The 53,574-nt window shown below is 66.3% G+C and carries 54 protein-coding genes, 9 tRNA genes and 1 riboswitch (1 of these 64 cut by a window edge); of the genes, 50 read left to right on the top strand and 13 right to left on the bottom strand.

Annotated features, from left to right (window positions below):
* The 8 genes from ppnN to AC2A1N_RS11230 all read left to right on the top strand — a co-directional run.
* On the top strand, nucleotides 1-349 hold the 3' portion of the coding sequence (gene ppnN, locus AC2A1N_RS11265; protein WP_019659018.1) for a nucleotide 5'-monophosphate nucleosidase PpnN. 1,040 nt of this gene lie to the left of the window's left edge; the window shows 349 of its 1,389 coding nt (coding positions 1,041-1,389); the start codon falls outside the window, past its left edge; it ends in the stop codon at nucleotides 347-349.
* A 161-nt stretch (nucleotides 350-510) separates the two neighbouring features.
* The gene (locus tag AC2A1N_RS11260; RefSeq protein WP_100477851.1) at nucleotides 511-1,026 is read left to right on the top strand and encodes a GspH/FimT family pseudopilin; all 516 of its coding nucleotides are present in this window, start codon (nucleotides 511-513) and stop codon (nucleotides 1,024-1,026) included.
* Nucleotides 1,023-1,496: a type IV pilus modification protein PilV gene (gene pilV, locus AC2A1N_RS11255; protein ID WP_061478493.1), complete on the top strand. Its 474-nt coding sequence runs from the start codon at nucleotides 1,023-1,025 to the stop codon at nucleotides 1,494-1,496. The genes AC2A1N_RS11260 and pilV overlap by 4 nt, the downstream gene beginning before the upstream one ends.
* Nucleotides 1,497-1,498: 2 nt before the next feature.
* Nucleotides 1,499-2,659, top strand: a complete 1,161-nt coding sequence (locus AC2A1N_RS11250) for a PilW family protein (RefSeq protein ID WP_061478492.1) — start codon at nucleotides 1,499-1,501, stop codon at nucleotides 2,657-2,659.
* Nucleotides 2,660-2,661: 2 nt separating this feature from the next.
* Nucleotides 2,662-3,177 (top strand): pilus assembly PilX family protein, encoded by a 516-nt coding sequence (locus AC2A1N_RS11245; RefSeq protein WP_061478491.1) that lies wholly within the window; start codon nucleotides 2,662-2,664, stop codon nucleotides 3,175-3,177.
* 11 nt (nucleotides 3,178-3,188) lie between these two features.
* Entirely contained in the window at nucleotides 3,189-6,935 is a 3,747-nt protein-coding gene (locus tag AC2A1N_RS11240; RefSeq protein ID WP_484372266.1) for a pilus assembly protein, read from the top strand.
* Between the two features lie 38 nt (nucleotides 6,936-6,973).
* Entirely contained in the window at nucleotides 6,974-7,396 is a 423-nt protein-coding gene (locus tag AC2A1N_RS11235; protein ID WP_061478489.1) for a type IV pilin protein, read from the top strand.
* Between the two features lie 80 nt (nucleotides 7,397-7,476).
* Nucleotides 7,477-7,553, top strand: a tRNA-Asn gene (locus AC2A1N_RS11230).
* 75 nt (nucleotides 7,554-7,628) lie between these two features.
* On the opposite strand, the gene AC2A1N_RS11225 is transcribed toward AC2A1N_RS11230, so the two are convergent.
* Nucleotides 7,629-8,165, bottom strand: coding sequence for a GspH/FimT family pseudopilin (locus AC2A1N_RS11225; RefSeq protein WP_229298534.1), 537 nt, complete (start codon nucleotides 8,163-8,165; stop codon nucleotides 7,629-7,631).
* 128 nt (nucleotides 8,166-8,293) lie between these two features.
* Between AC2A1N_RS11225 and uvrB the strand changes: the two genes are divergently transcribed.
* The 3 genes from uvrB to AC2A1N_RS11210 all read left to right on the top strand — a co-directional run bounded on the left by uvrB (nucleotide 8,294) and on the right by AC2A1N_RS11210 (nucleotide 10,672).
* Nucleotides 8,294-10,318, top strand: a complete 2,025-nt coding sequence (uvrB, locus tag AC2A1N_RS11220; protein ID WP_061478487.1) for an excinuclease ABC subunit UvrB — start codon at nucleotides 8,294-8,296, stop codon at nucleotides 10,316-10,318.
* Nucleotides 10,319-10,424: 106 nt separating this feature from the next.
* Nucleotides 10,425-10,499 (top strand) — tRNA-Val (locus AC2A1N_RS11215).
* A 98-nt stretch (nucleotides 10,500-10,597) separates the two neighbouring features.
* Nucleotides 10,598-10,672 (top strand) — tRNA-Val (locus AC2A1N_RS11210).
* A gap of 126 nt (nucleotides 10,673-10,798) precedes the next feature.
* On the opposite strand, the gene AC2A1N_RS11205 is transcribed toward AC2A1N_RS11210, so the two are convergent.
* Nucleotides 10,799-11,101 (bottom strand): hypothetical protein, encoded by a 303-nt coding sequence (locus tag AC2A1N_RS11205; protein WP_242891949.1) that lies wholly within the window; start codon nucleotides 11,099-11,101, stop codon nucleotides 10,799-10,801.
* 182 nt (nucleotides 11,102-11,283) lie between these two features.
* On the opposite strand from AC2A1N_RS11205, the gene AC2A1N_RS11200 reads away from it, so the two are divergent.
* Nucleotides 11,284-11,424: a hypothetical protein gene (locus AC2A1N_RS11200; RefSeq protein WP_242891947.1), complete on the top strand. Its 141-nt coding sequence runs from the start codon at nucleotides 11,284-11,286 to the stop codon at nucleotides 11,422-11,424.
* Between the two features lie 79 nt (nucleotides 11,425-11,503).
* Here AC2A1N_RS11200 and AC2A1N_RS11195 read toward each other — a convergent pair whose 3' ends face one another.
* Entirely contained in the window at nucleotides 11,504-11,788 is a 285-nt protein-coding gene (locus AC2A1N_RS11195; protein WP_061478485.1) for a hypothetical protein, read from the bottom strand.
* Between the two features lie 176 nt (nucleotides 11,789-11,964).
* Between AC2A1N_RS11195 and AC2A1N_RS11190 the strand changes: the two genes are divergently transcribed.
* The 13 genes from AC2A1N_RS11190 (at nucleotide 11,965) to AC2A1N_RS11130 (ending at nucleotide 25,837) form a co-directional block, all read left to right on the top strand.
* Nucleotides 11,965-12,636, top strand: coding sequence for a response regulator transcription factor (locus AC2A1N_RS11190; RefSeq protein WP_049415866.1), 672 nt, complete (start codon nucleotides 11,965-11,967; stop codon nucleotides 12,634-12,636).
* Between the two features lies 1 nt (nucleotide 12,637).
* A complete protein-coding gene (locus tag AC2A1N_RS11185; protein WP_484372262.1) occupies nucleotides 12,638-13,981 on the top strand; it encodes a sensor histidine kinase in 1,344 nt (447 codons plus the stop codon).
* A 59-nt stretch (nucleotides 13,982-14,040) separates the two neighbouring features.
* A complete protein-coding gene (locus tag AC2A1N_RS11180) occupies nucleotides 14,041-16,440 on the top strand; it encodes a DNA internalization-related competence protein ComEC/Rec2 (RefSeq protein ID WP_242891936.1) in 2,400 nt (799 codons plus the stop codon).
* Nucleotides 16,441-16,443: 3 nt separating this feature from the next.
* Entirely contained in the window at nucleotides 16,444-17,106 is a 663-nt protein-coding gene (locus AC2A1N_RS11175; protein ID WP_061478482.1) for a MotA/TolQ/ExbB proton channel family protein, read from the top strand.
* A 3-nt stretch (nucleotides 17,107-17,109) separates the two neighbouring features.
* On the top strand, nucleotides 17,110-17,532 hold the full coding sequence (locus AC2A1N_RS11170; RefSeq protein ID WP_019658998.1) for an ExbD/TolR family protein: 423 nt from the start codon (nucleotides 17,110-17,112) through the stop codon (nucleotides 17,530-17,532).
* Entirely contained in the window at nucleotides 17,529-19,277 is a 1,749-nt protein-coding gene (msbA, locus tag AC2A1N_RS11165) for a lipid A export permease/ATP-binding protein MsbA (RefSeq protein WP_242891927.1), read from the top strand. The genes AC2A1N_RS11170 and msbA overlap by 4 nt, the downstream gene beginning before the upstream one ends.
* Complete coding sequence (lpxK, locus tag AC2A1N_RS11160) at nucleotides 19,277-20,296, top strand: tetraacyldisaccharide 4'-kinase (protein ID WP_242891925.1); 1,020 nt, start codon at nucleotides 19,277-19,279, stop codon at nucleotides 20,294-20,296. The genes msbA and lpxK overlap by 1 nt, the downstream gene beginning before the upstream one ends.
* A gap of 75 nt (nucleotides 20,297-20,371) precedes the next feature.
* A complete protein-coding gene (kdsB, locus tag AC2A1N_RS11155; RefSeq protein WP_242891923.1) occupies nucleotides 20,372-21,145 on the top strand; it encodes a 3-deoxy-manno-octulosonate cytidylyltransferase in 774 nt (257 codons plus the stop codon).
* Entirely contained in the window at nucleotides 21,142-21,630 is a 489-nt protein-coding gene (locus AC2A1N_RS11150) for a low molecular weight protein-tyrosine-phosphatase (protein ID WP_484372259.1), read from the top strand. Before kdsB ends, AC2A1N_RS11150 begins: the two co-directional genes overlap by 4 nt.
* Entirely contained in the window at nucleotides 21,627-23,039 is a 1,413-nt protein-coding gene (locus tag AC2A1N_RS11145) for an NHL repeat containing protein (protein WP_005415983.1), read from the top strand. The genes AC2A1N_RS11150 and AC2A1N_RS11145 overlap by 4 nt, the downstream gene beginning before the upstream one ends.
* On the top strand, nucleotides 23,036-24,880 hold the full coding sequence (gene uvrC, locus AC2A1N_RS11140; RefSeq protein ID WP_053500510.1) for an excinuclease ABC subunit UvrC: 1,845 nt from the start codon (nucleotides 23,036-23,038) through the stop codon (nucleotides 24,878-24,880). Before AC2A1N_RS11145 ends, uvrC begins: the two co-directional genes overlap by 4 nt.
* Before the next feature lie 18 nt (nucleotides 24,881-24,898).
* Nucleotides 24,899-25,525: a CDP-diacylglycerol--glycerol-3-phosphate 3-phosphatidyltransferase gene (pgsA, locus tag AC2A1N_RS11135; RefSeq protein ID WP_005412825.1), complete on the top strand. Its 627-nt coding sequence runs from the start codon at nucleotides 24,899-24,901 to the stop codon at nucleotides 25,523-25,525.
* Between the two features lie 236 nt (nucleotides 25,526-25,761).
* Nucleotides 25,762-25,837: transfer RNA gene (locus AC2A1N_RS11130), tRNA-Gly, on the top strand.
* 67 nt (nucleotides 25,838-25,904) lie between these two features.
* Here the strand turns inward: AC2A1N_RS11130 and AC2A1N_RS11125 are convergent.
* Nucleotides 25,905-26,681, bottom strand: coding sequence for a hypothetical protein (locus AC2A1N_RS11125; protein ID WP_242891920.1), 777 nt, complete (start codon nucleotides 26,679-26,681; stop codon nucleotides 25,905-25,907).
* Between the two features lie 294 nt (nucleotides 26,682-26,975).
* Here AC2A1N_RS11125 and AC2A1N_RS11120 point away from each other — a divergent pair, with 294 nt between their 5' ends.
* The 8 genes from AC2A1N_RS11120 (at nucleotide 26,976) to AC2A1N_RS11085 (ending at nucleotide 34,882) form a co-directional block, all read left to right on the top strand.
* Nucleotides 26,976-28,082 (top strand): NAD(P)/FAD-dependent oxidoreductase, encoded by a 1,107-nt coding sequence (locus tag AC2A1N_RS11120; protein ID WP_484372256.1) that lies wholly within the window; start codon nucleotides 26,976-26,978, stop codon nucleotides 28,080-28,082.
* A 146-nt stretch (nucleotides 28,083-28,228) separates the two neighbouring features.
* Nucleotides 28,229-28,555 (top strand): helix-turn-helix domain-containing protein, encoded by a 327-nt coding sequence (locus AC2A1N_RS11115; protein WP_242891916.1) that lies wholly within the window; start codon nucleotides 28,229-28,231, stop codon nucleotides 28,553-28,555.
* Nucleotides 28,548-29,831: a type II toxin-antitoxin system HipA family toxin gene (locus AC2A1N_RS11110; protein WP_242891914.1), complete on the top strand. Its 1,284-nt coding sequence runs from the start codon at nucleotides 28,548-28,550 to the stop codon at nucleotides 29,829-29,831. Before AC2A1N_RS11115 ends, AC2A1N_RS11110 begins: the two co-directional genes overlap by 8 nt.
* A 114-nt stretch (nucleotides 29,832-29,945) precedes the next feature.
* Nucleotides 29,946-30,021, top strand: a tRNA-Gly gene (locus tag AC2A1N_RS11105).
* Nucleotides 30,022-30,626: 605 nt separating this feature from the next.
* On the top strand, nucleotides 30,627-32,090 hold the full coding sequence (locus AC2A1N_RS11100; RefSeq protein ID WP_242891912.1) for an efflux transporter outer membrane subunit: 1,464 nt from the start codon (nucleotides 30,627-30,629) through the stop codon (nucleotides 32,088-32,090).
* The gene (locus AC2A1N_RS11095; protein ID WP_242891904.1) at nucleotides 32,087-33,226 is read left to right on the top strand and encodes an ABC transporter permease; all 1,140 of its coding nucleotides are present in this window, start codon (nucleotides 32,087-32,089) and stop codon (nucleotides 33,224-33,226) included. Before AC2A1N_RS11100 ends, AC2A1N_RS11095 begins: the two co-directional genes overlap by 4 nt.
* A 10-nt stretch (nucleotides 33,227-33,236) precedes the next feature.
* The gene (locus AC2A1N_RS11090; RefSeq protein ID WP_134968033.1) at nucleotides 33,237-33,965 is read left to right on the top strand and encodes an ABC transporter ATP-binding protein; all 729 of its coding nucleotides are present in this window, start codon (nucleotides 33,237-33,239) and stop codon (nucleotides 33,963-33,965) included.
* The gene (locus AC2A1N_RS11085) at nucleotides 33,962-34,882 is read left to right on the top strand and encodes an HlyD family secretion protein (RefSeq protein WP_061478470.1); all 921 of its coding nucleotides are present in this window, start codon (nucleotides 33,962-33,964) and stop codon (nucleotides 34,880-34,882) included. Before AC2A1N_RS11090 ends, AC2A1N_RS11085 begins: the two co-directional genes overlap by 4 nt.
* Nucleotides 34,883-34,886: 4 nt before the next feature.
* Here the strand turns inward: AC2A1N_RS11085 and AC2A1N_RS11080 are convergent, their stop codons facing one another.
* Nucleotides 34,887-35,336 carry a hypothetical protein gene (locus AC2A1N_RS11080; RefSeq protein ID WP_134968034.1) on the bottom strand — a complete coding sequence of 150 codons (450 nt, stop codon included), beginning with the start codon at nucleotides 35,334-35,336 and terminating at the stop codon, nucleotides 34,887-34,889.
* A 130-nt stretch (nucleotides 35,337-35,466) separates the two neighbouring features.
* Here AC2A1N_RS11080 and AC2A1N_RS11075 point away from each other — a divergent pair.
* The 5 genes from AC2A1N_RS11075 to AC2A1N_RS11055 all read left to right on the top strand — a co-directional run bounded on the left by AC2A1N_RS11075 (nucleotide 35,467) and on the right by AC2A1N_RS11055 (nucleotide 37,423).
* A tRNA-Gly gene (locus tag AC2A1N_RS11075) sits at nucleotides 35,467-35,542 on the top strand.
* A gap of 142 nt (nucleotides 35,543-35,684) precedes the next feature.
* Nucleotides 35,685-35,760, top strand: a tRNA-Gly gene (locus tag AC2A1N_RS11070).
* 66 nt (nucleotides 35,761-35,826) lie between these two features.
* Nucleotides 35,827-35,900, top strand: a tRNA-Cys gene (locus AC2A1N_RS11065).
* Nucleotides 35,901-36,020: 120 nt separating this feature from the next.
* Nucleotides 36,021-36,935 (top strand): ADP-ribosylglycohydrolase family protein, encoded by a 915-nt coding sequence (locus AC2A1N_RS11060; RefSeq protein WP_134968035.1) that lies wholly within the window; start codon nucleotides 36,021-36,023, stop codon nucleotides 36,933-36,935.
* 218 nt (nucleotides 36,936-37,153) lie between these two features.
* On the top strand, nucleotides 37,154-37,423 hold the full coding sequence (locus AC2A1N_RS11055) for a hypothetical protein (RefSeq protein WP_005415995.1): 270 nt from the start codon (nucleotides 37,154-37,156) through the stop codon (nucleotides 37,421-37,423).
* A gap of 22 nt (nucleotides 37,424-37,445) precedes the next feature.
* On the opposite strand, the gene AC2A1N_RS11050 is transcribed toward AC2A1N_RS11055, so the two are convergent.
* On the bottom strand, nucleotides 37,446-38,522 hold the full coding sequence (locus AC2A1N_RS11050) for an alpha/beta hydrolase family protein (RefSeq protein ID WP_111176988.1): 1,077 nt from the start codon (nucleotides 38,520-38,522) through the stop codon (nucleotides 37,446-37,448).
* A 182-nt stretch (nucleotides 38,523-38,704) separates the two neighbouring features.
* Here AC2A1N_RS11050 and AC2A1N_RS11045 point away from each other — a divergent pair, with 182 nt between their 5' ends.
* Nucleotides 38,705-39,538 carry an AraC family transcriptional regulator gene (locus tag AC2A1N_RS11045; protein WP_005415997.1) on the top strand — a complete coding sequence of 278 codons (834 nt, stop codon included), beginning with the start codon at nucleotides 38,705-38,707 and terminating at the stop codon, nucleotides 39,536-39,538.
* A gap of 3 nt (nucleotides 39,539-39,541) precedes the next feature.
* Here AC2A1N_RS11045 and crcB read toward each other — a convergent pair whose 3' ends face one another.
* Nucleotides 39,542-39,934, bottom strand: coding sequence for a fluoride efflux transporter CrcB (gene crcB / locus AC2A1N_RS11040; protein ID WP_061478548.1), 393 nt, complete (start codon nucleotides 39,932-39,934; stop codon nucleotides 39,542-39,544).
* An 81-nt stretch (nucleotides 39,935-40,015) separates the two neighbouring features.
* Nucleotides 40,016-40,079: riboswitch (Fluoride riboswitch) on the bottom strand.
* A gap of 22 nt (nucleotides 40,080-40,101) precedes the next feature.
* Complete coding sequence (locus tag AC2A1N_RS11035) at nucleotides 40,102-40,503, bottom strand: helix-turn-helix domain-containing protein (protein ID WP_061478466.1); 402 nt, start codon at nucleotides 40,501-40,503, stop codon at nucleotides 40,102-40,104.
* 111 nt (nucleotides 40,504-40,614) lie between these two features.
* Between AC2A1N_RS11035 and AC2A1N_RS11030 the strand changes: the two genes are divergently transcribed.
* Nucleotides 40,615-40,818, top strand: a complete 204-nt coding sequence (locus tag AC2A1N_RS11030; protein ID WP_061478465.1) for a helix-turn-helix domain-containing protein — start codon at nucleotides 40,615-40,617, stop codon at nucleotides 40,816-40,818.
* Nucleotides 40,819-41,176: 358 nt separating this feature from the next.
* On the top strand, nucleotides 41,177-41,413 hold the full coding sequence (locus AC2A1N_RS11025) for a hypothetical protein (RefSeq protein ID WP_005416001.1): 237 nt from the start codon (nucleotides 41,177-41,179) through the stop codon (nucleotides 41,411-41,413).
* Between the two features lie 9 nt (nucleotides 41,414-41,422).
* Here AC2A1N_RS11025 and AC2A1N_RS11020 read toward each other — a convergent pair whose 3' ends face one another.
* Nucleotides 41,423-42,472: a 4Fe-4S dicluster domain-containing protein gene (locus AC2A1N_RS11020; RefSeq protein ID WP_061478463.1), complete on the bottom strand. Its 1,050-nt coding sequence runs from the start codon at nucleotides 42,470-42,472 to the stop codon at nucleotides 41,423-41,425.
* Nucleotides 42,469-42,756: a hypothetical protein gene (locus AC2A1N_RS11015; protein WP_014036651.1), complete on the bottom strand. Its 288-nt coding sequence runs from the start codon at nucleotides 42,754-42,756 to the stop codon at nucleotides 42,469-42,471. The genes AC2A1N_RS11020 and AC2A1N_RS11015 overlap by 4 nt, the downstream gene beginning before the upstream one ends.
* A gap of 180 nt (nucleotides 42,757-42,936) precedes the next feature.
* On the opposite strand from AC2A1N_RS11015, the gene AC2A1N_RS11010 reads away from it, so the two are divergent.
* Together AC2A1N_RS11010 and hemN are read left to right on the top strand one after the other, a co-directional pair.
* Nucleotides 42,937-43,377 (top strand): group III truncated hemoglobin, encoded by a 441-nt coding sequence (locus tag AC2A1N_RS11010; RefSeq protein WP_242891898.1) that lies wholly within the window; start codon nucleotides 42,937-42,939, stop codon nucleotides 43,375-43,377.
* Nucleotides 43,378-43,421: 44 nt separating this feature from the next.
* The gene (gene hemN / locus AC2A1N_RS11005) at nucleotides 43,422-44,831 is read left to right on the top strand and encodes an oxygen-independent coproporphyrinogen III oxidase (RefSeq protein WP_134968038.1); all 1,410 of its coding nucleotides are present in this window, start codon (nucleotides 43,422-43,424) and stop codon (nucleotides 44,829-44,831) included.
* A gap of 21 nt (nucleotides 44,832-44,852) precedes the next feature.
* On the opposite strand, the gene AC2A1N_RS11000 is transcribed toward hemN, so the two are convergent.
* Nucleotides 44,853-44,939 (bottom strand) — tRNA-Leu (locus AC2A1N_RS11000).
* Nucleotides 44,940-45,069: 130 nt separating this feature from the next.
* On the opposite strand from AC2A1N_RS11000, the gene AC2A1N_RS10995 reads away from it, so the two are divergent.
* From AC2A1N_RS10995 to AC2A1N_RS10980, 4 genes are all read left to right on the top strand, one after another.
* Complete coding sequence (locus AC2A1N_RS10995) at nucleotides 45,070-45,504, top strand: BLUF domain-containing protein (protein WP_061478460.1); 435 nt, start codon at nucleotides 45,070-45,072, stop codon at nucleotides 45,502-45,504.
* A gap of 143 nt (nucleotides 45,505-45,647) precedes the next feature.
* On the top strand, nucleotides 45,648-46,934 hold the full coding sequence (locus tag AC2A1N_RS10990; protein WP_134968039.1) for a nucleotide sugar dehydrogenase: 1,287 nt from the start codon (nucleotides 45,648-45,650) through the stop codon (nucleotides 46,932-46,934).
* 55 nt (nucleotides 46,935-46,989) lie between these two features.
* On the top strand, nucleotides 46,990-48,612 hold the full coding sequence (locus AC2A1N_RS10985) for an FMN-binding glutamate synthase family protein (RefSeq protein ID WP_061478458.1): 1,623 nt from the start codon (nucleotides 46,990-46,992) through the stop codon (nucleotides 48,610-48,612).
* A 137-nt stretch (nucleotides 48,613-48,749) separates the two neighbouring features.
* Nucleotides 48,750-49,211 (top strand): GNAT family N-acetyltransferase, encoded by a 462-nt coding sequence (locus AC2A1N_RS10980; protein ID WP_061478457.1) that lies wholly within the window; start codon nucleotides 48,750-48,752, stop codon nucleotides 49,209-49,211.
* 39 nt (nucleotides 49,212-49,250) lie between these two features.
* On the opposite strand, the gene AC2A1N_RS10975 is transcribed toward AC2A1N_RS10980, so the two are convergent.
* Nucleotides 49,251-50,498, bottom strand: coding sequence for a TIGR03862 family flavoprotein (locus AC2A1N_RS10975; protein ID WP_242891896.1), 1,248 nt, complete (start codon nucleotides 50,496-50,498; stop codon nucleotides 49,251-49,253).
* Nucleotides 50,485-50,919, bottom strand: a complete 435-nt coding sequence (locus AC2A1N_RS10970; protein WP_049414258.1) for an FKBP-type peptidyl-prolyl cis-trans isomerase — start codon at nucleotides 50,917-50,919, stop codon at nucleotides 50,485-50,487. Before AC2A1N_RS10970 ends, AC2A1N_RS10975 begins: the two co-directional genes overlap by 14 nt.
* Nucleotides 50,920-50,989: 70 nt before the next feature.
* Here AC2A1N_RS10970 and AC2A1N_RS10965 point away from each other — a divergent pair, with 70 nt between their 5' ends.
* The 3 genes from AC2A1N_RS10965 (at nucleotide 50,990) to AC2A1N_RS10955 (ending at nucleotide 53,561) form a co-directional block, all read left to right on the top strand.
* Entirely contained in the window at nucleotides 50,990-51,355 is a 366-nt protein-coding gene (locus tag AC2A1N_RS10965) for a DUF6164 family protein (protein WP_242891894.1), read from the top strand.
* Nucleotides 51,356-51,607: 252 nt separating this feature from the next.
* Nucleotides 51,608-52,375: a sulfurtransferase gene (locus AC2A1N_RS10960; protein ID WP_061478453.1), complete on the top strand. Its 768-nt coding sequence runs from the start codon at nucleotides 51,608-51,610 to the stop codon at nucleotides 52,373-52,375.
* A 190-nt stretch (nucleotides 52,376-52,565) separates the two neighbouring features.
* Entirely contained in the window at nucleotides 52,566-53,561 is a 996-nt protein-coding gene (locus AC2A1N_RS10955; protein ID WP_072166700.1) for an LLM class flavin-dependent oxidoreductase, read from the top strand.
* Nucleotides 53,562-53,574: the final 13 nt, after the last annotated feature.

Below are 53,574 nucleotides of genomic sequence, written 5' to 3'. Positions count from 1 at the left end.
GCACCGCCTGGCGCAGAAGGACTCGTTCTTCTTCAACTGGTCGATCGAGATTCCGTGGGAGTACCAGCAGCCGTTCGTACCCACCCACGAAGCGATGGCGGCGCTGGACCTGCACCACGGGCGTGCCCCGCACGCGCTGGCGGCCGACCTGCGCCGCGCGTTCTCGGGCATCGTCGCCGGCAACGTGAAGGAAGACGGCATGCGCCGCATCGAGCAGTTCGGGCCGTTCCAGATCCACGGTGACCCGGACATGATGCAGGCGCTGGATGCGCTGCTGCGCGCCTTCGTCGAGCAGCGCCGGATGAAGATCTCCGGCGAGTACCAGCCCTGCTACCAGGTGCTGGCCTGAACCTGCGCCGGCGCGATGGGGATCGCGCCGGCACGGGCAGGGGAGGGCGGGTCGTCAAGGCTTTGACGCCCGTCGCCCCGGATTGACCGTTCATCCTGCCGCCGCTTGCCGGTGGCGGGGCGATGGCCCATCGTGGCCACCAACACGCTGGGGAGCGTCCAATGTCTTTGCGCCGGCAAAACGGCTTCACGCTGGTTGAACTGATGGTCACCATCGCCGTGGTGGCGATCCTGGCTGCGATCGCCTTTCCAAGTTTCCAGAGCACGATCCGTTCGAGCCGGGTGAGCTCGACCAACAACGAGGTCCTGGGCCTGCTCAGTCTTGCCCGCAGCGAGGCGATCCGCAGCAACCGCGGCGGCGGCGTCTGTGGAAGCAGCGACGGTGCCAGCTGTGATGGTGGCTGGTCGGGCGGCATGCTGGCCTTTGCCGATGCCAATGGCGACGGTGCGCTGTCGGCAGGTGAAACCGTCCTGCGCTTCGTCAGTGGCAATCCCAAGCTGAAGATCACTGGGCCGGCCACGGAGATCGCCTTTGACGGGCGCGGCCGTCGCCGCGCCAGCGCCGAGCAGGATGTACGGCTGGAGCCGGACGTCTGCAGCAAGGGCGCACTGCACAAGCGCACACTGACGGTGAACGCCTCCGGGCAGATCCGCAGCACCAAGGAAGCCTGTCCATGACCACCCGTACCTTCCGTGCGCGCCAAGCCGGGGGCTTCACCCTGCTTGAAGTACTGATCGCCATCATCGTGTTGGCGTTCGGCCTGCTGGGTTTTGCTCTCTTGCAGACCATGAACGTCCGCTTCGTGCAGAGCGCCAATTATCGAACCCAGGCCACCAACCTTGCGTACGACCTGACCGAACAGATGCGCAGCAACCGCTTCCAGGCGGCCTGGTACACCGGCGCGTCGTTCGCGGCAGGCAGCAAGACCGCCGCCACCGCGTGCACCAGCGATACCGGCGACGTCTCCATTGAAAAGAAGATCGCGCGCTGGCAATGCCAGGTGGTGAAGGCGCTGGGCGACGATGCAGGCGCCAATGTCACCTTCAATGGCGGCGTGGTCAATGTGGCGATCACCTGGGGCGACCAGCGCTGGGATCCGGATGACCCGGACAAGGCCACCACCTTTGCATTGGCTACGGAGCTGTGAGCATGCGCCTGAACCGACGTGCCACCATGGCCGGCCTGTCGCTGGTGGAACTGATGATCGCCCTGGTAATCAGCCTGGTGCTGATGCTGGGGGTGGTGCAGGTCTTCATGGCCTCGCAGGCTGCCTCGCGCCTGTCCGAGGGGGCCTCGCGCGTGCAGGAGAACGCCCGTTTCGCGCTGGATTTCCTTGAGCGAGACATCCGCATGGCCGGGCACATGGGCTGCGTGAACGATCAGGCCCACGTGGTGAAGAACCAAGGCGATCCGGTATCGCATCTGGGTGCATCCTCGGGCGATGGCAGCCCGCTTGATTTCAGCGTTTCCATCCAGGGCTTCGATGCACCGGGAACCGCGCCGGGCGGGAGGCTCGCACTCGGGGCGACATGGTCCGCACCGTCAGCGTTGCCGGCAGCGATCACCCGGCTCAGCCCTGCGCCGGCAGGCGGAAGCGATGTGCTGGTACTGCGCTACCTGGCCCCTGAGGGGGTGCCGGTGACCGGCATTTCGTCCAGCGGCGGCAATGCGCTGCTGGACATGGACAGCACCCGGGTGGCCAGGCTCACCTCGGGGGGCGTGGCGGCACCGACCTTGTTCGGCATCGCCGACTGTGCCCATGCGGACATCTTCGCCGGTACGTTGAGTGCGGCACGTGTGACCGCGCCCTCGCTGGACCTGTCGCGCTATGCCGCGCAGCCGACCGGGCAGACGATGCTCTATCGCGCCGAGTCGATGGTCTATTACGTCGGCATCAATCCGGAGACCGGTCAGCCGGGCCTGCGTCGTGCGCGCGCCAACAGTGCTGGCGCCTATGCGGTCAATGAAGAACTCGTGGAAGGCATCGAAAGCCTGCAGCTGCTGTATGGCCTGGACAGTACCGCCAACATCAGCCTGGGCACGCCGCCGGCCGGCAACATCACCCGCCTGGCCGCCGCGACTGGCGTCAGCAGCAACGCTAACGCTGCCGGTGCCGCGCAGTGGCTGCGGGTGGGGCAGGTGCAGGTGGGGCTGCTGGCACGCAGCCCGACGCCGTCGTCTTCGAGCACGCCGGCCAACCCGCTGTCGGTACTCGGCGTTGGCTTTGCCAGCAGTGACAAGCCTGACGGCCGCTACCGCTCCAGCTATGAAGTCTCGATTGCACTGCGCAATCGCCTGTTCGGGAACTGATCATGACGACCTTCTCACGTTCGTTCAGGCCCGCCTCCGCTCGCACCCAGCGCGGCGCCGTGCTCTATGTCGCGTTGATCATGCTCATCCTGCTGGCGCTGCTCGGCATTGCGGGCATGCAGGTGGCCGGCATGCAGGAGAAGATGGCAGCGAACTACCGCGCCGCCAACCGGGCCTTCCAGAACTCGGAGGGCGTGGTGCGTGCGGCCGAACGCTCGGTGGAGAAAATCGCCAACCGTCAGGATGTGGGGAACGACAGCCTGGTGCAGTCCAGCACTCTGTCGCGGGTCTGCGATGACGGCTTCGATCCGGCCATTTGGGCCGAAAGCCACCGCAACCAGACGCGTCCTGCGGTCAATGTCCGCCAGATTGACAGCTGTGTGATGGGCGAATCGTCGCTCGACATGGGCCGTCCGCTGGAAGACGTCACGCCGATCTACCAGATCACCGGCTTCGCGACCGACGATGCCGATGCGAGCTCGTCGTCGGTGGTCATCGATACCGTATTCAAACTCTGAGGACGCAGGCCATGGCTTCGCGCAAATTCCGTTTCATGGCCGCAGGCGGCGCCGCACTGGCGCTCGGGGGCGGCTATGTCATCTACAGCCTGATGGCGGCCCAGGCCCAGGGCACGCTGGCGCAGGCGCCGCTGAACATCCAGGTGCAGACGCCGCCGGCCTTCCTGATGGCGCTGGATGATTCCGGCTCGATGCTGTGGGAAACATTGAACAACACGCGCGATGGCGTGTACCGCTGGGATGGCAGTGGCTTCTACAACCAGGGTGCCGTCAACGGCTACGATGGGTCTGGGCAGCGCTACCTGTACGTCTTCCCCAGCTATGGACGCGACGACCAGGCGGCCATCCCGCCGCTCGACAGCTTCGGTTTCGCCCGATCGCCGGACGTCAACCCGTCCTACTACGACCCGCGTGAGATCTATCCTGGCTGGAAGACCGGCTTGTCCGATACAGCCCTTGCCAACTATCTGGACATCAGGGCGTCCAGCGCGCCGCTGGACCCGCGTCCGGGCAATGCACCGAACAAGATCGCTGGCGCGCTGGACCTGACTGTGGACTCGCTGCTGACCAGCATGGACACCGGCGGGCGGACCGGCGCGAACTGGCGCTTCCGCTTCCGTTCCGGCATGACGCTGCCGGTCGGAACCCGTATTGAGCGTGGGCGATGCAACCTGAGCGGAGGGGCTGTCCGGCAGGAAGGCTCGTTCGACAACGTGACGCGCCAGACTACCATCAGCAGCTCAAGCTGCGATGCTGCCGTCGCCTTCTATCCGGCTACGTTCTTCCTGGCAGATCCGTCTACGCTGCCGGCGGAATATGGGTACACCGCGGCTCCTGTTGCCGTTGCAAATCCTCCGGGCGGCCGTCCGGGTACGTTGTACAAGTACGAAATCAAGCTTGCGAACTTCGGCAACAATCAAGCGAAGTACAACGCTGCCATGCAGAGCTTCGCCAACTGGTTCAGCCTGTACCGGACGCGACGCGAAGCGCTGATCGGTGCGGCCACGAATGCGCTGTACGACACGACCAATCTGCGCGTGGGCTGGTTCCGTATCAATGGCCGCCGCGCGGTGACCATGTTCAACATGACCAACGAGCCGGAGAAGCAGCAGCTGCTCAGCCAGATCATCGGCGAAATGCGTGCCAGCAGCAGTACGCCCAATCGTTCCGCCGCACAGTACCTTGGCGAACAATTCCAGCGCACGGATCAGAACGCGCCGGTGCTCCTGTCATGCCAGAAGAACGCGGGCATGCTGTTCACCGATGGCTATATCAATGAGTCCGGCAACACGACGCTGATGAAGGATCTCGTAGCGCCGTACTACAACAGTTCTCTCGTGCCGGGCAAGGAGACCAATTCCGTGCCGGTGCCGGCCGAGTGCAAGGGGCCGAATCCAAATCCGTCGCTGGATTGCAAGACCCACCTGCACATGAATTTCTACGGCGTGACGCTGGGCACGCAGGGCAAGGAGTTCGGCGTCCGGTACCTGCCGGATCCGCTGCGCCCGTGGGTGCTCAGCCCGGACCCGTACGTCGTCAAGCCCAACTTCCCGACGACGACGCAGGACCTCAAGCCCGAGGCCGTTGATGAGCTGTGGAACGCGGTCTATGACACCCGTGGCGAAATGGTCAACGCCACGCGCCCGGCCGAAATCACCGCAGCCATGCGCCGTATCATCAGCAACGTCGCCCAGGGCGCCACGCCGTCCGGCTCGCGTTCGCTGACCGGCGCACGCATCGGCGTCGGCTCGTTGTCGGTGGAGCCGTTCTACGAGGCCACCAACAACGGCACCGACTGGTACAGCAAGTTGCGCGCCTTCAAGCTGAGCGTCGAGCCGTCCACCCGCAAGATCGTTTCGGAAGAGGCCTGGGAAGCATCTGCGAAGATGCCGGCGCCTGCATCACGCCGCATCCGGTTCTGGCGCAACGGCGCGCTGGAAGACTTCACCGGCAGCAATGTCAGCCTGGCCAATCTGTGCACCAAGTCGTCGACGCTGTATCCGGGCATCCTGATCTGCAGCGCGTCCGAGCTGGCTGGCCTGGCCACCGATTCCACCACGGCCGTGGCCTACCTGCGTGGTGAAACCTCCGGCGAGAAGCGCAACGGCGGCAAGCTGCGTGATCGCAGCACGGTGCTGGGCGACATCATCACCTCCACCCCGGTGCTGAGTTCGCCTCTGGATGACTATGGGTTTGGCCGCCTTCCGGGCACGATGGGCAGCAGTTACGCCGCCTACATGACCACCAAGCGCAATGGTCGCCGCTACATGGTCTACGCCGGCGCCAACGACGGCATGTTGCATGCCTTCGATGGCGGCATGGGCGCCGACGGCCAGATGGACGCCGACGGTGGCAAGGAGCGGTTCGCCTACATTCCCTCGACCGCGTTGGGCCACATGGGCAACCTGTTGCTGCCTAACGACCCCACCAACCAGAACGCCCAGCGTTTCCAGCACCGTTACTACGTCGATGGCCCGGTGACGATCAGCGACACCTACGGCAGCAACGGGTGGACCACGTCACTGGTGGGCACGGCCGGTGCCGGCGGCCGCAGTGTGTTCGCGCTGGATGTGTCCGATCCGGGCAACTTCGGCGCGGCCGGCTCCCTGCTGTGGGAGATCAGTGACCTCGATGCGTCGCTTGACGATGCTGTGCGCGCCAACATCGGCCATGTGCTGGGCAAGCCGGTGATCGTGCCGGTGAAGAACACCGACGGTTCGGTGGGCTTCAAGGCGATCTTCGGTAACGGCTACGAAAGCAGGAGTGGCAAGGCGGTACTGTTCGTGGTTGACATGGTGGCAGGCCGCACGCCGACCATCCGCATGATCGAGGCGATCGAGTCGGGTACCAACCTGCCGTCGGGCAGCAACGGGCTGGGCAACATCGTGGTGGTTGATCGCTGGGGCGGAACCGGGCAGAACGCGCGGGTGCGTGATGGCCTGGCCGATACGGTCTATGGCGCCGACAAGCGTGGCGTTATCTGGAAGTTCGACCTGCGCGGGACTACCGCGCCAACCGTACCGTTGTTCACCACCAATACCCATGTCGATCCCGCCGACCGCCGGACCTACCGCCAGCCGATCACCGGTGGCATGACGGTGACCACCGGGCCGTCCGGTGGCGTGATGCTGATCTTCGGCACCGGCAGCTTCTCCTACTACGGTGACGAGAACGATACGGCGGTGCAGGCGTTGTACGGTATCAACGACACCGCAGCGGGCCAGCCGACGACGACGCTGACCTCGGCAAACCTGAGCTCGTATACGGCCGAGATCGGTTCCGGCGTGCGGACATTGCGTGGCGGGACCGTGCCTACGGTCAGCCGCGGCTGGACCGTGGTGCTGGCCAACAAGGAGCGTGCGGTCGGTAATCCGAGGATCGTGTCCGGCGTGGTGTTCTTCCCGACCTATATTCCGTCCGACGCTCAGGGGTGCTCGGTGGACGGTGCGAACTGGTTGCTCGGCCTGCAGGCCAGCACCGGCCAGGCCGCGATGTCGCAGGTGCGCTTCGGAGCCCCCGACGGCCGATCGCCGGGGGCGGGTACGGCCGGCGTTGCTCTCAACACGGGCGGCAACGCGCCGGTGAGGGACGTGACGACGTCGGTGGTGCCGCGCTTGGCGCCGCCGGACAGCACTCCCGGCAACCCGCCGCCGCAGCCGCCCGGTGAGGCGTGCCTGATGCAGATCTCGGTGGCCGGTGCTGATCCGATGTACCTGCCATACCCCTGTGGACGCCAGTCCTGGAGGCAGATCCAGTGACCGGCGTCCATCCTTCCCCGCCAGCAGGAGCCCGTGCAATGCGCCAATCTTTCGCGGCGGGTCGCCTGGCCCGCGGTTTCACCCTGATCGAGCTGATGATCGTGGTGGCGGTCGTGGCAATCCTCGCCGCGATCGCCTACCCGAACTACAGCGAACATGTGCGCAAGTCGCGACGGGCCCAGGCTAAGGCCGACCTGGTCGAATACGCACAGTTGGCCGAGCGCTTCCACACGGTCAACAACACCTATGTCGGGTTCAAGTTCCCGGGCAACGCCGATTCGATCAACTCCCCGCGCGAGGGCGGCACGGCGGCCTACACTCTGTCCATGCAGACCGCGCAGTCGACATTCACCTTCACCGCCACCGCGGTCAACGCGCAGGCGAAGGACAAGTGTGGAAACTTGACGCTCAACCAGGCCAACGTGAAGACCGCCAAGACCACGCTGTCCGAGTGCTGGTGACACTGCCGCAAACAGAGAACGCAAGCATGTGAACGGGAGTGTTGCACTCCCTGTTCGACGTGATTACAATGCGCGTCCCCGCCCGAATAGCTCAGCCGGTTAGAGCACTTGACTGTTAATCAGGGGGTCGTTGGTTCGAGTCCAACTTCGGGCGCCAGACGTTACACATCAAAGGCTTGCGGACTTCCGCAGGTCTTTTTTGTTGCCTGCTTGAGAGCGCAGGGGCGTCGTTTCAACAGGCTTGTCCAGTCCGCGTGGTGGACGAACGCATCCGCCCACTGTTGCTGACGATGATCCGCGCGTGCTCGCGCCCCCTCACGCAGACGCGCAGCGTCAGGTTGCTGCCGGGGCTGCGGCCATCCGGCTGGAAATAGAGTTGCGGTCGCCCGCTGTTGCTGGCGGCATTGATCGTGACGTCCGGACGGCCGCCCTGATGCAGGACAATGGCATCGGCCGTGGATGGGGGCTGCCATGCGCCTGCGGCCCGGTAGGCAATCCAGCCCTGGCTCCAGTCATCCCCGCAGCGCTGGCCGTCCGCGCTGGCGCAGAGGCCGATCAGTTCGCGACGCATGATGGCCTGGGTGCGTGCCGTTGCCAGGGCGGCCTGCAGGCTGAACCGGGTGGCTTCCGCGCGCTGGTGCAGCAGCAGCGCCTGCAGCGAGGGCCAGCCGGCGGCCAGCAGCACGGCCAGTACCGCCGTGACGACCAGGATTTCGATCAGGTGCATGCCGCGCGACGCGGCGCAACCGGAAGAGCGGTGAGTGCGCATGCATCCAGCCTCCGCGCCCGGCTGTGCGGCCGCCATCGGGAATCCCCGTAGCGGTCTGCCCGACAACCCCTCAGCCGGCCGTCACTCCTCGCCCCGTATACTCACCCTTCCCGGGAACTGGCAACACCATGAGCGACAGTTTTGAACTTGTCTCGCCGTATTCGCCGGCGGGCGACCAGCCCAACGCCATCGCGAAGCTGACCAGCAACTTCGAGGCCGGCATCGCCAAGCAGACCCTGCTGGGCGTGACCGGCTCGGGCAAGACCTACACCATCGCCAACGTCATCCAGAACGTTCAGAAGCCGACGCTGATCATGGCACCGAACAAGACGCTGGCGGCGCAGCTGTATGGCGAGTTCAAGGCGTTCTTCCCGCACAACGCGGTGGAGTACTTCGTCAGTTATTACGACTACTACCAGCCCGAAGCCTACGTGCCGTCGTCGGACACCTTCATCGAGAAGGACAGTTCGATCAACGAACACATCGAGCAGATGCGGCTGGCCGCGACCAAGACCCTGCTGTCGCGCCCGGACGCGATCGTGGTGGCCACGGTGTCCGCGATCTATGGCCTGGGTGCGCCGGAAGACTACCTTTCACTGCGCCTGATCCTGTCCAAGGGCGAGCGCATCGACCAGCGCGACCTGATCAACCACCTGACCCAGCTGCAGTACACGCGCAATGAGTACGAGCTGCAGCGCGGTACCTTCCGCGTGCGCGGCGAAGTGATCGACGTGTTCCCGGCCGAGTCGGACAGCGAAGCACTGCGCCTTGAACTGTTCGATGGCGAGGTCGAGAAGATCACCCTGTTCGATCCGCTCACCGGCGAGACGCTGCGCAACATGCAGCGCTTCACGGTCTACCCGAAGACGCACTATGCGACCACGCGCGAGCGCGTGCTGGCGGCGATCGAGACGATCAAGGTGGAGCTGAAGGAGCGGCTGGAGCAGCTCTACGCACAGAACAAGCTGGTGGAGGCGCAGCGCCTGGCGCAGCGCACGCAGTTCGACCTGGAGATGATGGCCGAGGTCGGTTACTGCAACGGCATCGAGAACTACTCCCGGCACCTGACCGGCAAGAATGCCGGCGAGCCGCCACCGACCCTGTTCGACTACCTGCCGCCGGATGCGCTGCTGGTGATCGACGAATCGCATGTGACCATTCCGCAGATCGGCGCCATGTTCAAGGGGGACCGCTCGCGCAAGGAAACCCTGGTTGAGTTCGGTTTCCGCCTGCCGTCGGCGCTGGACAACCGCCCGCTGCGCTTCGAGGAATGGGAGGAGCGCTGCCCGCGCAGCATCTACGTGTCGGCCACGCCCGGGCCCTATGAACTGCGTGAAGCCGGTGACGAGATCACCGAACTGGTGGTGCGCCCGACTGGCCTGATCGACCCGGTGGTGGAGATCAGGCCGGTCGGTACCCAGGTCGACGACCTGATGAGCGAGGCCAACGCGCGCATCAAGGCGGGCGACCGCGTGCTGGTCACCACGCTGACCAAGCGCATGGCTGAAAACCTCACCGAGTACCTCACCGAACACGGTATCCGCGTGCGCTACCTGCACTCGGACGTGGATACGGTCGAGCGCGTGGAGATCATCCGCGACCTGCGCCTGGGCAAGTTCGACGTGCTGGTCGGCATCAACCTGCTGCGCGAAGGCCTGGACATGCCCGAGGTATCGCTGGTGGCGATCCTCGATGCCGACAAGGAAGGCTTCCTGCGCTCCACCGGCTCGCTGATCCAGACCATCGGCCGCGCCGCACGCAACGTGCGTGGCAAGGCGATCCTGTACGCCGACAAGATCACCCGCTCGATGCAGGCGGCGATCGATGAGACCGACCGGCGCCGTGCCAAGCAGGTCGAGTACAACGAAGAACATGGCATCGTGCCGCGCTCGGTGGCGCGCCCGATCGTCGATGTCCTTGAAGGCGCGCGTTCGGATGCCGCCGAGAAGGAAGCCAAGAAGGGTAAGGGCAAGGGCCGGGCGGGTGTGGCCGAAGAAGCGGCCGACTATCGTTCGCTGTCTCCGGCGCAGCTGGCGACCCGTCTCAAGGCGCTGGAACAGCAGATGTACCAGCACGCCAAGGACCTGGAATTCGAGGATGCCGCACGGGTGCGTGACCAGATCCGGCAGCTGAAGGAAGCCAGCCTGGGCTGAACGTGGCAGTGCAGCATCATCTTCACAAAAGTATTGCGCTTCACGGCCCGCATCCGTAATATACGCGGCCTGCACCGACGCAATCGCGGAAATGCAGAAGCAAAACGGGCGGTTAGCTCAGCGGTAGAGCACTACCTTGACATGGTAGGGGTCACAGGTTCGAACCCTGTACCGCCCACCACGAAACCCTCGGAAGAGGGTTGTCGTGAACTGCAAAGCCCGGCCCTGGCGCCGGGTTTTTACGTAGCAAGGCCAGCCTTCGGGCGGCAAGAACACGATGGGCGGTTAGCTCAGCGGTAGAGCACTACCTTGACATGGTAGGGGTCACAGGTTCGAACCCTGTACCGCCCACCACCTGCTCCCGGCGTTGCCGGTGAAGCGGTGGAAACGATGAAAGCCGGCCCCGGGGCCGGCTTTTTTCGTTCCGGCGAGCCTGGCGTTCCCGCGAAGCTGCATCCGTGCCGGTTCATTGGCATGAAATCAGTGGGTAATGCTGATCGAACGCTGGATGCGCCACTGGCCGTCGACGCGTTCCCACAGCTGCGCCACACGTACCGGGGCCAGTGCCGGATGAGGGCTGGCGCCAGTGTCGTCTGGCGATTGCTGGCTGCCCAGCCGCAGCACGCGGTCCTGGCGCAGGTGATAGAGCTGAAGGGGCTGCGCTTCATGTATGGCCTGCCGATCCTCGGTGCGCAGGATCTGGCTGCGCAGGGCATCCTCGGTGGGCCCGCAGCCGTCGCCGAACAGGCTGGAGAACAGCAGGATCAGGGCAAGCATCGGCATGGCACGGTGCTCCAGCGGGAAAGTGCGTGCAGGCTGGCAGGGTCGGCCGGGCATCGCAGCCGGCCTGCGACGAAGGCGGGAATTGGGCCGCCAAAGGCAGGCAGATGGCGATGAATCCGGGCCGCGCAGGCGTAGACTCGGCGCTGCTGCGCAAACGCGCCATTACTGCAAGGAGCTGCCGCATGAGTGATCACGTCCCGGTGTCCAGGCCCAATCCGCTCCTGGAACGCCTGTTCGGCGGCAACATGCTGGAAGGCACGATCAAGGCAGTGATCTGGGTCGCAATCCTGAGCGCGCTGCTGGCGTGGACCACGCTGCGCTGAATGACGCTGCCGCGCCAGGCCTGCCGGGTGGCGGGTCCTGCTGACCCGATCACTCCCGCTGCCGCCGGTGCGGGTGCTGTCAGGCGCTGAAGGCCTGGCGCAGGCTGCGCAGGGTGGCCTGGCGATGTTCCCTGGCCGTCGGCTCGCCCATTTCCAGCTCCTGCAGGCGCAGTCCGACCAGAGTCATCGCCAACGCATAGCCGCGTGCCGCGTCGGCAACGCGTGACAGGCTCACTGCACGGCGGGCCAGTGCATTCACATGTTCAAGGTCGGGCATCAGTCCCAGATAGGCGCGTTCTGCGCTGTCCAGGTCCGGTGCACGCAGGATCGCGTGGGCTTCTGCGGTGGGGGAGACGGAGGCCATGGGGGTCCTTGTCAGGGGCAGCGACAGCATCGTTCGGCCACATTGCGGGTGATGGCTGCGCATGCTGAAGGGGCAACATTGTCAGAACATTGCGCCTGCAACCGCTGGCATGCATGGGCGCAAAACCATGGCCCCAGGCACTATGATCGGCAGCGTTTCCGGTAGACGAGTTCCTGATGCGCATCCTCCTGGTCGAAGACGATCCTGATCTGTCCCGCGCCCTGCAATCGGGTCTGGAGCGGCAGGGCGTGGTCGCCGATGTGGTCGGCAGCCTGGCCGAGGCCGCGCTCGCGTTGCGCGAACCGGTGCACCAGCTGCTGCTGCTCGATCGCCAGCTGCCCGATGGCGATGGTGCTGGATTCGTCGCGTCGGCGCGTGCGCTGCGGCCGAACCTGGCGGTGATCATGCTCACCGCCAAGGGCACGCTGTCGGACAAGGTCGAAGGCCTGGACGTCGGTGCCGATGACTATCTGGTCAAGCCGGTGGCGATCGAGGAGCTGATGGCACGCATCCGCGCGGTATCGCGCAGGCCTTCGGCGATGGTGACGCCGAGCCTGCGGCTGGGGCGGCTCGAGTTCGATTTCGAATCGCTGCAGGCACAGGTGGAGGGCCAGCCCTTGGCATTGCCACGTCGGCAGGTGCTGGTGCTGCAGGCGTTGGCGATGCGGCAGGGCCGCACGGTGACCCGCAGTGCCCTGGAGGCTGCAGTGTACGGGTTCGATGATGAGATCCAGTCCAATGCGCTCGATGCGCATATCTCCAAGCTGCGCAAAGCGCTGCAGCAGGCCGGGGCGGGGGTGGAGATCCACGTGATCCGGGGCGTCGGCTACCTGCTGGCGGAGGCCTGAGATGGCCCGTCCGATCCGTTCGATCACCCTTGGCCTGGCTTGGCGCCTGTTCCTGGCACAGGCCTTCACCGTACTGTTCGCGGTGGTCGCGTTGATCCTGACCTGGGGTGACAAGGACTCCTGGGGCATGGACATGTTCGTTGCCGAGGCGGTGGCCAAGGCGGTGCACAGCGAAGGTGGCCGCCTGGTGCTGGACCAGGCGCGCTGGGACAAGCTCGATGCCAACGCCGGTGGAAATCTCTGGTTCGCCGCGGTGGATGACAAGGGCATGTGGCTGGAGCGCGGCACCATCCCAGCGATCCACGCGCCGATGCTCGCGCGGCTGCCGACCGTGGGCGCCACGGAACTGGGCTCGCTGGTGCCCCCTTACCTGGACGTGGCGCGGGTGATGATCCGCAACGAGGACGGGCGCCGCATCACCGTGATGGTCGGTGGCGCACCCAAGGGCGGGCTGCTGGATGGCGCGCTGATGGTGCTGCGCCTGATCGGCCTGTGGTTCTTCCTGCCACTGATCGTGGTCACCCTGCTGGTGATGCCGACCGTGATCCACCGTGCAATGCGCGGCGTGCGCCGTTCTGCGCAGCAGGCCAAGGAACTGGATATCGGCCAGCCCGGTGCGCGGCTGGATGCGCGGCTGGTCTCCACGGAAGTGGCGCCGCTGGTGGAAGCGTTCAACGATGCTATCGACAAGGTGCAGCAGGGCTACGCCGCGCGCGACAAGTTCCTCGCCGACGCGGCGCACGAGCTGCGCGTGCCGATCGCCGTGGTGCAGGCGCGCCTGGCGCAGCTGCCACAGGGTGAGCTGAAATCGCAGTTGCTGACCGACGTGGCGCGGCTGGGCAATGTTGCCGAGCACCTGCTCGATCTGCAGCGCCTTGACCGCAATGTCGGCGCATTGCAGCGGCTGGACCTGGCGCTGCTGGTGCGTGAGGCCGCCGCGGACCTGGCGCCGTTGGTGGTCGGCGCCGGCTATGGATTCGAAGTGGACGCGCCGGAATCGCCGGTGTGGATCCACGGCGACAGTCTGGCGCTGGGGCGGGTGATTGCCAACCTGGTGCACAACGCGATCGTGCATGGTGGTGGCCGTGGCACCATCTGCGTGCGGTTGGATACGCGTGGCTTGCTGGAAGTCAGCGATCAGGGCGCGGGCATTCCAGTGGGCGACCGCGAGGCGATCTTCGAGCCGTTCCATCGCCTGCGCGCGGCGGGCAGCGGCAGTGGCCTGGGCCTGCATCTGATGAAGGAGATCGTGCAGCACCACGGTGGCTCGGTCAGTGTCGGTGAGGCTGCGGGAGGCGGCGCAAGCTTCCGGGTCAATTTCCATCGCGGCAGCGTCCGGCGCTGACGCGTTTGCGGGGCAAGTCCCGATAGGCAACCTGCCGCCGGTAGCGGCAGGCTGGACACATGGCCGTCGAGCGTTCCCCGTCTCCCTTGCTGGGCAGTGGCGCCGCTGCGGCACTGACACTGGGGGCGCTGGCCTGCGTGCAGCTGCCACAGCTGCCGCCGCTGTGGGGCTGCATGGTGATGATCGTGCTTGGCATGGCAGGGTGGGGCCTGCGTTGGCGGGGGCGCCTGCCCGCGGTCGTGCTGCTGGGCGCCGGATGGACGGCGATGCACGGACACTGGGCAATGCAGGAACAGCTGCCGCCAGGCCAGCCAGCACGGGATGTGGTGGTCAGTGGACGGGTCATCGATCTGCCGGACCATGGAGCCGCGCACACCCGCTTCCTGCTGCAGGTCAGCGAGAGCAGCGAACTGCCATCGCTGCGCGGCAAGCGCCTGCAGGTCACCTGGAACGATGCCTGGCGTGCCGCTGACGCCACCGACGCCGGGCGTGGGCGCCATCAGGTCCTGGCCGGCGCGCAGTGGCATCTGGCCCTGCGCGTGCGGGCGCCGCGTTCGCGCATCAATCCCGGTGGTTTCGACGGTGAACGCCATGCGCTGCTGCGCGGCGTGTCCGGCAACGGCACGGTTCGGGCGCCGACCAGCGCGCGTGAGCTTCAGGCCGCGCATGGCCTGCCGGCGTGGCGTGAACGCACCAGCGCCGCCATCGCCGCGCAGGTGGCCCATCCAGCTGCGCGCTTCGTGCAGGCGCTTGCCCTGGGCGATACACGTGGCCTGTCCGACGCCGATTGGGATCAGTTGCGGGCGCTGGGCCTGACCCATCTGGTGGCCATTTCCGGGTTCCATGTCGGGGTGGTGGCGGGACTGGGGGCGTTGCTGTGCCGAGGGCTGTGGTGGCTGTGCCCGCTGCTGGGCCGGCATTGGCCACGCCCCCAGGCGGCGGCCTGCGCCGCGGCCCTGTCCGCAGCGGGCTATGCGGTGCTGGCCGGCGGTGAATTGCCGACCGTGCGCACCGCACTGATGATCGGGCTGGTGGCGCTGGCGCGTAGCGGGCGGCGCCCACTGGGTCTCGTGCAGGGGCTTGCACTGGCGGCGCTGGCGCTGCTGCTGCCGGCGCCCCTGTCAGTGCTGTCCGCGGGCTTCTGGCTCAGCTTCGGCGGCGTCCTGTGGCTGGTCTGGTGCCTGCCGCAGGGACGTCCGCGAGGCGTGGTCGCCAACCTGCGCGGGTTCCTGGCCGCACAAGGGGTGGCCAGCGTCGGCCTGTTGCCGCTGGGCATCGCCTTGTTCGGCGGCACCGCCTGGCTGGGGCCGCTGGTGAACCTGCCGGTCATCCCGTGGTGGACATTGCTGGTGGTGCCCTTGTCGCTGCTGGGCACCGCCCTGCAGGTGCTGCATGACGGCGCCGGATGCTGGGCGTGGCGTGCAGCGGCGTGGTTGTTCGAAATCAGCTGGCAGGCCCTGCAGCCACTGGCGGCGCATCCACAGGCGATGTGGTGGTTGGCCGAGGCACCGGCCTGGGCAGTGCCGGCGGCGCTGCTGGGCGTGTTCTGGTGGCTGCTGCCACGCGGTGCCGGGGGCGGGCTGGCTGGCCTCCTGCTGTGCCTGCCGCTGCTGTGGCCATTGCGCGAGCGGCCGGCCGAGGGGGAGCTGGAGCTGCTGGTGCACGACGTCGGGCAGGGCACGGCGGTGTTGCTGCGTACCGCGCGGCATGCGCTCTGGTACGACGTGGGACCGCCGGTCGGGGGTGAGGGCAGTGAGCGGGTCCTGGTTCCGTCATTGCGGGCGCTGGGGCAGGCACGGCCCGACCGCGTGCTGATCAGTCACGACGATCTCGATCATGCCGGCAACCTGCCGAGCCTGCGCCTTCAGTTGCCGGAGCTGCCCCTGTTGGCGCCGCCGGGCAGCGCGATCGCCGGGGCCGGGCGCTGCCAGCGCGGCCTGCGCTGGCGCTGGGACGGCGTCGACTTCCAGGTGCTGCACCCGGATGCCGGCAGCCAGCGGGCTGAAAACGAGGACAGCTGCGTGCTGCGCGTGGCCAGCGCGCATGGTGGGGTCCTGTTGCCCGGGGACATCGGCCGCCCGGCCGAACAGGCGCTGCTGCGGGCGTCTCCGGCGGCGCTGAAGGCGGATGTGGTGCTGGTGCCGCACCATGGCAGCGGCGGCAGCTCCAGCGCGCCCTGGGTGGCGGCGGTGTCAGCCCGGCTGGCGCTGGTTTCGGCCGGGCACCAGAACCGCTTCGGCCACCCGCGGCGGGACGTGGTCCGGCGCTGGCAGGCGCAGGGAGCCGAGGTGGTGTCCACTGCGGAGTCCGGGGCGATCCGCGTATGGCTTGGCGCACAAGGGCTGCAGCTGCGTGAACAGCGTATCCATGCATCCCGATGGTGGGATGCCGCTGGGCGGGCGCGGTCGGCTGTTATCCTATCGCCGATCAAACAAGCGGCCGTTGGGCCGGAGGGTTGAAACGTGTGGGAACTGGTCAAGGCCGGTGGCTGGCCGATGGTGCCGCTGCTGCTGTTGGGCGTACTGGCTTTGGCGATCATCCTGGAGCGTTTCTGGTCCCTGCGGCGGACTGAAGTGCTGCCGCCCGGCCTCGGCCAGGAAGTGCGCAACTGGGCCGCACGCGGCAAGCTTGACCCGGCGCACCTGCAGACCCTGCGTGCCAACTCGCCGCTGGGGGCATTGCTGGCGGCCGCGCTGGAAGCCCGCAATCGTCCGCGCGACCAGATCCGCGAGCGCATCGAGGACACCGGCCGCCACCTGGTGCACCGCATGGAACGTTTCCTCAACGCGCTGGGCACCATTGCCTCGGCCGGCCCGCTGCTGGGCCTGCTGGGCACCGTGATCGGCATGATCCAGATGTTCCTGGGCATCCTCGACCATGGGGTGGGCGACGTGAACCAGCTGGCCGGCGGTATCGGCAAGGCGCTGGTGTGCACCGCCACGGGCATGATCGTGGCCATTCCGGCACTGATGTTCCATCGCTACTTCAAGGGCCGCATCCACGGCTACGTGGTGGAAATGGAGCAGGAAGCCAGTGCCCTGCTGGACACGCTCGACGGTCGCCCCGGGGTGATGAACCCGGTCGCGCCGGCGCGACCGGCCAACGCCGCTGCGGCGAAGGCCTGATCGATGCGTATCGGCAATGACCGCTCCCAGGATGAACCGCATATCGATCTGGTCCCGCTGATCGACGTCATCCTGGTGCTGATCATCTTCTTCGTGGTCACCACCACTTTCGATGCGCGCTCGACGCTGCAGGTGCAGCTGCCGACCGCCAGCCAGCAGCCCAGCAACGAGCCGCCGCGTTCGCTCAGCGTGCTGATCAACGCCGAAGGCCGCTATTTCATCAATGACCAGGAAGTGCTGCGCAGCGACGTCGAGTCGGTCAAGCAGACCATCGCGTCCGTGGCCGGCAGTGACCGTAGCCAGCCCGTGCTGCTGCGCGCCGACGCACGCACTCCCTACCAGGCCGTGGTGACCGCGCAGGACGCGCTCGGTCAACTCGGTTTCCGTCGTATCGCCATTGCAACTGCGCCAGAGGTGCGTCCATGAGTTCCCATCACGCGCCGGTGTGGCCGATCTACAAACGTCTGCTGGGCTACACCCGCACCTACTGGGTGTTCATGGTGGGCGCGGTCATCGCCATGGTGGTCGAGGCCCTGGCCGGCTACCACTTCACCAAGCTGATGGAGCCGCTGGTCAACGAAGGTTTCGTCGACCCGCAGCCGCGCGCGGCCGTGGTGCTGCCGCTGACCATCCTCGGCCTGTTCCTGATGCGCAGCGTGGCCACCTGGGTCAGTGATTACACGCTGGCCAAGACTGGTCGCAGCGTGGTCCGCGACCTGCGTGAGCAGGTGCTGCAGAAGTACCTGCACCTGCCGTCGTCGCACTTCGATACCGAAGCGACGCCGGTGATGGTCAGCCGCCTGAACTTCGATACCGAGCAGGTCACCCAGGCCAGCGCCGACGCGCTGAAGACCGTGGTGGCCGACACCCTCACCATCATCGCGATGCTGGCGGTGATGCTGCAGATGAGTGTCAAGGTCACCCTGGCGATGCTGCTGGTGGTGCCGCTGATCGGTGGCATCGTGTCCTACGTGGGCAAGCGCTACCGGCGCATCAGCCGAGGCATCCAGGACGGCATGGGCACCATGGCGCAGACTGCCGAGCAGTCGCTGGCCGCGCAGCAGGAAGTGAAGGTGCACGGCACCCAGCAGCATGAGATCTCGCGCTACTCGCGCCTGGCCAACCGCATGCTGGCGCTGAACATGAAGGTCGAGGTCACCCGCGCCGCCGCCTCCAGCGTGGTGCAGTTCCTGGCCGCACTGGCGCTGGCGGTGATCGTCTGGGTGTCGACCCGCGAAGCCCTGGCGGGCCGGCTCAATGCCGGCCAGTTCATGGGCCTGATGACATCGATGATGGCCATCATTCCATCGCTGCGCCGCCTGACCAGCGTACAGACGTCGATTTCGCGCGGCGTGTCCGCTGCCGAGCGCCTGTTCGGCATCCTCGACATGCCAGTGGAGCGCGACCAGGGGCAGCGACGCGTGCAGCGCGTGCGGGGCGAACTGGCGTTCGACCACGTCATGCTGCGTTACCGCGAGGACAGCGGCATCGCCCTGGACGACATCAGCTTCGTTGCCAGGCCAGGCACTGTGACGGCCATTGTTGGCCGTTCCGGCAGTGGCAAGACCAGCCTGATCCGGCTGGTGCCACGCTTCTACGAGCCCAGCGGCGGTGTCATCACCCTCGACGGCGTGGCACTGGACGACTACCCGCTGGCCGACCTGCGCCGGCAGGTGGCAATGGTCGGGCAGAAGGTCATGCTGTTCGATGACACCATCGCCGCCAACATCGCCTATGGCATGGAAGCGACCGACGAGCAGATCCGCGCGGCGGCCGAGGCCGCCAACGCGTGGGAGTTCATCGCACGCATGCCGCAGCAGCTGCAGACCCCGGTGGGCGAGAACGGCGCGCTGCTGTCCGGTGGCCAGCGCCAGCGCCTGGCGATTGCCCGCGCGATCCTGCGCGACGCCCCGATCCTGATCCTCGACGAAGCCACTGCGGCGCTGGACAACGAATCCGAGCGCCTGGTGCAGGACGCGCTGCAGCGCCTGATGCCCGAACGCACCACGCTGGTCATCGCGCACCGGCTGTCGACCATCGAGCATGCCGACCAGGTACTGGTCATGGATCACGGCCGCATCGTTGAACGCGGCACGCACAAGGAGCTGCTCGAACTGGGCGGCCTGTACCAGCATCTGCACAGCATGCAGTTCCGCGATAGGCAGGACTGATGGCCGGCAAGGGCACCCAGACCCCGCCGTACTGGTATGACGGCACCCCGGTTCCGTGGGCGATGCGCCTGCTGGCGCCGCTGTACGCAGGTGTCACCGCACTGCGCCGGCGCGCCTATCGGCGTGGCTGGCGCAAGCGCCACTCGCTGCCGGTGCCGGTCATCGTGGTCGGCAACATCACCGCCGGTGGTACCGGCAAGACGCCGCTGACGATTGCCCTGGTCGAACGCCTGCGTGCGGCCGGCTGGAAGCCGGGCGTGGCCAGCCGCGGCTATGGTCGCGAAGACGCCGACAAGCCGCTGTGGGTGCAGGCCGACACGCCAACCGCGAAAGGCGGTGACGAGCCGGTGCTGATCGCCTGGAAGACCGGCGTGCCGGTGCGCGTGGACAGTGATCGGGTTGCTGCGGGCAAGGCGCTGATCGAGGCCGGCTGCGATGTGATCGTCTGCGACGACGGTTTGCAGCACTACCGGCTGGCGCGCGACATCGAGATCGAAGTGGTCGATGCCCAGCGTCGCTATGGCAATGGCCGGATGATTCCGGCCGGGCCGTTGCGCGAGCCGGTCAGCCGCGCCAGCGGGTGCGATTTCCGCGTGGTCAACCTCGGCCAGGCCGATGAGGAGACCGCGGCACAGGCCTGTGGCTTCGGTCAGTGGCCAATGGCCCTGCACATCGACAGTGCGCAGCCGCTGGCCGGTGGCCGCGCGCGCCCGCTGGCGTACTTCAAGGGCCAGCGCGTGCACGCGGTGGCCGGCATCGCCCATCCACAGCGCTTCTTCGACATGCTGCGCGCGCGCGGGATCGGCGTGGTGCCGCATGCATTCGCCGACCACCAGGCCTACCAGCCGCAGGACTTGTCCTTCGGCAGCCAGCTGCCGGTACTGATGACCGAAAAGGATGCGGTGAAATGCCGGGCGTTCGGCAACGACTGGCACTACGCGGTTCCGCTGCGCGCCGAGTTGCCCGCCGCGTTCTGGGTGGCGCTGACTGATCGCCTGGACAAGCTGCGACCGAACTGAGCGGCGCCGCGGCGCTTGCATTCACGCGCCGCTGGCCGCATTCCCGTTGTAACGAGCCTGCCGAGAACCGCCCGCATGACCGAATTCGTCGTCGCCATTCCGGCCCGCTTTGCCGCCTCGCGGCTGCCGGGCAAGCCGTTGCGCCCGCTGGGCGGTGAGCCGCTGGTGCTGCATGTGGCGCGCCGCGCGCTGCAGGCCGGTGCCCGCGAGGTCTGGGTGGCGACCGACGACCAACGCATTTCCGATGCGCTGTCCGGGTTGGCCGAGGTGAAGGTGGCGATGACCGCGACCACGCATGCCTCGGGCACCGATCGCCTGGCCGAGTGCGCACGCATTGCCGGCTGGGCCGATGACACGGTGGTGGTCAACCTGCAGGGCGACGAACCGTTCGCGCCGGCGACCGGCATCCGCGCGGTGGCAGATGCGTTGGTCGCTGGCACTGCGCCGATGTCGACTCTTGCCACGACCGTCGAGGACGCACACACCCTGTTCGACCCGAACGTCGTGAAGCTGGTGAGCAACGTGCGCAACGAGGCGATGTACTTCAGCCGCGCGCCGATCGCCTGGCACCGCGACGGCTTCGCACGCAGCCGCGACACGTTGCCGGCCGGTCACCACTGGCTGCGCCACATCGGCATCTATGGCTATCGCGCCGGCTTCCTGCAGCAGTTCGCGGCGATGCCGCCGGGCCAGCTGGAGCAGGTCGAATCGCTGGAGCAGCTGCGCGTGCTGGAAGCGGGCTACCCGATCAGCGTGGCGATCTCGCCCGAGCCGTTCCCGCCGGGCATCGATACGCCCGAGGACCTGGAGCGCGCCGAAGCGTTGCTGCAGACGATGGCCGCGCGATGAAGTTGCTGGTCGTCTGCCTCGGCAACATCTGCCGTTCGCCGATGGCCGAAGGGGCGCTGCGCGCACGCCTGGATGCCTCGCCGCTGGCCGGGCGGGTGCAGGTCGATTCGGCCGGCACGGGCGACTGGCACGTGGGCGAGCCGCCGGACCGCCGCGCGATCGCCTGCGCGGCCGGACACGGCGTGGACATCGGCGGCCTGCGCGCACGTCAGCTGCAGGCCGTGGATTTCGACCGTTTCGACTGGATCCTGTGTGCCGACGAGACCAACCTGCGTGATGCCGGGCGCCTGGCGTCGGCGACCCAGCGTGAACGGCTGGCGTTGTACCTGCCCTGGTCCGGCGGGCAGGGGCGGGTAGCCATCCCTGACCCCTACACCGGCGGCAGCGATCATTTCGAACAGGTCTGGTCGCTGGTCGACGATGCTGCAAAACGTGCGGTGGCACGACTGTTGCATGACGCCGACTCCGGCATAATCAGGTCATGAACGTCCAGCCCGTCCCGGACCTGCCCGAATTCGCCACCTGGCTCAATGCCACCCCCTGCACCCTGACCGAACTGCGCGGCCGGCCGGTCGCGCTGCTGTTCGTCAATGCGGCCTCCGCCTGGAGTGCGCAACGCCTGGCCGAGTTCGGCCAATGGCTGTCGCGCCACCCGGGCAAGCTGCAGCCGCTGGTGCTGCAGGTGCCGCGTTTTGATTTCGAACGCGATGCCACGGCCGCACTGAAGCTGCTGCGCCGTCAGGGCCTGACCATGCCCGTGCTGCTCGATGCCGACTGGGATGGCTGGCGCCGCTTCGGCGTTACCGCCTGGCCGACCATGGTGCTGCTGGACGCGCAGGGCCGCGAACAGCAACGGCTGGTCGGGCAGGGCGCGCCCGGTGAACTGGAGCGCGCCTTGAACGCGCTGTGCCAGGGCGCACCTTCGGCGCCGCCGCGTGGCGGCAGCGAGCTGCATCCGGAACCGCGCCAGGCCCTGCGCTTCCCGCAGGGGCTGGCGGTCAGCACCGAACGCCTGTACATCGCCGACAGCGGCCATCACCGCATTCTCGAATGCAGCCATGGCGGACGCATCCTGCGCCAGTTCGGCCTCGGCACCGCTGATTTCATGGACGGCAACCTCGCCGAAGCGGCATTCCACCGCCCGCAGGCGCTGGTGCTGGAGCGCGATTCGCTGTACGTCGCCGACACCGGCAACCACGCGGTGCGCCGTATCAACCTGCTGACCGGCATCGTCGACACGTTGTGCGGCAACGGGCGACCCGGTGCGCCGGTGGAAGGCCCGGTCGCGCAGGCGCGGCAGGTCTCGCTGGACCATCCGGTTGGCCTGGCCATCGCCGACAACCAGCTGCACATCGCGATGGCCGGCGACAACCGCATCTGGAGCTACCACCTGGGCCAGCGCAGCCTGCAATGGCGCGCCGGTAGTGGTTCCATTGACGAGCGTGATGGCAGTGGCCATCTGGCTGCCTTCGCGCAACCGACCGCGCTGGCCGTGGTGCAGCAGGTGCTGTACGTCGCCGATGCGTTGGGATCCTCGATCCGTGCATTGCAACTGCGTGGTGACCTGGTGCAGACCCTGGTCGGGCAGGGTCCGTGGCGCTTCGGCAGTGAAGACGGCCCGCGCGCGCAGGCCAGCCTGCAGTTCCCGCAGGCGATCGCATTGGGCGCGGACGCCCCGCTGCTGTGGATCGCCGACACCGGCAACGGTCGCCTGCGCACGTTGCGCCTGGGCGGTGGCGAACTGACCACCCAGCCGCTGCCGCGCCGCCTGCATGGCCCGGCTGGACTGGCGGTGGGCGCAGGCGCGGTGTGGATTGCCGAGACCGACGCCCATGCCGTGCTGCGATTCGACCCCGACAGCGGCGTGCTCAGCGAAGTGCCGATCAGCGAATGACCGACGTTCCCGCCCCGGCCTTCGACGGCAAGGCCTTCGCGGCCCAGCTCAGCACTGCCCCCGGCGTGTACCGCATGTACGCGGCCGACGACACCCTGCTGTACGTGGGCAAGGCGCGCGCGCTGCGCAACCGCGTCGGCAGCTATTTCAACGGCAGCCCGAAGAACGCGCGGATCATGTCGATGATCTCGCAGATCACGCGCATGGACGTGACTGTGACGCGCTCGGAAGCCGAGGCGCTGCTGCTGGAAAACCAGCTGATCAAGTCGCTGTCGCCGCGTTACAACGTCTCGCTGCGCGACGACAAGACCTACCCGCATGTGCTGCTGACCCGCGAGGACTGGCCGCGCATCGCCCTGCATCGTGGCCCGCGCGCCATTCCCGGCCGCTATTTCGGGCCATATCCCGGCGTTACGGCAGTGCGCGAAACGCTGAACCTGATGCACAAGCTGTTCAAGCTGCGCAGCTGCGAAGACAGCGTGTTCCGCAACCGCTCGCGGCCGTGCCTGCAATACCAGATCGGCCGCTGCAGCGCGCCCTGCGTGGAGCTGGTGCCGGCCGCGGACTACGCCGAATCGGTGCGCCGTGCTGCGCTGTTCCTGGAAGGCAAGAGCGACGAGCTGACCCGCGAGCTGGGCGAGCAGATGCAGGCCGCCAGCGAGGCCCTGGAGTTCGAGCAGGCCGCGCGCCTGCGCGACCTGATCTCCTCGCTGCGCAGCATGCAGACGCGTCAGTACGTGGACGGCCGCGCCGCCGACCTGGACGTGCTGGCGGTGGCCATGCAGGGTTCGCAGGCCTGCGTGCTGCTGCTGGCTTTCCGCGATGGCCGCAACCTCGGCACCCGCCCGTTCTTCCCGCGTACCAACGGCGAGGAGAGTCCGGAGGAAGTGCTGGCCGCGTTCGTCTCGCAGTACTACATCGAATTCGAGCCGCCGCGCGAGATCCTGCTGGATCGCGAGATTCCCGATGCCGACCTGCTGGTCGCGGCGCTGTCGGCCTCGGCCGAGCGCAAGGTGCAGCTGAAGTGGAACGTGCGCGGCGAGCGCGCCGGCTATGTGGAGCTGGCCAGCCGCAACGCGCAGCTCACCCTGGCCACTGAACTCAACAGCCGCAATGCGCAGCATGCGCGCAGCGATGCACTGCGCGAGATGCTGGGCCTGGCCGAGCCGGTCAAGCGGGTCGAGTGCTTCGATATCAGCCATACGCTGGGCGAGGCCACTGTGGCCTCGTGCGTGGTGTTCGACGCCGCCGGTCCGGTACGCGCGCAGTACCGCCGCTTCAACATCAGCGGCATCGAGCCGGGCGACGACTACGCCGCCATGCGCCAGGCCATCGACCGCCGCTTCCGCCGTGCGGTGGAAGAGCAGGGCGTGCTGCCGGACGTACTGCTGATCGACGGCGGCGCCGGGCAGCTGGCGCAGGCGCAGGCCGCACTGGCCGACCTGGGCGTGGAAGGTGTGCTGCTGGTGGGCGTGGCCAAGGGCGTGGAGCGGCGCGCTGGGCATGAAGCGCTGGTGATGCCCGACGGCCGCGAGCTGCGCCCCGGCGCAGCTAACCCGGCGCTGCAGTTCATCCAGCAGGTGCGCGACGAGGCGCACCGCTTCGCCATCACCGGCCACCGCGGCCGCCGGCAGAAGGCGCGGATGACCAGCAAGCTGGAGGACATCCCCGGCATCGGGCCGCGCCGCCGCGCCAGCCTGCTCAAGCATTTCGGCGGCCTGGTGGGCCTGAAAGCCGCTGGCGAAGCGGAAATCGCCAAGGTGGAAGGCATCAATGACGCCCTCGCGGCACGTATCTACGCTAACCTGCACGGGTTGGCCACGCCTGATGCGGCCGAGTAGAGAGAGAAGCACGCAAGCATGAAGTTGACCCTGCCCACCTGGCTGACGTTGTTGCGGATCGTGATGATCCCGGTGCTGGTGCTGGTGTTCTACCTGCCCTACACCTGGACCAACTTCGCTTCGGCGGCGATCTTCGGCCTGGCCGCGATCACCGACTGGCTCGATGGCTGGATCGCACGCCGTTACCAGCTGGAGTCGGCCTTCGGTGCGTTCCTCGACCCGGTCGCGGACAAACTGATGGTGGCAGTAGCGCTGTTCCTGATCGTGCAGGGCCATCCGACGCCGTGGATGGCGTTCTGGGCGGCAGTGATCGTCGGCCGCGAGATCGCGGTATCGGCGCTGCGAGAGTGGATGGCCGAGCTGGGCCAGCGCGCCAAGGTGCGCGTGGCGATGATCGGCAAGATCAAGACCACCGCGCAGATGGTCGCGCTGCTGTGCCTGCTGTATTCGGTGGCGCCGAACGTGCCGGTGGAAGACATCTGGATGGGCTGGCCGGTGTTCCACATCGGCGACTGGACCCTGGCGATTGCCGCGGTGCTGACCCTGTGGTCGGGCCTGCAGTACCTGCACGCGGCCTGGCCGAGCCTGCGCGATGACGAGCGTGCCGCCCGCGAGCGTGCACGGCAGAAGAAGCTGGGCAACTGAGCCCGGGGTCGGATCCCTTTCCGAAGGAAAGGGCTCAGACCCCACGGTTGCTGCCATCCACGCATGGCGTGGATCTACTGGAAATGCCGCATCCACGGAAGGGGCGGATCCATCAGTTTGCGGAGACACTGTAGTAGATCCACGCCATGCGTGGATAGGCGGTGCAAGACGCCTCGCAGACCCTGGAAAAAAGCGCTTGACGCCATCCTTGGAATAGGTAAAATTTCGCCTCCCAAGCGGGAATAGCTCAGTTGGTAGAGCGCAACCTTGCCAAGGTTGAGGTCGCGAGTTCGAGTCTCGTTTCCCGCTCCAGATTCAAGAGAAACGCTCCTGCGAGGGGGCGTTTTTCGTTCTGGTTTGAATCTGTCGTCTCAACGTTCTAGATCGCCGCAAGGATCTGATCGATGTGACCAGCGGCGTCAGCATCGCGATCGTCCAGCCTCAGGTGCGCCTCGGTCGCGATGAACTTGCTGATCAGTCCAAAGCAGGCTTCGCCAAGTCGCGCTCTCCACAGTGAGAGAAAATCGAATCGAACAGTGAATGCCTGCACGTCGTTAAACACGTACACGGGCGCATCGTCAATTCCATCCATCAACGAAGCAACGTAACGATCCTGCTCGGACTCCGAATGGGTCCAGGCTGCATGCCAATCCACGCAGGGCGGCTCGCGTTGCAGGCCAAGCGGTTCTATCACGGCGATCGCATCAACGAGCTCCGCTGTAATCGGATTGCATAGAGCCTCGCTTTCCAGCCAGAAGAGGTAGCTGGCGATGGACGTGATCGTATCGCACGCGCGGATCGTTGCTGCTCCAGGAGTTGGTAGTGCTTGAATCACAAGTGCAACGTGGTTCTGTAATCGGACGGAGGCGCCAAGCGAGCGAAGATCGTCGAAGAATGCATCATAAGTGCTTCCTATCCTTGCTTCGCTGAAGCTGGCGCACAGGTAGTAGTTATCTCCTCCATCGACCAGCTGGCTCACTGTCCGCTGTGCTGCAAGCCGCGCAGCTTCAGCATCGCTTCTCGGAAATGTTGAAAGGAGCACCTCCCTGAAACAGTCGGTGGCCAGCAGAAACACGATTTGATCGACTGGAATCGCCATCGTTGAATGCGCGAGGAAGGGGCATGCACCATCAGGCTTTGATGTGGCGCGGTCCATGCAATGTTTCCGAAATGGAAGCAGTGGCTTGGTATTCCTGCCGGAGCTGACCGCTGGTTTGGGTGACAGTGCCACTCATACATTACGCAGTCAGCTGCTTCAACCGCTACCTTGCCAAGGTTGGGGCCGTGGATTCGAGTTTCGTTTCCCGCTCCAGATTCAAGAGGAACGCTCCCGCCAGGGGGCGTTTTTCGTTTGCCTGGCGCCCGCTTCATCCCCACTTCACCGCCACCCCATCACCTCACCACGCGGCCGTTCGAAGCTGCATCTGCAATCCTCCACGGCGATGCCGCAATGCCCCAAACTCCCTCCGCCTACGACCACGATGTGGTCATCGTCGGCGCCAGTTTCGCTGGTGCCGCCTGCGCCTTGGCCGCCGCGCAGTACGGTCTGCGCGTCTGCGTGCTGGAACGCAGGACCGACCCCGGCGAGCGCCTGCACACCACCGGCATCGTGGTGAAGGAAGCGATGGAGCAGACCTGGCTGGGGCGCATGCCCGAACATCTGGTGCAGCGGGTCGCCAACGTGCGCCTCTATGCGCCGAACCTGCGCAGCGTATTGCTGGCCGCACCGGGCTATTACTTCCTCACCACCGATACGCCGAACGTGATGCGTTGGCTGGCCAGCGAACTGCGCGCGAACGGTGTCGACCTGCGCCTGCAGCAGTCCTTCACCGACGCTCGCCGTTGTGGTGACGGCTGGCAGGTCGAAGGGACAGGGCGCTGCGCCTATCTGGTCGGCGCAGATGGCGCACGCTCACGCGTTGCCCAGCGCACCGGGCTTGGCCAGGTGCGTGACACCCTCTACGGCGTCGAGCGTGAGTTCGCCGGCCTGCAGGTGACAGAGGGCGACGCGTTGCATTGCTTCGTCAGCAAGCGCTTTGCACCGGGCTACATCGGCTGGGTCGCGCAGAATCCAACCGGCCTGCAGGTCGGGCTGGCCCTGCGTCATGATCCGCGACAGGCGCGGCCGCTGGATATTGATGGTTTCCTTGAGCATGTGCGCGATGTGGTCGGCATCCCGCCATCTGCGCGTCCCTCGGCCACCCGCGCTGGCCTGGTGCCCTGCGGCCGACCGGATGGGCCGATCACCGGCCAACGCGTGATCCTGACCGGCGACGCGGCGGGCATCGTCTCGCCGCTCTCCGCAGGGGGCATCCACTCCTCGTGGCGGCATGGCTGGGCGGTCGGCGGGGCGATGGCCCGCCATCTGCGTGGGCAGGGGCCGGAAGCGGAACGGGTGGCGCGGCAGGTGGCGCCGGCATTCCATGGCAAGCGCCTGCTGCGCTGGGCGATGGATCATCTGCAGGCCGACTGGCCGCTCAACGCACTGCTGCACACGGCGGCCACGCGGCGCTTTGCCGAGCAGGTCTACTTCCACCGCCGCGGCCTGCGCACGTGACGCGCGCTTTGCCAATGTAATTCCAGAATTCTGTATTTATATAGCTGAATGCGCAAATAAAACACAAAATCCGGGAGTTAAATCAATTGAATGGAGTTGGGGTTAATTCTATAATTTTGGGTGCTAAATGGCATAGATAGGGGATCATGCACGCTATGTTGGATTTAAGCCTCAGCAAGCCCAGCGAGGTCGTCAAGCGACTCTGCGGGCGCTTGCGTACAGAACGCATGGCGTTGGGCATGACACAGTCGGATCTGGCCGGGCGTGCCGGCATTGGTACCAACACCGTGTCCAACCTGGAGGCCGGGCGCAATGTTGGCTTCGAGGCGGTGGTCCGCGTGGCGATGGTCCTTGGTCGGATCAACGAGCTCGAAGGCCTGTTCCAGCCAAAGTTGGACAGCATCGAAGACATTCGGCGCTACGAAGAGGCCGCGAACCGCCTCCGGACGAGGAGGAAGCCCCGTAATGCCTGAACAGGTGAAGGTCTTCTACGAAGGGTGGGGAGAGCGATGGCACTGGGGAACGCTGATCTCCAGCATCGCCCTCACCGGTCGCCCGCTGGTCGCGTTCGAGTACAGCAACGAGGCCCGGCGAAGGGGACTGGAACTGTCTTCGTACAAGCTGCCGCTGGCCGGCCCTCCGTTGCGGCGGGATTTCCCGGACCATCAGCTGCAACTGCCCGGGCCTGTGTATGACGCGTTGCCAGACGGCTGGGGCATGCTGCTGATGGACCGCATGTTCAGGCGCCGCGGAATCAACGCAGCACGCATTGGCCCGCTCCAGCGGCTGGCCTATATCGGTGGCAACGCGATGGGGGCCATGACGTTTGAGCCCGTGGCGCCCGAAGGTGAGGCGCCGAAGGTCCATATACCGCTCGAGCAGCTTTCCGCGGAAGTGCAGCAGGTGCTCGACGGAGAAGGTGGTGAATTCCTGCAGACCTTGCTGCTGGTGGGGGGGGCGCCCCAAGGTGCAAGGCCCAAGGCCCTGGTCTATCGCGATCCGCGATCGGGCGCGTTCACCACGGCCGTCACGCCCGGCTTCGAAGCCTGGTTGATCAAGTTCCCGGCCAGAGAAGAGCATGCCGAGGTGTGCGCCATCGAAATGGTCTACGCCGAGTGCCTGCGCAGGTGTGGCATCGAGACACCGGACACGCAGTACTTCAGCCTGCCCAACGGACTGGCCGCGTTCGCCAGCAAGCGCTTTGATCGCCACGATGGGTTGCGTGTGCCGATGCAGAGTCTTGCTGCATTCACGGGCGCCAACTACCAGACGGCGGGGTCGTTGGACTATGTCAACTTCCTGCGCGCGACCCGGTTGTGCACCAATGACGTGCGGCAAATGGCCGTGGCCTTCGAACGTGCGGTCTTCAACGTTGCGTTCAACAACCGGGACGATCATCCGAAAAACTTTGCCTACATCATGTCGCCGGATGGGCAATGGCGTTTGGCTCCGGCCTACGACGTGACCTTCTGCGAAGGACCCAACGGATATCACCAGATGGACGTCATGGGGGAGGCACTGGAGATTTCCCGTGCTGACCTGCTTCGCCTTGCCGAAGAGGCAGAAGTGCAGCACGGGGACGCCAGTCTGGAGATTGGCAGCATTTGCGACGTGGCCAGCCAATTCACGGAAATCGCCAACAGCATGTACTCAAACGTTATTGCTCAAGATACCTTGATCATGATCCAGGGGCGCATCAACGAGAACGTAGCTCTGTTGCGGGAAGTCCGGCGTGGCCTGCGGACCTGAGGGCCGGGTCCAAGGGCCTGAACGCCGCCCCACAATGCGGCCGAAAATTCCTGTTGACGCCGTGCAGCAATATCGACACAATAGCGCTCCTTCGACGCAGGTCGAACGAAATCTGCGGGAATAGCTCAGTTGGTAGAGCGCAACCTTGCCAAGGTTGAGGTCGCGAGTTCGAGTCTCGTTTCCCGCTCCAGATTCAAGAAGAACGCTCCCGAAAGGGAGCGTTTTTCGTTTGTCACACCGGTTGCACCACCACCGCGCCAGCGTGCCTTGCCGGGCAGGGCGCTGCACCAGGTCCGGGCATTCTGCCGGTCGAAACCGGGGCAGCGGTTGTCCTGCGGGATGTAGACGTAGGGAACGTCATCCTCGTAGGTGAAGTGGTAGTAGTAGGTGCGGTCCTTCCCATAAAACCAGTAGTTCGACGAACCGTCGTTGATCGCATACGGCTCGAAGGTGAGGATCGAGGATTCGGCGGGAATGAAGTTGCTGCGCTCCATCAGTAGCAGCAGGGCGTTCGAGACCAGTGGGGTGGTCAGGACGAGCACGATCACACCGACAGTCGCTGTCGTGATCGAGCCAATCAGCAGCCAACGGCGAGGGTGTTTCACGGTCGTGCAGCATCGAAGCAAGGAATTGCCGCAATGTGCAATACGCCGTGAAAGTCGTCCAGTGTTCCGTGCCGGGAACGCATTGAAAGCGTAGTGAAAGGCTGGGTCGGCGTTGCCTGAACCGCACGCGTGCTGTGACCTTTTTCGGACGATTTCTCCATGTTCGCTCCACAATCGCGCGGTAGCCTTCATGCTCCTTCTACACGTTGGCGGGCTGGTGGTCAGGCGTATCACTTCAGTGGCAGTGTCCAGGACAGGGCGAGGACTCTCCCTGCAGGCAGTGCTGCGCCCCGGCGCGTTGTTGGCAACCCTGGCCTTGGCGGGTTGCATGTCGGTGTCCGTGCCGGACCTGCCTGATCGCACACCCAGCGCCTGGACCCAGGTGCCGCAGGGGCAGGGTGTGGCGGTGGACGCCAGGCAGTGGTGGAAGGTGCTGGCCGACCCGGCGCTGGACGGACTGGTGGACCAGGCCATCGCAGGCAACCTTGATCTGCAGCAGGCCACGTTGCGCCTGCAGGCAGTGCGGATCGTCGCCGGCGCCTCGGATTCGCGCTTCCTGCCGGAGATCTCGGCCAGCGCCAAGCAGGTACAGGACGCCGCCGCGGTCGACACCTATTTCCATGCAGGCATCGAAGCGATCTGGGACCTGGGGCTGTTCGGCGCCGCCGAGAGCGCGCAGCTGAGCGCGCAGGCCTCGACCGGCAATGCCGAGGCGCTGCGCAATGCCGCACAGGTGGCGGTGATTGCCGACGTGGTGCGCAGCTATCTGGACCTTACCGTGGCACAGGCCCAGCAGGACCTGCTGGCCCGGCAGCAGGCTGTGGACGACCGCGGCGAACAGCTGGCGCTGGTCCGTCAGCGCCTGCGCCTGGATGAGCCGGGCGAGCTGGAACGGCTGCGCGCGCGGCAGGCGGCCACCCGTGCGGCCATCGCGCAGGCGCGGGAAAACGCCGACAACGCCGCCCGTGCGCTGGCATTGCTGCTGGGCCGCGAGCGTCCGGATCCGGCCTGGCACGCCTACCGCACCCCGCCGACGCTGGGTGCGTTCACGCTGCAGCAGGTCCCTGCGGATCTGCTGCGCCACCGCCCGCAGATTCTGCTGGCCGAATCAGAGGTGATGCAGGCAGCGGCCAGCAAGGGTTCGGCGCGCGCTGCAATGTATCCGCGGATCAGCCTTGGCGGCTCCATCCTGTACGCGTACAACCTCACCCAGAACGCCCGCTCCAATTCCGATTCGAGCCCGTCGATCGGCCCGTACATCGATATTCCGCTGTGGGACTGGGGCCAGCGTCGCGCGCGGTTCCATGCCGACGAGAAGCAACTGGACGCCGCCTTGCTCGGCTACCGCAAGGCCGTGCTGGAAGGCGTGAGCGAAGTGGAAGGTGCACTGGGTAGCCTGGCGCGCCAGGACAGCAGCATCCAATCGCTGCGTGCGGCCAGTGATGCCGCCAACCAGCAGGTCAAGCGGCAGGCGCGGCAGGTGCAGCTGGGCCTGTCCAGCGAATTCGACGGGCTGGATACGCAGCGTGCCGCATTGGCCTCGCAGGCCGACCTGATCGCTGCGCAGGGCGCGCGCGTGCTGGCGTTTGCGTCGCTGTACCGCGCCCTTGGTGGCGCACCGCTGCCGGTCGAGGCTGAGGGCGAACCACAATGATCGCACTCGCGCGCAAGACCCTGGCCTATGAGTGGCGCCGTTTCCTGCCGGTGGTGCTGGCGATGTGTTTCGCCGGTGTGCTGTTGATCGTGCAGGCCGCACTGGTGCTGGGCATCTTCGGTACCGCCGCGATCTACGTGAAGGCGTCCTCGGCCGATATCTGGGCTGGTTTCCCCGGCACGCAGAGCGTCAACTACGGGCATGCGATCAGCGCGGATGTTGAAAGCCATTTGCGCATGGACCCGGATGTCACCCGCGTCGAGCCCTACGAGTGGGTCGATGGCGAATGGCGGTCCGGCGCGCAGGGCACCGGCAATGTGTCGGTGTACCTGTCCGGCATCTCCACCCGGGACGACGCGATGATGTTCGCGCGCATCCTGCCTGCGAACCTGCGCGCGCAGCTGCGTGAGCCGGGTGCGGTGATCGTCGACAGCGCCGATCTGGATACGCTGGGCGTGGACCTGCAGAACAACCGTGCCTGGATCAATGGCAAGGCGGTGCGCGTGGTCGCCGCACAATCGGGCCTGCGCGGCCTCGGTGGCGTCAACGTTCTGGCCTCGCTGGACACCGCGCGCGCCATCGCCGGCACTGACCCGCACGAGGGCAGCACCTATTTCGTGGCGGGCCTGCGCTCGCCGGACCTGGCCGACTGCGTGCGTGACCGCTTGGCCGCGTCGATGGGCCAGGCCACACCGGTCGAGTTCTGGACCGCGCCGGCGTTCGCCAGCCGTTCGCAGCAGTATTGGCTGTTCGATACCGGCGCAGGTATCGCCGTGTTGTTCATGGCCGTCATCGTCTGCTTCGTCGGCGCGGTGATCACCAACCAGTCGTTCGCCTCGGTGGTGGCCGGCTCGGTACGCGAGTACGCCACGCTCAATGCGCTCGGTGCAGGCCGCTATGCGCTGGCACGGGTGGTGTTCGAGCAGGCATTGCTGATCGGTGGCGTAGGCATGCTGCTGGCGGCGGCGTTCAGCACGGTGGTGCTGCTGATCGCGCAGACCCGCCGCGTACCGGTGCAGCTGACGCCGATGGTGATCCTCGGCTGCGTGGCGCTGGTTGCGGTGATGGCCATGCTCTCCAGCATCATGGCGGTGCGCAGTGTCGTCCGCTCCGATCCATCGTTGCTGCTGCGTTGAGGACCGGCCGATGACTTCCGCACGCGCCGTCGTCCCGACCCTGCAGGCCGACGCATTGGAAAAAGGCTTCATGTCCGGTGATGTGCAGGTGCCGGTGCTGCGTGGCCTGTCGCTGGACATCTATCCTGGCGAGCTGACCCTGGTGTCGGGCCCGTCCGGCTGCGGCAAGAGCACACTGCTGTCGCTGCTGTCCGGCCTGTCCGCACCCGATGGCGGTCGCGTGCACGCGCTGGGCCAGGACGTGGGCCACATGACCCGCAGTGAAGTGGAGCGTTTCCGCCTGCACCATGTCGGGTTCGTGTTCCAGGGCTTCAACCTGTTCCCGGCACTGACTGCGTTGGAGCAGGTACAGCTGCCACTGGGCTACCGCGGCATGCGCAATCGCGAAAGCGAGCCGCTGGCCCGCAGGGCGCTGGAAGAAGTCGGCCTCAGCCACCGCAGCCACATGCGCCCGGCGCAGCTGTCCGGTGGCGAGAAACAGCGCGTGGCGGTGGCGCGTGCCTTCGCCAAGTCGCCAACGCTGATCTTCGCCGACGAACCCACCAGCGCGCTGGACGCCGAGAACGGTCAGCGCGTGATCGACATCCTGCATCGCTATGCGCGGGCGCATGGCGCGACTGTGCTGTGCGTGAGCCACGATCCGCGCCTGATCCGGCATGCCGATCGGGTGATCGCCATGGAAGACGGCATGGTCCGTGATGACCGCCGCCAGAACGAAACCGTAGAGTCCGCCCCATGACCAAGACGTCGCATCTGCTTCCCCTCAGCCTGGCCCTGTCCGCGGCACTGCTGCTCGGCGCCTGTTCCAGGGAAGCGCCCACCGTCGCATCGGCCCCCTCAGGCAAGGCGGGTACTGCCGCCGCCGGCAAGGTCGCCGTGGCACGGGGCATCATTGACATCGAAGGTGGCCTGATCGCACTGGCACCGCCGGTGGATGGCTCGATCACTGCCGCGCCGGTGAAGGAAGGCGCCACGGTGAAGAAGGGGCAGCTGCTGCTGTCGCTGGATGGCGCCCTGTTGCAGCAGGAAGTGGCAATGGCCACCGCCGATCTGGCCTTGGCCAATGACCGCCTGAAGGGCAGCCAGGCGCAGCTGCGCGAACTGGAGCGCAACGCCACCCGACTGTCCACGGGCGCCAGTGAAGGTGTGTCCTCGAACCAGCAGGCCGATGCGGCCAAACAGCAGCTGGCCGGTGTGCGTGCCGATGTCGAGGTGGCCGGTGCGCAGGTCGACCTGGCGCAGCACAAGCTGGAGCACGCGAAGCTGAGACTGCAGCAGATGTCGTTGAGCGCGCCGGAAGCCGGCACCGTGGTCGGCCAGGTGCCGGGCGTCGGTGCCTTCGTGCAGGCGGGCAAGCCGGCGATCTCGTTGCTGCCGGCGCGCCCGCTGCAGGTGCGTGCCGAGCTCAGCGCCGCCTACGCCGATGCCGTGCAGGTGGGCATGAAGGCTGCTGTCGTGCCGGACAGTGATGGTGCGGAGAACACGGGCACGTTGCCACCTGCACGCGTGGTACGCATCAGCCCGGTGTTCGCGCAGGCACGCCTGCCTGAAGATGCCGGGCGTGGCGTGGCCAAGGTGGTGGAGTGCGTGCTGGAGTTTGACGGCGAGGCCAAGGCACGCTTCGGCCAGCATGTGCGGGTGGAGTTCCGGAAGTAGGTCTCTAGCGCTGCGGCGGGGGAGTCTGTGGTGACCCGCGCCGGCAGAGCGCCCGCCACGCGCTCACCGCCGACACCACGCACAGCGCCAGCAGCAATCCCACGTCCAGCAGCAGCAACCACAGCAGGTGCATGCCTTGTACCGGCGGCTGGTGCATCGCCGACAGCATCCACGGTATCGACCACACCAGCAGCAGGGCGAAGGCGATAAGCAGGCGCAGCCACAGGCGTTTGAGCTTCCACGGGCGCACGATCAGCGCCGCCACCACCAGTTCAACCGTGCCCAGCAACGCGAACACGATGACGGTGCTGGTCGGGTAGGGCAGCTGGGCGCCTTCCAGGCGATGCAGCAGCCAGTAGTCTGGGGTGAAGCCAGCATTGACAAGTGCGGCGATCAGCGCCAACCAGGTCAGCGCGACCAGCAACCAGAACAGGCGGACGTAGCGTCTAGGCATCGGCGGTGTCCGTGCTTGGGCGGGGCAGCGTACCCCAGTGCGGACGCCGTGACCGCATGATGTGAAGACTGTTGACGGCGTGAAGGAATTTGGACACAATAGCGCTCCTTCGACGCACGTCGAAGAATCTGCGGGAATAGCTCAGTTGGTAGAGCGCAACCTTGCCAAGGTTGAGGTCGCGAGTTCGAGTCTCGTTTCCCGCTCCAGATTCTACAGGGCCCCGGTAGGGGCCTTGTTTTTCTCCCGCCCGGGCAAGGCGGGGCACGTTGGGCCACAAGCCTTTACGCGCAGTCAGAAAAGTGAAATCGCTGGTGTGTTTTCCGGATTTCCGGTAGCATGTCGGCTTACGCGGGAATAGCTCAGTTGGTAGAGCGCAACCTTGCCAAGGTTGAGGTCGCGAGTTCGAGTCTCGTTTCCCGCTCCATGTTCCGACAGGCCCCATCTTGGGGTTTTGTCTTGTCAGGGCTACGTTCCTGGCGCGCAGTACGTTGGCCTCATGGCAGAGTGGCTATGCACCGGATTGCAAATCCGTTTACAGCGGTTCGATTCCGCTTGAGGCCTCCAATTGAAAAGCCCTGACTCCGGTCAGGGCTTTTTTGTTGGCTGCGATCACTTTCGCGCTCGCGCGATCGTTGCGCGGCTGGCGGTCAGTCATGACGGAGGCGGCGGCGCTACACTTGCCTGATGAACCAGATTGACCACTTCCGCGGCGCCTTGCTCGGCCTGGCGTGCGGCGATGCCGTCGGTACCACGCTGGAGTTCAAGCCTCGTGGCAGCTTCACCCCGATCACCGACATGGTGGGCGGTGGGCCGTTCCAGCTGCAGCCGGGGCAATGGACCGACGATACCTCCATGGCGATGTGCCTGGCCGAGAGCCTGGTGCGTTGTGACACCTTCGATGTGCACGATCAGATGAACCGCTACGCCAACTGGTACCGGCATGGGTACTGGAGTGCGACCGGCGAGTGCTTCGATATCGGTATGGCAACGCGGGCTGCCATCGACCGGTTCCTGCAGGATGGCCATCCGCTGGCGGGGAGTGACGACCCGCGCAGCGCTGGCAATGGCTCGATCATGCGTTTGGCGCCGGTGGCATTGCGCTACGCCGGGACCCCCGATCTGCAGGCCATGGCCGCGTTGAGTTCGCGAACCACGCACGCTGCGCAGGAGTGTCTGGAGGCGTGCCGCTTGCTGGTGGTCGCGCTGGAGCGGGCGTTGGCAGGTGGCACCCGCGACGGGGTGCTGGATCTCAGCAATGTTCCCGTCGAGAGCGTGCGGCTGCAGCAGATCGCGGCGGGCGGCTACCGCGGTGCCGCGCGTGAGCAGATCCGTGGCAATGGCTATGTTGTCGACAGTCTGGAAGCTGCACTCTGGTGCTTTGATCGCCACGACACCTTTGAAGCCGTCGTACTCGAGGCGGCCAATCTTGGCGAGGACGCCGACACCACGGCCGCCATTGCGGGGCAGCTGGCGGGCGCATTCCATGGTGCGCGCGGAATCCCCGGGCGGTGGTTGCAGCGGCTGGCCCTGCGTGCCGAAATCCAGGCGCTGGCCGATGCGCTGCACGCCTTGAACCAGGGCAGCGACCGCGCTGCGTGAGTCGGGTTCCCTGCCTGTGAACTGCGCCGGCAGGGCGCTCCCTGCGGCCGCCATTTCCGACGCCGCGCTGCTTCACCTGCAGCCGTTCGCCGCGCCCCGGTCGCCAGTCTCAGCCGGCCACGACATGGAAAGGCGCTATGGTCGAGTTCCACGTCTCAGGGAGCCGCAATGGCGAGCAAGGACATCACGCGTCGTTCCAGCCACGGAGCGAAACGGAAATGAGCAAAGTCACGGCAGATGTGCGCTGGTTGACCTTCCGCTTGAAGAACGGGCAATCCATTGGCCCGGATCGGCTGAAGGACGGATGGGTCATCGCCTCGGAAACCGCCCGCTGCGGGGTGCGCCGCGAGCATATCGAAGGGTCGGGCCTGGTGTATGCCCTGTACGCGCCGGCCAACCTGGCCTCACCACGGCGCGCGGAAATGCGCATGCGCGAATTCCTGATGAGCTCGGGCTACACCTTCACGATGGGCACGCTGGGCGGCTGACCTGCGCGTGGGCCGCGATTGCTCAACGCTGCGCGGCCTTCAACGCCTCGATGATCTGCGCGCCGGAGAAGCCACAATGGCCTTCGCCAACGGGCGGCAGCACCTGTGGCAGCGGACGGGCGCCGGCCCGTGCGGCCGTCTGCGGATACACCGTCTGCATGCGCGGCACGATCGTCGGGTCGTTGTTGTTGAACTGGATCACCAGCGGTCGCCTCAGCGCACCGCTCAATGCCAGCTCCCTGCGGACAGCGGCCTGCGCGGCAGGCACGGCATCGACACGTTGCACGCCGGCATTGAACGCCATGTCGTCACCGAAGCCGCTGTAAGCCACACCTCTGTTGCCCACCGGCATGCCGCCACTGCGCGTGGCCAGTTCGTGCAGGACCAGTGCATGCAGGCTGATCGTGCCGGCCAGTGCATCAGCGGACACCTGCAGCCGCTGTGCCAGCAACGCGGCATGCGAGGGGCTGCGTTGCAGCGCATTGGAGATGCCCTGGTACAGTTCGCCCTGTGGCAGCGCAGCCGCGTCGCGTGAGACCAGTCCCGCAGCCGGCAGGCCTTCGGCCTTGGCAAAGAAATAATCGAAAGCGACCAGCGTGGTCAGCAGATCACTCGCGATCTGTTCGCCACTGAGATTGGCGCCGCATAGCGACACCCCACCGGCGTAGTGTTGCGGGAACCGTTCGAGGCTGGCGAGGGTCACGGCGCCGCCCATCGAAAATCCCAGCATCCAGATATGGCGCACATGCTTGAGCTCAGCCACTGCATGCCGGCGCAGGCGTTCCATGTCGGTGATCGCATCGGCCACCGCCCAGCCCTGGCTGGCATAGGCGCTCTGCGCGACGGCGTAGCCTGCCGCCAGCAGTGGCGCGGTGCCGTCATTGGCAGCCATCGGCGTAGCACGTGGCATGCCTACCGGCTCGTAGCCGTGCGCCAGCATTACCAGGTCACCGTTCCAGTCAGCCGGCACGTCCAGGCGCCACGGGGCCCTCTGCAGCTCGCCACTGAACGTGCGCGGTGATGCAGCGGGTGCGGCCATCACCTGTGTCGCAGGGAATAGCAGGGCGAGGGTGAGGGCACATCGTAGCAAGCGACACATCACGGGCATTCCATCCGGGAATCGCGTCAGCTTAGACGCCGCCAGCAGCCTGCGCGCGCTGCACTGCCGCAGGAAGGGCGGGCTGGGGGGCGCCCGCTCCCGGAGTTGATCACGTCCGCTACGGGAGGATTCCGATACGATGTGTCGCCTTGATCTCTTTCTACTTTACCCAGGGTCCCGTCATGGTCGACCGGCTCGCCATTCTGCTTGAACGCTTTGCGGTCACTGCCTCGGTGTTCCATGCCGGCGCGCTGTGCGGCATCAACTCGCTGGCGGGCGAGGATGACGCCGGGCAGCTGCATCTGGTGCGACGTGGCCCGTTGCAGGTCAGCCATGGCCAGCAGACTGTCCAGGTCGAGGTGCCGAGCCTGCTGCTGTACCCACGGCCGATGCCGCATCGATTCAGTACCGATCCGCAGCATGGCGCCGACATGGCCTGCGCCAATCTGCATTTCGAGGGCGGGCGGCTCAACCCGATCAGCGCGGCGTTGCCCGATTTCATCTGCCTGCCGCTGGCCGATCTGTACGGCGGCAACGCAGCGCTGGAGCTGCTGTTCGAAGAAGCCTTCGAGCAGCGCTGCGGGCGTGCGGCGATGGTCAACCGGCTGTTCGAGGTGGTGATGATCCAGGTGCTGCGGCAGCTGATGGAAGGGGGCGAGATGCGTGGTGGCCTGTTTGCCGGGCTGGGGCATCCGCGGCTGCGGCTGGCGCTGGTGGCGATGCATGAAGCGCCCGCACAGTCCTGGACCCTGGAAGACCTGGCCGAGGTCGCCGGCATGTCACGCAGCGTCTTTGCTGCCAGTTTCCGTGAGGCGATGGGCACTACTCCGGGCCAGTACCTGCAGGGCTGGCGGGTGGGCTTGGCGCAGCAGGCGCTGCGCCAAGGGCGCCCATTGAAGCGGATCGCTGACGACGTCGGCTATGGCAGCGAAGCAGCACTGTCGCGCGCATTCAAGGCACATACCGGACAGTCGCCGCGGGAGTGGCGCGGACAGGCCCGCGCCGGCGCGGGCTGAGCCTCAGCCCAGCACCAGCCGGGCCAGTTTCATGCCACCGAACAGGCCGACCAGACCCAGTGCCACCGAACCGCCGGCATACAGCGCCGCCAGGCCATGCTGGCCGCGCTGCAGCAGCAGTCCGATTTCCAGTGCGTAGGTGGAAAATGTGGTGTAGCCGCCGAGGACGCCGGTGGCCAGCAGAAGGCGCAACTGCGGCGAGGCGCCATTGCGCAGGGCGAAGGCTTCGACCAGCACGCCCATCAGCAGTGCACCGCTGATGTTGATCAGGAAGGTCGACCATGGCCACGGGCTGCCGACTGATACCCGCGCACCGATCAGGTTGCAGGCATAGCGAAGGCAGGCGCCGAGCCCGCCGCCGATGAAGACCAGCAGATAATTGTTCAATGCGTGCATCACGTGCCTCGGTTGCGGGTTCGCTGATTCGATGGCGAACGCCGACAGCAGGCACGACCCGCCATCGACGAACACCGGTTCGTCCTGGCAGGAGCCATCAGCCCTTTCGGGCGGTTATCGGGGGAGCCCCATCCCCATCCGCGACCATGCTACCAGTGGCAGTGCATTCACGTCATCGAGGTCGTCAGCACCCGGATGACCTTGCTGCGGCTGAAGCCGTCCATCAGCAGTTCGAAGGCCAGCAGGTCCAGGGCCGCGTGGCGGCGATGGTCGATCTGCAATCCCTTCTCCTCCACCAGATGGCTGACCAGTTCGTAGGCGTCCTGCCAGACATCCAGGTGGGCCTGGCTGGGAATATAGGTATTGCCCCGCTCACCGACGCCAAGCCCGCTCACGCCGTACAGCAGTTCACGCGCGTCCAGTTTGGCCGCATCGGCGATGCGGAACAGCTGTTCGGCCTTCACATGGGCGGGGCTGACATGGTCGTTGAGCCAGTTGCTGATGGTTGCCGTCGTCGAATCGGCGGCGCGGGCCAGATCGGCCGGGCGAGGGTGCCCGGCTTTCTTCATGGCAATGGCGAGTCGTTGGCCGAGAGTATTCATCTATGCAAGCCAGCTTAACGCGTGGATCGCAAAGTTCCCTTGTTCCAAGAATAAGTCTGGTTAACAGAAGGACCGACCGTGACCGAATTCTGGAGCAAGGGGCAGGTACGCGCCCGGCTGGGTTTCCGGACCGATGCCGAACTGGCGCGCTTTTTTGGCATAAGCCGATCTGCCGTGTCGCAATGGCCCAAGAACTTTCCGATTCCTGCGCTACGCCAATACATCCTGCATCAGCGCTATCCCAACCTGTTCCCCGCGACTGAGGCTACGCAGGGCGAGTAAGCCTCAACTACGCCGCCTTATGTCGCATATAGCACTCTAAACAGCATTTGCTAAGTATGCTTAGCAACATTGGAAACTTCGATGGAACGGGGCTTGCCCATCGATGGCGCCTACCAAAGCGGGGCCGGGAAATCGGAGCAGTGTGTCGGGTCCGACCCATCCGGGTACCCCGTCTCCCCGTATGTGGTTTCGTGAACGATTAATAATTTCAATCACGAAAGTCGCGGCATGTAATTGACCTGTCGTGAAATCTATGACTAATTGGGATCAACCGGACGTGAAGCCCGGGAGTCTTTCAGTAGCTCGCAAGTGAGTCGGTAGACCGTCAACGATGCAGGACAAGTCCAACGGAGGTCGTATGGAATACGGCATGCATGGCTTGGCTGAACGGGTACGCCGCGAACTGGAAGCCAGTTATCACAAACACGGATGCGGTCCGGCGTTCTGGGATACCTACCAGCAGGTGCTGGACCGCCTGGTCCCGCAGGGGACCGAGCGTACCGAAGTCACCAATGAAATGGCGCTGATCATCGAGCAGCTGGGCATCGTCCGACGTGCGCAGTTGGTGCCGCCGCACGCCAACGGGCCGCGTTGATCCGTTGATTCAAAGCAGGCGCCAGGCGCCGCAGGCCAACAGCGCCAGCAGCATCGACAGCAGTGCCAGGGTCCGCGGTCGCCACCATTGCCGCGGTTGCCCGGCCATGGCCTGCGGACTGCAGTAGCGTACCAGCCCCGGGCCGAAACCGGCCTGGTGCTGCTGCTGCGAGCAGGCCTCCAGGCAGGCGCCGCAGGCCAGGCAATCGGCCTGAGGTCCCTGGCGGATATCCAGTTGCATCGGGCAGGCGCTGACACAGGCAGCGCAATCGGTGCAGTCGCCCAGGCGGTCGGCGCTGAAGGTAGGCATCGGTCCGGCCAGCAGCGGATGTGCAGCGCGGAACACGTAGTCCTGTGCGGTGGTCGGGTCGAGCAGGCCACGGCCGCGTCCGAGCACGCCCCCCAGCCCCGACGGACGCATGCCGCGCGGTTCGCCGCGGCGCGCGTCGTACAACATGCGCGGTGTATGCGGATCGGTCAGCAGCGGCTGCAGGCGCGCGAACGGGCACAGCGAACGGCACACCTGCTCGCGCAGGAAGCCGGCATTGCCCCAGGTGGCGGCGGCATAGAACAGCACCCAGAACGTTTCCCAGCCGCTCCAGCCGGCATGCGGCGCGGCGGCCACCAGTTCTTCGATCGGGCTGAACAGACCGACGAACGTGATGCCGGTCCACAGCGACAGCAGCCCCCATGCCACCTGGGTGGCAGGGCCCACGCCGGGCGCCGGCAAGGCCCGGGCCATGGCGCGCGCAATCCAGTCGAAGGCGCGGCGCCATAGCGTCTGCGGGCAGGCGTGGCCGCACCAGATGCGGCCGGCGAGGTGGGTGAGCAGCGCGAGGCCGACCGCCAGCACCGCCAGCAACCCGATCAGCACGCCGACATCGCTGGGCCACAATGTCCAGCCAAACAGGTCAAAGCGCCGTGCGTTGATGTCCAGCAGCAAGGCCTGCCGCCCATTCCAGCGCAGCCATGGCAGGGCATAGAACAAGGCCAGCAAGAGCATGCTGAGCGCGGCGCGCCAATGCCAGCGGCGTGGGATTCCGGTGCAGGGCGTACTCATCCCAGCGGCAGCTCGTCGTCGTCGTCGCTTGGCATCGGTCGCTGCAGGTACCAGGTGACCGCGCTGGACAGTGCGGTCACCGACCAGAACATGAAGAATCCTGCCGTATAGCCCAGTTCGCGACTGATCGCCGTACCCGGAAAGCTGATCGCCTGCAGACGCAGCGGGTCGACAAAGGCGAAGAACACCACGCTGGCCAGGCCTGCAGCGATGAAGCTGGGCCAGAGGATGGCGCCCCAGTGCTGGATCAGCTGCTGGCGGCGGCTGGGAGAGGGTCTGTTCATGCTGTCCCGGATCGGAATTGAGGGCGGCGCGTATACTCCGCCGAGGCTGGCGCAGCATCCGCAGGGCATGCTTCCTGCAGGCGTGCCAGCCTAGGTGCAGCGAACTGCGCCGACATTGATCTGGATCAACGGCGGTGCCGGCCGGCTACGGCACACTGCCGGCAAGCTTTGGGTGCCCCGATGAACGTAACGCCGCCGCCCGTCCTGCCCGTCGCCTTGCCCGGGTTGTGCACCGAGCAGGAAGTGACCCGCCTGGTCCACGACTTCTATGCGCGCGTGCGCGAGGAAGAGCGGTTGGGGCCTGTGTTCGAGTCGCACGTCCACGACTGGCCGGAACACCTGGCGCAGCTGGTCGATTTCTGGTCGGCAATGCTGCGCGGCACGCGCCGCTTCAAGGGCTCGCCGATGTCCAAGCACATGGCCATCGAGCTGGACAAGGACCTGTTCGACCGCTGGCTGGTGCTGTTCCGGATCACCACCGCCGAGTGCGGCAATCCGCCCATGCAGGTGCTGGCCAACGACGTCGCCACGCGCATCGGTGACACCTTCTGGAAGCGCTACCAGATGCTGCGCTGGCCGCAGGTCGGCCTGCCGGTGCTGGGAATCCCCGCCCGCGATTGATCTGGGTCAAGGCGGTCGGGTACGCCCGGCGCGATGCTGGCGGCATGGACACGTTCTCTCCCGCCGCCGGCGGTCTTGCCTGGACCTTCGACCCCGACCTGCTGCGCCGGCATGACCGGCCGGGGCCGCGCTACACCTCGTATCCGACCGCGCCTCATTTCCACGATGGCTTCGATGCGCCGGCACTGCGCCAGGCAATCGCCGACAGCAACCAGCTGGCCCGCGCGCTGTCGCTGTACGTGCATGTGCCGTACTGCTCCAGCCCCTGCTTCTACTGCGGCTGCAACCGGGTGATCACCCGCGACCGCGGCCGTGGCCACAGCTACGTCGCGCGTGTGCTGGCCGAGGCCGACCTGCTGGCGCCGCAGTTCGAGGACGGCCGTGAGGTCATCCAGCTGCACCTGGGCGGGGGCACGCCGAACTTCCTCGAGGCCGAGGCGATGACCGCGCTGGTTGAAGGACTGCGCCGGCGCTTTGATTTCAGCGATTCGCCGCAGCGCGATTTCTCGATCGAACTCGATCCGCGCTTCATCGATACCCGCGATGTCGCCATGCTGGCGCGGCTGGGCTTCAACCGCGCCAGCCTGGGCGTGCAGGACTTCGACCCACAGGTACAGGAAGCGATCAACCGCGTGCAGGGCGTGCAGCAGACGCTGGACATCCTGCAGGCCTGCCGCGACAGCGGCATGCGTTCGGTCAACGTCGACCTGATCTATGGGCTGCCGGGACAGAGCCTGGAAGGGTTTGGCCGCACCCTGGAGCGGGTGCTGGCATTGCGCCCGGATCGCCTGGCGGTGTACGGCTACGCACACCTGCCGCATCTGTTCCGCGCACAGAAGCAGATCGACGAACGCCACTTGCCTTCGCCGGAAGACAAGCTGGCGCTGCTGGGCCTGGCGGTGGAGAAACTCTCTGCGGCCGGCTACCAGTACATTGGCATGGATCACTTCGCATTGCCGGAAGAAGATCTGTCACGTGCGCAGCGCGCCGGGCAGCTGCATCGCAATTTCATGGGCTATACCACCCACGCCGATACCGATCTGCTCGGCCTGGGCGTGAGTGCGATCAGCCACATCGGTGCCACCTACAGCCAGAATCCGCGCGACCTGCCGTCGTGGGAGGATGCCGTGGACCAGGGTCAGTTGCCGGTGTGGCGCGGCGTGGCGCTCAGCGCCGACGACCAGCTGCGCGCAGAACTGATCCAGCAGCTGATGTGCCAGGGCGAGGTGGACGGTGCGGTGCTGGGCCAGCGCCATGGCGTGGATTTCGAGCAGTACTTCGCCGAAGACCTGCGTTCGGTGCAGCGGCTGCAGGAAGACGGCCTCGCCGAGTACCGTGACGGTGTAGTGCGCGCCAGCGAGCCTGGACGGCCGTTGCTCCGGCTGCTGGCGATGTGCTTCGACCCGTACCTGCGTGCCGCCTGCGAGCAGCCGCGCTACTCGCGTGCAATCTGACGTTCGTCGTGAAAAGTGCGATGGTGCCCGGAGCCGGAATCGAACCGGCATGGGGTTGCCCCCGGCGGATTTTAAGTCCGATGCGTCTACCAGTTTCGCCATCCGGGCCTGCAGCGCGGCGCCGATTGTAGCCCAGCTGCAGCATCCCGACCGGATTGCAGTGGAGCGGCGGTGTGCTTAACTGTCGCTCCCATTCATGTCATAGTCCAAAGCCTCGTTCCCAGGGGGGAGCCACCCGATGTCGCTGCACGCGATTGCCTATGCCAGCGAGGCCCGCGCCGACCTGCAGACAACCGATCTTGACCGCCTGCTGGCCGATGCCACGGCATTCAACCGAGTAGCCGGTGTCACGGGTGTGCTGATGTTCGATGGCAGCCGTTTCCTGCAGTACCTGGAAGGCCCGGAGGATGGCATCGATTCGGTGTACCAGCGCATCGCCAATGCGCGCAGCCATGGACAACTGAAGGTGCTGTGCAGCGCGCCGGTGGCGCAGCGGGCATTCCCGCGCTGGTCGATGGGGACCCGGCGCATTGATACAGAACTGCTGGTACAGATCGTCGACGCCTCATGGCCGGGCTTCGTGCTTGGCGGCGGTGGCTTCGAGCGCCTGCTGCAGGCCTGGACCGGCGCCGATGGCGAACTGGAGCCGGCCGCGGTCGCATTGGGTTCCTGACCCCACCTTGGCGGCCGGGCACCCGGGCCGTTAGGCTGTAGCCTTTCTGGCATGGATCTTCCCGGAGTGGCAAAGCGAATGAGTAGGTCGGCCATGCCCATGGCAGTACGCATGCGATTTCAGCCGTTGCATGGGATGCGGCGTTGAGCGCGCCGCTTGCGGCAGCAGCGTCGCCGCGCTTCGCGGTGATCGGGCTGGGCTACGTGGGCCTGCCACTGGCGGTGGCCTTCGGCCGGCACTGGCCGACGCTCGGCTTCGACATCGATGCTGATCGCATCGCCGAGCTCCGTGACGGCCAGGACCATACGCTGGAAATGGAGGCCGATGAGCTGGCCAGTGCGCAGCAGTTGCAGTACGGCAGCGATCCGGCTTTGCTCGATGCCTGCAATGTCTACATCGTTACCGTGCCGACCCCGATCGATGCCTATGAGCAGCCCGATCTGGAGCCGCTGCGTTCGGCGACGCGGCTGATCGCCAGCCACCTGCGTGCGGGTGACCTGGTGATCTACGAATCCACGGTGTACCCCGGCACCACCGAAGAGGTCTGCGTGCCGCTGCTGGAGCAGCTGTCCGGGCTGCGCTTCAACGAAGACTTCTACTGTGGTTACAGCCCGGAGCGGGTCAGCCCCGGCGACCGACAGCGGCGCCTGGCCGATATCCGCAAGATCACCTCGGGGTCGACACCGGAAGTGGCTGCGGTGATTGATGGCCTGTACCAGCGCATCATCGCCGCCGGTACCTTCCCGGCGCCGTCGATGCGTGTGGCCGAAGCGGCCAAGGTGGTGGAGAACATCCAGCGTGACGTCAACATCGCGCTGGTCAATGAGCTGGCGCTGATCTTCGACCGGCTCGGCATCGACACCCAGGATGTGCTCGACGCCGCCGGCAGCAAGTGGAACTTCCTGCCGTTCCGGCCGGGCCTGGTCGGCGGCCACTGCATCGGCGTGGACCCGTACTACCTGCTGCACAAGTCCGAGAGCGTGGGTTACCACCCGGACCTGATCCACACCGCGCGGCAGGTCAACAACCGCGTCGGTGAGCACGTGGCGTCGCGTGTGCTGGCAATGCTGGCCGAACGCGGCCGCGCACCTGCGCAGTCGCGTATCCTGGTGCTGGGCGTGACCTTCAAGGAGGATTGCCCGGACCTGCGCAACAGCCGCGCGCTGGAACTGGCGCAGCGCCTGCGTGATGCCGGCGCACAGGTGGAGGTCAGCGACCCGTGGGTCGGCCCGGCGGCATTGGCCGACGCGGGCGTGCACTGGCTGGCCGAGCCGTTGGCGGGGAGTTACGACGCCGTAGTTCTGGCAGTGGCCCATGCCCGATTCAAAGCCATGGATGACGCCGCAATCCAGGCGCTGCTGGCGCCCGGCGGCATCGTCTACGACGTGAAATCGGCCTGGCCGCGCAACGTGGTTGACGGTCGCCTGTAAACGCCGGTGATGGCCGGCGCGGTAGACTCGCAGGCAGTTGCAACCAAGGAACGCCATGCACCGGTATATCGTCTACCTGCTCGCCATCCTGATGTTTCCCATCTGCCTGTGGTTGGCCACGATCTGGCCGGCCTGGTACTGGGGCGTCGGCCTGACTGCCGCGATGGTGGCGCTGGGGACCTGGGATCTGCTGCAGAAGCGCAGCACGCTGCGCCGCAACTATCCGGTGATGGCGCATTTCCGCTATGGCCTGGAATCAATCGGCCCGGAAATCCGCCAGTACTTCGTGCAGAGCGACCTGGAGGACGTGCCGTTCTCGCGCCAGCAGCGTGCGCTGATCTACCAGCGCGCAAAGAACGAAATGGACACGGTGCCGTTCGGTACCCTGCGCAGTACCTATGCGGTGGATTACGAGTGGATCAACCATTCGCTGGCTCCCACCTCCATTGCCAAGCATGATTTCCGCGTGCTGATTGGGCCGAACTGCGCCAAGCCTTATTCGGCCAGCGTGTTCAACATCTCGGCGATGAGCTTCGGTTCGCTCTCGGCCAACGCGATCCGCGCACTGAACGAAGGTGCGCGGCGCGGTGGCTTCTACCACGACACCGGCGAAGGTTCGATTTCGCCCTACCACCGCGAGATGGGCGGCGATCTGGTCTGGGAAATCGGCTCGGGCTACTTCGGCTGCCGTGACGAGAAGGGGGGGTTCAGCGAAGAGCGCTTCGTCGCCAACGCTACCCACGACCAGGTCAAGATGATCGAGATCAAGCTGTCGCAGGGTGCCAAGCCGGGCCACGGCGGCGTGCTGCCGGCACCAAAGGTGACCGCCGAAATATCGGTGACCCGTGGTGTTCCGATGGGCGTGGACTGCGTATCGCCGTCGCGTCACTCGGCATTCTCGACGCCGGTCGAACTGTTGCAGTTCGTGGCCCGGCTGCGCGAGCTGTCCGGTGGCAAGCCGGTCGGTTTCAAGCTGGCCATCGGCCACCCCTGGGAATGGTTCGGCATCGCCAAGGCGATGCAGGAAACCGGGCTGCTGCCGGACTTCATCGTGGTCGATGGTGCCGAGGGAGGCACCGGCGCGGCGCCGGCTGAATTCGTCGACCATGTCGGCGTACCGATGCATGAAGCACTGCTGCTGGTGCACAACACCCTGGTCGGCCTGGACCTGCGCGAGCGCATCCGCATCGGCGCCGCTGGCAAGATCACCAGTGCGTTCGACATCGCGCGCACTATCGCGCTGGGTGCCGACTGGTGCAATGCCGGCCGAGGCTTCATGTTCGCGCTGGGCTGCATCCAGTCGTTGAGCTGCCACACCGACAAATGCCCGACCGGCATCGCGACCCAGGACCCTGCGCGCTGGAAGCATCTGGATGCACCGGACAAGGCCACCCGTGTGTACAGCTATCACGAGCACACGCTGCATGCCTTGAAGGAACTGTTGTGCGCGGCGGGCCTGAACGATCCGGCCGAGCTGGGGCCGGAGCACATCCTGCGTCGCGTGTCGCCGGTGGAAATCCGTTCGCTGGCGTCGCTTTACCGCTACCTGGAACCGGGCGAGCTGCTGCACAAGGTGCCCGACCATGCGGTGTTCCATGCATTCTGGGCCGATGCGCGCAGCGACTCGTTCCAGCCGCCGCCGAAGATCCAGGCTCTGCGCGCCAGCAAGTCGCGGTAGCGTGATGTTGTAGAGCCGAGCCCATGCTCGGCTGCCTTTCTGTAGAGTCAAGCCATGCTTGACTGCCTTTCGATCAGTCATCGCGAGGTCGGAACGAAGAACAGCCGAGCATGGGCTCGGCTCTACGAGGAGATGTCATGCAGTTCAGGACCGGTACCATCGACGATGTCGCCACGCTGTGGGCGTTGCGCACGCGTTGCGTGCGCGAGACCTGCAGCAGCCATTACCCACCCGAGGTCATTGCACCGTGGTCGGCCTCGCCGCCACCGTCGCAGTATGCGCGGTTGCTGGGGCAGGGCGGTTGCGTGGTGGCCGAGGACGGGCAGGGTGGCCTGCTCGGCTTCGGCGTCTTTGATGTCGATGCCAATGAAGTCGATGCGTTGTTCGTCGATCCGGATCATGGCGGCCTGGGCATTGGCCGGGCGCTGATGCAGCGCCTGCTGGCGATGGCTGATCGTGAGCGCGAGGTGGTGCTGTCGGCCTCGCTCAACGCCGTGCCGTTCTATCAACGGCAGGGCTTTGTCAGCGTGGGTGAGGAAGCCTATGCACATCCCAGCGGTGTGGCGTTGGCCTCGGTGAGCATGCGCAGGCCGTGGTGATGTGCCGTCGAGCATGGGCTCGACGCTACACGGCAGGCGTCACCGCCCGGCCAACCAACCGATCACGCCCTCGGCGGCACGCCGGCCACTGGCGTAGCACGCGGTCAGCAGGTAGCCGCCGGTGGGGGCCTCCCAGTCCAGCATTTCACCGGCGCAGAACACGCCAGGAACGGCCCGCAGCATCAGGCCGTCATCCAGCGCATCCAGGCGCACGCCACCGGCGGTGCTGATCACCTCGGCCATCGGCCTTGGGCGCAGCAGGCGCAGCGGCAGGTGCTTGAGCGTGGCGGCCACAGCCGGCAGGTCGTTGCCGGCCTCCCTGCCAAGAATCTCGAACACGAGTGCGGCCTTCACCGCATCCAGACCCGCCTGGCGGCGCAGGTGCTCGCCGAAGCTTCGGCCCTTGCGCGGACGTGACAGGTCGGCCAGCAGGCGCGCCTCGTCGCGACCCGGCACCAGGTCCAGCCACAGCATTGCGTGGCCATCGCGGTTGATGGTCTCGCGCAGGTCGGCGGCCAACGCGTAGACCAGACTGCCTTCAATGCCGTATTCGCTGGCCACGCACTCGCCTTGCAGCGACCGCGGTTGTCCAGCCAGGTCGATCCAGTGCGCGACCACCGGCCTCAATGGTGCGCCGGCATTGCGCTGGGCAAAGAACGGCGTCCAGTCCACGTCGAAGCCACAATTGGCTGACTGCAGCGGCGCGATGTCCACGCCACGCGCCTGCAGTGGCACGACCCAGGCGCCGTCGCTGCCCAGCTGCGGCCAACTGCCGCCGCCCATCGCCAGTACCGTGGCATCGGGGTGCACATCGATTTCCCCCGCCTCGGTGGCAAAGCGCAGGGCTCCGTCGTCGCTCCAGCCGATCCAACGGTGGTTGGCATGCAGGCGCACACCCTGATCCTTCAACCGGCGCACCCAGCCGCGCAGCAGCGGCGCCGCCTTGCGGTCGACCGGGAACACGCGGCCAGAGCTGCCCACATAGGTTTCCACGCCCAAGTCAGCGGCCCAGTCACGCAGTGCCTGCGCGTCGAAGCCATCCAGCCAGCTGCCGACCACGGCGGCCTGCTCGCGGTAGCGGCTGTCGAACAACGGCCGCGGATCGGAATGGGTGAGGTTGAGCCCGCCCTTACCGGCGATCAGGAACTTGCGGCCAGGCGACCCCTTGGCCTCGTACAGGTCGACCTCCAGCCCAGCGGCACGCAGGCGTTCGGCGGCGAACAGGCCGGCCGGGCCGCCGCCAATGACGACGACCCGATGGGGCATGGCGGCATTACGGTTTGACATCGAGCAGCTCGACGTCGAACACCAGCGACGAGCCCGCCGGAATCGGGCCGACCTTACGGTCCCCGTAACCGTAGTCCGGCGGAATCATCAGCGTGCGCTTGCCGCCGACCTTCATGCCGGCCACGCCCTCGTCCCAGCCGCGGATGACCTGGCCGGCGCCGAGCGCGAAGGTGAACGGCTCGCCGTGCTTGAAGGAGCTGTCAAAGGTCTTGCCGTGCCTGGTCTCGGTACGGTTGTCGTAGATCCAGCCGGTGTAGTGCACCGTGACCTTGCTGCCGGCGATGGCTTCGGCGCCGGTGCCGGGCACGGTATCGATCCGCTCGAAGGTGGTCAGCGTGCCGCCGGGCGGCGGGCCGGATGGTTCGGTCGAGCAGCCAGCGGCGGCGAGGGACAGCAGCAGGGGAAGCAGCAGGCGGCGCATCGGGCGTCTCCAGAAGGGCGCGGGGCGAGGGCGGCAAGGGTAGCGCATCGGCGCCGGGTATCATGGGGCCATGGCAAAACTCCTGCTCAATCTGCGCAATGTCGGCGACGACGAATATGCCGATGTCTGCACGCTGCTCGATCAGCACGGCATCGCCTGGTATCGCACCGAACCCAGCCCGTGGGGCATTTCCAATGGTGGCCTGTGGCTGCGCGACGACGCTGATCATCCGCGTGCGAAGGCGCTGATGGCGGAGTACCAGGCGGCGCGCGGCGTGCGCGTGCGGGCTGAACGCGAGCAGGCATTGCGCGAGGGGACGGCGGAGACATTTGGCAGCCTGTTCCGGCGCCGGCCGGCCTATGTGGTGCTGGGGCTGCTGGCGATGGCCGGCGCGGCGGCGCTGGTGCTGCTGCCGTTCCTGCTGTTGCGGGGGTAACGGGTTTCGGCCGGGTTGCACCCGGCACCCGCAGAGGCAACGGCAACGTCAGAAGCGGGTTTCCGTGGGATGGCGCGGCGGTGTGGGCAGGCGGGTCATGCCGTAAACCCATCTTTGGGGGCCAGATCAAACGGTCCCGCCTACCCAAACCGCCACGCTTCTGACAGTTCCCGCGATCTGAAGTTGATCCACGCCATCCGTGGATGAACGGGTAAATCTGACCCTGGGGCGGTCTGGCGCTAAAATGGCGGGATGATCGCCAATACCGCTGCCTATCACTTCGCCGTCATCGACGCTCCCCAGGCCCTGTGCGACCAGCTGCTGGCCCGTGCCGGGACGGCGCAGCTGCGCGGCACGATCCTGGTGGCCGGCGAGGGGCTGAACCTGTTCCTGGCGGGGGCGCCGGAGGCGGTCGAGGGCTTCTATGCAGCGCTGCGTGCCGATGCGCGTTTCGCCGGCATGCGGGTCAAGACCAGCCTGAGCGAGCACCAGCCGTTCGCGCGGCTGAAGGCCAAGGTCAAGGACGAGATCATCAGCTTCCGTCGCGATGACGGCCAGCCGTTGGACTATCCGCGCGCACCGTCGGTCGATCCGGCCACCGTGCAGCGTTGGCTGCGGCAGGGGCATGACGATGCCGGCAAGCCGGTGGTGATGCTCGATACCCGCAACCTGCAGGAAGTGGAGTACGGCACCTTCAAGGATGCGCTGGTGTTGCCCATCCGCAAGTTCACCGACCTGCCCGAGGCGCTGGCGCCGCATCGCGATGCGCTGCGGGACAGCACCGTGGTCAGTTTCTGCACCGGCGGCATCCGCTGCGAGAAGGCCGCGCTGTGGATGGTCAATGACGGCATGGACAATGTGCTGCAGCTCGATGGCGGCATCCTCGGCTACTTCGAGGAGGTGGGTGGCGAAGGCTACGAAGGCCGCTGCTTCGTGTTCGATGAGCGCGTGGCGCTGGATGCCGAGCTGAAGCCGATGGTCGACCAGCCGCTGCCCGAACCGCGCCCCAGCGCGTTCTGACTGCATTTCTGTAGAGCCGAGCCCATGCTCGGCCGCTGTTGGTCGACGAAAGGCAGCCGAGCATGGGCTCGGCTCCACGATCCGGTGGGCGTTGAACCTGCCCTACGGGAATCAGCATCCCGCCACCGTCACTGGCCGCTGCGCCCGGCCGCCCCCATGCAAGGGTGATCCTGTGACGGAAAACCGCCTGATGATCCCGTTGTCGATCCTTGACCTGGCCCCGGTCTGCGAGGGCAGTGACACCACCGCCGCCTTCGCCAACATGCTGGAACTGGCGCAGCACGCCGATGCGCTGGGCTACCGCCGCTACTGGCTGGCCGAACACCACAACATGCCCGGCATCGCCAGTGCCGCCACCGCCGTGCTGATCGGCCATGTTGCCGGTGGCACCCGACGCATCCGTGTCGGCGCCGGCGGCATCATGCTGCCCAATCATGCCCCGCTGCAGGTGGCCGAGCAGTTCGGAACGCTGGCCTCGCTGTATCCGGACCGCATCGACCTTGGCCTGGGCCGTGCGCCGGGCACCGATCAGCCGACCGCGCGTGCACTGCGCCGCTATTTCGACAGCGCCGACCAGTTCCCGCAGGACGTGCGCGAGCTGCTGCACTACTTCGAGCCGGTCCAGCCTGGACAGGCGGTGCAGGCCGTTCCGGGGGGTGGCCTGCGGGTCCCGACCTGGATCCTCGGTTCAAGCCTGTTTGGCGCACGCATGGCCGCCTCGATGGGCCTGCCGTATGCATTCGCCTCGCATTTCGCGCCGGACGTGATGGACGAAGCGCTGGCGGTGTACCGCCGCGAATTCCGCCCCTCGGCCACGTTGAAGCAGCCGCACGCGATGCTGGCCCTGAATGTTGTTGCCAGCGACAGCGAGGCCGAGTCGCGTCGCCTGTTCACCAGCCAACAGCAGAGTTTCGTCAACCTGCGCCGCGGCCGGCCGGGCAAGATCCCGGCGCCGATCGACGACATTGAAGCCTTCTGGGAGCCGCACGAAAAGCTCGGTGTGGAACGGGCCCTGGCCTGCACTGTACTGGGCGATCCGCAGCAGGTGGCCGAGGGTATCGCCGCTTTCGTTGAGCGGCACAAGCCTGACGAGCTGATGCTCACTGCCAACCTGTATGACCACCGTGCGCGCCTGCGTTCCTTCGAGCTGGCGATGAACGCCTGGCATGGCCGCCACGCGGGCTGAACAATCGCGTCAC

This window comes from Stenotrophomonas maltophilia group sp. SKK55 (assembly GCF_057179845.1).
Note: the sequence above shows the minus strand (reverse complement) of the source record. Positions and strands in the feature narration are given on the sequence as shown.

What these genes read in the sequence shown, in the direction of transcription:
- AC2A1N_RS11260 (WP_100477851.1), top strand. Translation starts at nt 511, where the DNA reads ATGTCTTTGCGCCGGCAAAACGGCTTCACGCTGGTTGAACTGATGGTC.
- AC2A1N_RS10955 (WP_072166700.1), top strand. Translation starts at nt 52,566, where the DNA reads ATGATCCCGTTGTCGATCCTTGACCTGGCCCCGGTCTGCGAGGGCAGT.
- kdsB (WP_242891923.1), top strand. Translation starts at nt 20,372, where the DNA reads ATGACCGAATTCGTCGTCGCCATTCCGGCCCGCTTTGCCGCCTCGCGG.
- lpxK (WP_242891925.1), top strand. Translation starts at nt 19,277, where the DNA reads ATGGCCGGCAAGGGCACCCAGACCCCGCCGTACTGGTATGACGGCACC.
- AC2A1N_RS11150 (WP_484372259.1), top strand. Translation starts at nt 21,142, where the DNA reads ATGAAGTTGCTGGTCGTCTGCCTCGGCAACATCTGCCGTTCGCCGATG.
- AC2A1N_RS11125 (WP_242891920.1), bottom strand. Translation starts at nt 26,681, where the DNA reads ATGGACCGCGCCACATCAAAGCCTGATGGTGCATGCCCCTTCCTCGCG.
- AC2A1N_RS11085 (WP_061478470.1), top strand. Translation starts at nt 33,962, where the DNA reads ATGACCAAGACGTCGCATCTGCTTCCCCTCAGCCTGGCCCTGTCCGCG.
- AC2A1N_RS11115 (WP_242891916.1), top strand. Translation starts at nt 28,229, where the DNA reads ATGCACGCTATGTTGGATTTAAGCCTCAGCAAGCCCAGCGAGGTCGTC.
- AC2A1N_RS11060 (WP_134968035.1), top strand. Translation starts at nt 36,021, where the DNA reads ATGAACCAGATTGACCACTTCCGCGGCGCCTTGCTCGGCCTGGCGTGC.
- AC2A1N_RS11020 (WP_061478463.1), bottom strand. Translation starts at nt 42,472, where the DNA reads ATGAGTACGCCCTGCACCGGAATCCCACGCCGCTGGCATTGGCGCGCC.
- pgsA (WP_005412825.1), top strand. Translation starts at nt 24,899, where the DNA reads ATGAAGTTGACCCTGCCCACCTGGCTGACGTTGTTGCGGATCGTGATG.
- uvrC (WP_053500510.1), top strand. Translation starts at nt 23,036, where the DNA reads ATGACCGACGTTCCCGCCCCGGCCTTCGACGGCAAGGCCTTCGCGGCC.
- AC2A1N_RS11110 (WP_242891914.1), top strand. Translation starts at nt 28,548, where the DNA reads ATGCCTGAACAGGTGAAGGTCTTCTACGAAGGGTGGGGAGAGCGATGG.
- AC2A1N_RS11235 (WP_061478489.1), top strand. Translation starts at nt 6,974, where the DNA reads ATGCGCCAATCTTTCGCGGCGGGTCGCCTGGCCCGCGGTTTCACCCTG.
- AC2A1N_RS11080 (WP_134968034.1), bottom strand. Translation starts at nt 35,336, where the DNA reads ATGCCTAGACGCTACGTCCGCCTGTTCTGGTTGCTGGTCGCGCTGACC.
- AC2A1N_RS10985 (WP_061478458.1), top strand. Translation starts at nt 46,990, where the DNA reads ATGCACCGGTATATCGTCTACCTGCTCGCCATCCTGATGTTTCCCATC.
- AC2A1N_RS10965 (WP_242891894.1), top strand. Translation starts at nt 50,990, where the DNA reads ATGGCAAAACTCCTGCTCAATCTGCGCAATGTCGGCGACGACGAATAT.
- AC2A1N_RS11240 (WP_484372266.1), top strand. Translation starts at nt 3,189, where the DNA reads ATGGCTTCGCGCAAATTCCGTTTCATGGCCGCAGGCGGCGCCGCACTG.
- AC2A1N_RS11095 (WP_242891904.1), top strand. Translation starts at nt 32,087, where the DNA reads ATGATCGCACTCGCGCGCAAGACCCTGGCCTATGAGTGGCGCCGTTTC.
- AC2A1N_RS11045 (WP_005415997.1), top strand. Translation starts at nt 38,705, where the DNA reads ATGGTCGACCGGCTCGCCATTCTGCTTGAACGCTTTGCGGTCACTGCC.
- crcB (WP_061478548.1), bottom strand. Translation starts at nt 39,934, where the DNA reads ATGCACGCATTGAACAATTATCTGCTGGTCTTCATCGGCGGCGGGCTC.
- AC2A1N_RS11120 (WP_484372256.1), top strand. Translation starts at nt 26,976, where the DNA reads ATGCCCCAAACTCCCTCCGCCTACGACCACGATGTGGTCATCGTCGGC.
- AC2A1N_RS11245 (WP_061478491.1), top strand. Translation starts at nt 2,662, where the DNA reads ATGACGACCTTCTCACGTTCGTTCAGGCCCGCCTCCGCTCGCACCCAG.
- AC2A1N_RS10975 (WP_242891896.1), bottom strand. Translation starts at nt 50,498, where the DNA reads ATGTCAAACCGTAATGCCGCCATGCCCCATCGGGTCGTCGTCATTGGC.
- pilV (WP_061478493.1), top strand. Translation starts at nt 1,023, where the DNA reads ATGACCACCCGTACCTTCCGTGCGCGCCAAGCCGGGGGCTTCACCCTG.
- AC2A1N_RS11185 (WP_484372262.1), top strand. Translation starts at nt 12,638, where the DNA reads ATGGCCCGTCCGATCCGTTCGATCACCCTTGGCCTGGCTTGGCGCCTG.
- AC2A1N_RS11035 (WP_061478466.1), bottom strand. Translation starts at nt 40,503, where the DNA reads ATGAAGAAAGCCGGGCACCCTCGCCCGGCCGATCTGGCCCGCGCCGCC.
- msbA (WP_242891927.1), top strand. Translation starts at nt 17,529, where the DNA reads ATGAGTTCCCATCACGCGCCGGTGTGGCCGATCTACAAACGTCTGCTG.
- AC2A1N_RS11200 (WP_242891947.1), top strand. Translation starts at nt 11,284, where the DNA reads ATGAGTGATCACGTCCCGGTGTCCAGGCCCAATCCGCTCCTGGAACGC.
- AC2A1N_RS11170 (WP_019658998.1), top strand. Translation starts at nt 17,110, where the DNA reads ATGCGTATCGGCAATGACCGCTCCCAGGATGAACCGCATATCGATCTG.
- AC2A1N_RS11180 (WP_242891936.1), top strand. Translation starts at nt 14,041, where the DNA reads ATGGCCGTCGAGCGTTCCCCGTCTCCCTTGCTGGGCAGTGGCGCCGCT.
- AC2A1N_RS11195 (WP_061478485.1), bottom strand. Translation starts at nt 11,788, where the DNA reads ATGGCCTCCGTCTCCCCCACCGCAGAAGCCCACGCGATCCTGCGTGCA.
- AC2A1N_RS11050 (WP_111176988.1), bottom strand. Translation starts at nt 38,522, where the DNA reads ATGTGTCGCTTGCTACGATGTGCCCTCACCCTCGCCCTGCTATTCCCT.
- AC2A1N_RS10960 (WP_061478453.1), top strand. Translation starts at nt 51,608, where the DNA reads ATGATCGCCAATACCGCTGCCTATCACTTCGCCGTCATCGACGCTCCC.
- AC2A1N_RS11190 (WP_049415866.1), top strand. Translation starts at nt 11,965, where the DNA reads ATGCGCATCCTCCTGGTCGAAGACGATCCTGATCTGTCCCGCGCCCTG.
- AC2A1N_RS10980 (WP_061478457.1), top strand. Translation starts at nt 48,750, where the DNA reads ATGCAGTTCAGGACCGGTACCATCGACGATGTCGCCACGCTGTGGGCG.
- AC2A1N_RS11010 (WP_242891898.1), top strand. Translation starts at nt 42,937, where the DNA reads ATGAACGTAACGCCGCCGCCCGTCCTGCCCGTCGCCTTGCCCGGGTTG.
- hemN (WP_134968038.1), top strand. Translation starts at nt 43,422, where the DNA reads ATGGACACGTTCTCTCCCGCCGCCGGCGGTCTTGCCTGGACCTTCGAC.
- uvrB (WP_061478487.1), top strand. Translation starts at nt 8,294, where the DNA reads ATGAGCGACAGTTTTGAACTTGTCTCGCCGTATTCGCCGGCGGGCGAC.
- AC2A1N_RS11100 (WP_242891912.1), top strand. Translation starts at nt 30,627, where the DNA reads ATGCTCCTTCTACACGTTGGCGGGCTGGTGGTCAGGCGTATCACTTCA.
- AC2A1N_RS11090 (WP_134968033.1), top strand. Translation starts at nt 33,237, where the DNA reads ATGACTTCCGCACGCGCCGTCGTCCCGACCCTGCAGGCCGACGCATTG.
- AC2A1N_RS11145 (WP_005415983.1), top strand. Translation starts at nt 21,627, where the DNA reads ATGAACGTCCAGCCCGTCCCGGACCTGCCCGAATTCGCCACCTGGCTC.
- AC2A1N_RS10995 (WP_061478460.1), top strand. Translation starts at nt 45,070, where the DNA reads ATGTCGCTGCACGCGATTGCCTATGCCAGCGAGGCCCGCGCCGACCTG.
- AC2A1N_RS11250 (WP_061478492.1), top strand. Translation starts at nt 1,499, where the DNA reads ATGCGCCTGAACCGACGTGCCACCATGGCCGGCCTGTCGCTGGTGGAA.
- AC2A1N_RS11055 (WP_005415995.1), top strand. Translation starts at nt 37,154, where the DNA reads ATGAGCAAAGTCACGGCAGATGTGCGCTGGTTGACCTTCCGCTTGAAG.
- AC2A1N_RS11015 (WP_014036651.1), bottom strand. Translation starts at nt 42,756, where the DNA reads ATGAACAGACCCTCTCCCAGCCGCCGCCAGCAGCTGATCCAGCACTGG.
- AC2A1N_RS10970 (WP_049414258.1), bottom strand. Translation starts at nt 50,919, where the DNA reads ATGCGCCGCCTGCTGCTTCCCCTGCTGCTGTCCCTCGCCGCCGCTGGC.
- AC2A1N_RS11225 (WP_229298534.1), bottom strand. Translation starts at nt 8,165, where the DNA reads ATGCGCACTCACCGCTCTTCCGGTTGCGCCGCGTCGCGCGGCATGCAC.
- AC2A1N_RS11025 (WP_005416001.1), top strand. Translation starts at nt 41,177, where the DNA reads ATGGAATACGGCATGCATGGCTTGGCTGAACGGGTACGCCGCGAACTG.
- AC2A1N_RS11205 (WP_242891949.1), bottom strand. Translation starts at nt 11,101, where the DNA reads ATGCCGATGCTTGCCCTGATCCTGCTGTTCTCCAGCCTGTTCGGCGAC.